Origin of the sequence: Pseudomonas sp. FP2335 (assembly GCF_030687535.1) — a bacterium.
Classification (GTDB): domain Bacteria; phylum Pseudomonadota; class Gammaproteobacteria; order Pseudomonadales; family Pseudomonadaceae; genus Aquipseudomonas.
The window spans coordinates 230,686-287,726 of sequence record NZ_CP117437.1 but is presented as its reverse complement, the minus strand read 5'-3'; the positions used below and the strand labels follow the sequence as shown (position 1 = coordinate 287,726).

Sequence of the window (57,041 nt, the reverse complement as noted above, 5' to 3'; positions counted from 1 at the left end):
CCGCTATACATTGCCGGCGCTGGGGCCGATCACCATGTTGTGGTTGGGTTACCTGGTGGGCCTGTGCGTGCTGGTGGTGATGGTGCTGAAGATCAAGGACGGTCTGAAAATCCCGCCGCTGAAAAACTGTGCGACGCTGACCGGCGCGAGCTTGATGAACCTGGGTGGGTTCTCGGCGTTTTCGTGGGGGGCGATGGCGGGGTCGGTGTCGGTGGTGACGGTGATCAGTACGTTGTCGGGGGGGATTGCGGCGATCTTGGGGTTTGTGTTTTTCAAGGAGCGCTTGTCGGCCGTGCAAATTCTGGGGGTCGTGCTGGTGCTGGTCGGGGCCGTGGTTTTGCACATCGCCGACTGACCTGTCGCGCACAAAAAAGCCGCCTACAAGAGGCGGCTTTTTCACAACTACCGAATCTTACAACTGAGGACCGGCAGCCTTGATCGCATCGCTCACGTCAAACTTCTTGAAGTTCTCGATGAACAGGCCAGCCAGCGCCTTCGCTGCTTCGTCGTAGGCAGCCTTGTCAGCCCAGGTGTTACGTGGGTTCAACAGGCCAGTCTCAACGCCCGGTACGGCCAGTGGCACGTCGAGGTTGATGGTGTCGAGGTGTTCGGTTTGTGCACCGACCAACGCGCCGCTCTGGATCGCTGCGATCACGCCACGAGTGGTCGGGATGTTGAAGCGGTTGCCAACGCCGTAGCCGCCGCCGGTCCAGCCGGTGTTGACCAGGTAGACCTTGGAGCCGAAGCCGCGGATGCGCTTGATCAGCAGCTCGGCGTATTCACCAGCCGGACGCGGGAAGAACGGCGCGCCGAAGCAGGTGGAGAAGGTCGACTTGATGCCGCCGCCGGAACCCATTTCGGTCGAGCCCACCAGTGCGGTGTAGCCGGACAGGAAGTGGTAGGCCGCTTGTTCTTCACTGAGGATCGACACGGGCGGCAGAACGCCGGTCAGGTCGCAGGTCAGGAAGATCACCGCGTTTGGCTCGCCGCCCAGGTTTTTCTCGGAACGCTTGGCAACGTGCTCCAGCGGGTAGGCTGCGCGGCTGTTCTGGGTCAGGCTGACATTGGTGTAGTCCGCGTGCTTGGCGTCGTCGATGACAACGTTTTCCAGCACGGCGCCGTGCTTGATGGCTTTCCAGATGACCGGCTCGTTCTTCTCGGACAGGTCGATGCACTTGGCATAGCAACCGCCTTCGATGTTGAACACCACGCCTTCGCCCCAGCCGTGTTCGTCGTCACCGATCAGGTAACGGCTTTCGTCGGCGGACAGGGTGGTTTTACCCGTGCCCGACAGACCGAAGAACAGGGTTACGTCGCCCGCTTCGCCGATGTTGGCGGCGCAGTGCATAGGCAGCACGTCGGAAGCCGGCAGCAGGAAGTTCTGCACCGAGAACATGGCTTTTTTCATCTCACCGGCGTAACGCATGCCGGCGATCAGCACTTTCTTCTGTGCGAAGTTGAGGATCACGCAACCGTCGGAGTTGGTGCCGTCACGCTCTGGCACGCACTCGAAGTTGGCCACGTTGAGCACTTGCCATTCATCGCGACCGGCAGGGTTGTACTGGGCCGGGTTGATGAACAGGCAACGACCGAACAGGTTCTGCCAGGCAGTCTGGGTGGTCATTTTCACGGCCAGGTAGTGGTCTTCGGCAGCCCCTACGTGAACGTGGGAAACGAAATGCTCTTGCGCATTGTTGAAGGCCTCGACGCGAGCCCACAGCGCATCGAACTTGTCGGCCGGGAACTTGCGGTTGATCGGGCCCCAGGCGATGGCGTCCTGGGTGGTTGGCTCTTCAACGATGAAACGATCGACTGGCGAACGACCGGTGCGGTGACCGGTTTCTACGACCAGCGCGCCAGTATCGGCAAGCACGCCTTCACCGCGCTGCAGGGCTTCTTTGACCAGATCGTCAACACTCAGATCGGTGTATACGGCGTTATTGGCTTGCGTCATGAGGTTCCCCGTCGGCCTATGGCCGAGTGCTCCAAACGTTTTGTAGTAGAAAGTTGCGCACTACTACCGCGAAAAAAGTGGGCCGGATTATGCCAGAAAAGCCCAAAAAAAGTAGGGCCCTCCCGTCAGAACTGCGCTAATCCGGCGTTTGTCAGGTGATTTACCTGTGCTTAAACGTTTTAGTGGCGGGTATCAGAAGGGGTGTCGATACCTGCGCCAGCGAACAATTGGGCTACATCGGCGGCATCAAACAGGTAACGTTCATTACAGAACTGGCAGTCGATCTCGATATTGCCGCCGTGTTCCACCACCAGATTCTGTGCATCTTCCAGGCCCAGGCTGACCAGCGCATTGGCCGAGCGCTCGCGTGAGCAGCTGCAATTGAAGCGCAGGGACTGTGCGTCGAACAGGCGCACAGCTTCTTCGTGGTACAGGCGGTGCAGGATGGTTTCGTTGCTCAGGCCCAGCAGTTCCTCAGCCGTGAGCGTACCGGCCAGGGCGGTGAGGCCGCGCCAGCTTTCGGCGCGATCGTCGTCGTCCTTGATGCGGTCAGCCGGCAGTTGTTGCAGCAGCAGGCCACGGGCGCGATGGCCGTCGGCGTTGAGCCAGAACTTAGTGCCCACTTGCTGGGACATCACGAAATAGTTGGTGAAGCAGTCCGACAGGGTCTCGCCGTCGAGGTCGACGATACCCTGGTAGCGCTGGCCTTCGGTCGGATCGACGGTGAGCGCCAATACGCCGTTGGGCATCAGGTCGGACAGGGTTGCGTCCGGGGCGATCTGGTCGGCCTCGTAACGGGCCAGGCCACGGATGTCGCGCTCACTGGAGCATTCGATCATCAGCAATGGGACAGGGCCTTCGGAACGGGCCTGCAGGATCAGCAAGCCGTCGAACTTCATGGTGCCCACCAGCAGCGCAGCCGCCGCCATCAGCTCACCGAGCAATTGCGCGACCGGCTCCGGATAGGGGTGCTTGGCGAGGACTTCGGCGTAGCTGCGCTCCAGCGAGACCAGTTCGCCACGGGCGTCGGTCTCGTCGAAGATGAAGCGTTGGGTGAAGTCGGTATCCGGTAGATCAGTCATAGGTCTGGGTATCTGAATTGATGACAAATTGATTACAAGGTTTATAGAATTAAACGCTTTAGCACCAATTTGGTGCGGTTTTTTAGAGCGATGGGGGACAGTTTATGAACAATCCGGGTTTGTTCCAAGCCAAGTGGAACCTCGGGCGATGGGCCGTTTGCAATCTACTCGCAATCGGACTGCTGTGTTTTTGGCTGTGGCCCACGGGCCAGATGCTGTGTGTGGTTTTCGACGAATGGCTGTTTCATCTGCTCAATGATCCGCTGGCAACCCACTCAAGCTGGCTGCACGTATGGGCCGTGGCCAGTCTGCGACCGTTTGATGCAGTGGTCGGCGTGATTCTGCTGATGCTGCTGATTCGCGGCGACTGGGTCTTCAACGCCGTGCAGGTACGCCAGGCGCTGTTAGGTTTTGTCGGCATTTTGTTGCTGTTGCTGTTTATCCGCATGCTGTTTTCCAAACTTGCGGCACACATGGGCTGGCAACACAGTAGCCCGTCGATGGTGATCAGCGGGGCCATTCAGATGAGCGACTACTTTCCCGGGCTGGAGAAGACCTGGGAGCTCAAAGACCGTTCGAGCCAGAGTTTTCCGGGGGACCATGCCTCGGTACTGTTGATCTGGGCGATGTTCATGACGGTGTTCACCAAGCGTATCGGCCAGCTGCTGGTGATCTGGGGCCTGGCGCTGCTGTTCATGATGCCGCGCCTGGTGGCGGGCGCGCATTGGGGGCAGGACGATTACATCGGTGGTGTATTGCTGGCGCTGTTGGCTTTGGGGTGGGGGTATTACACACCGTTTGCGGCGAAAGTATCGCAGGGGTTGCTACGGGTGACGGCGCCGGTTTTCGGACTGTTTCAGCGCGTGCCACTGATCAGCCGCCTGAGCGTCATGCACCCGTAATACGTAGGATTGCCCGAGCCGGGGTTAGTCGTCATTGCCGCTGCCGCGAAACTTGAACAGATCGCGGCGCTGCTTCTTGCTCGGCTTGCCATCGGTGCTCAGGCCCATGGCCCCGGCCTTGCGCATCGCCGCCGCATTCTCGCGTTTGGCGATGCTGGCTTCGGTCTCGACGTAGAGCGTCTGCGCTTGCGGCGCGCCACGGCGCACGATGGATAGCGCCTGGACCACCACGGTCTTTTCATCAAATCCCGTACGAATCTGGAATTCGTCGCCGACGCGCGGTTCCTTGCCCGGCTTGCAGCGTTCACCGCGATGGTGCACCTTGCCACTCTCGATGGCGGCCTTGGCCAGGGCGCGGGTTTTATAGAAACGCGCGGCCCACAACCACTTGTCCAGACGGACCTTCTCTTCCTCTTCCTGCTTTTGAGCCACTTGAATTCCCCGCTCTGAAAAATGTCGCAACTTTACCGTTGAACCCCTTCGACGCATAAACCCTTGGGCTCACCTAAGATACGCCAGGTAGCAACCTGTATTGCGAGGATTATGCCGTGACCGATTTCCCCATTTCACTCACCTCGCCCAACCAGCGCTGCACGGGTTGCCAGGAAAGCGAGCCCCTGGGCTTCGATTTTTCCTTCGCCTACCAACCGATTGTCGACCTTCGCGACCGCTCGATTTTCGCCAACGAAGCGCTGGTGCGCGGGGTTAATGGTGAAGGTGCGCTTTCGGTGCTGGAGCAAGTCAACGAGACCAACCGCTACCGCTTCGACCAGCGTTGCCGGACCCAGGCCATTGCCGGCGCCGCGGCCCTGGGGATGCAAACCCACCTTTCGATCAACTTCATGCCTAACGCCGTCTATCGCCCGGAGCTGTGTATTCGCAGCACCCTGGAGGCCGCACGTGCGCATAATTTCCCGCTGGATCGGCTGGTTTTCGAGACGCTGGAAAGCGAGCATGTAGATAACTATCGCCATTTGACGAATATTCTGCGTGAATACCGCGAATTCGGCTTCAAGACCGCCATTGACGATTTCGGTGCGGGCTATTCGGGGCTGAATCTGCTGGCCGATTTCCAACCTGACCTGATCAAACTCGACATGGCGTTGATTCGCGATGTCGATCAGGACCGTGTCCGTCAGGTGATCGTCCGGGGGATTGTCACAATCTGTGAGCAGTTGGGGGTTACTGTCATCGCCGAAGGCATCGAAAGTGCCGGCGAGCGTGACTTCCTTTCCGACTGTGGAATATTTCTGATGCAGGGATACTGGTTCGCCAAGCCCGCATTCAAAGCCTTGGCTGAGGTTTCCCCTCATGCCTGGGCGAATCGATCGGTTACCCATATTGAAGACATTTGACCATTTGACCGTTGTCGGTCTGCGTGAGTGGGTGGCACTTCCCGACCTGGGAGTGGCAGGCCTGCGCGCAAAGATCGACACCGGCGCCAGCACCTCAAGCCTGCACGCCACCGACATCGAGCCGTTTGAGCGCGACGGTGAGCAGTGGGTGCGCTTTACCGCGCACCTGGGCAGTGTGGTGCAACTGCGTCACCGCCGCTGCGAAGCGCCGCTGGTGACGATGAAAACCATCAAGAGCTCCAACGGTCATGCGCAGGTGCGCTATGTGATCAGCACCACCCTGGCGCTGGGTGATCGGGTCTGGCGGGTGGAGTTCACCCTGGCCTGCCGTAAAGCCATGCGTTACCGCCTGTTGCTCGGTTCCAAGGCGCTGATTGACGGCCAGTTGGTGGTCAATCCAAGCGTCAAGTACGTTCAAGACAAGCCGGTGTTCCCGGTCTCTACTATTTCTGCCCCAGGTGCTGCATGAAGATTGCTGTGCTGTCGCGAAACCCGCGTCTGTATTCCACCCGCCGCCTGGTTGAGGCCGGCACCGAACGTGGCCACGAAATGGTGGTGATCGACACGTTGCGTGCCTATATGAACATTGCCAGCCACAAGCCGCAGATCCACTACCGGGGCAAGCCGCTGGAGGGTTTTGATGCGGTGATCCCGCGCATTGGCGCATCGGTGACGTTCTATGGCTGCGCAGTGTTGCGCCAGTTTGAAATGATGGGGGTGTTCCCCCTCAATGAATCGGTCGCCATAGCGCGCTCGCGCGACAAGCTGCGTTCACTGCAATTGCTCTCGCGCCGGGGCATCGGCCTGCCGGTCACCGGCTTTGCCCACTCCCCCGACGACATCCCCGACCTGATCGAAATGGTCAACGGCGCGCCGCTGGTGATCAAGGTATTGGAAGGCACTCAGGGTATCGGCGTGGTGCTGTGTGAAACCGCAACGGCGGCCGAGTCGGTGATCGAAGCCTTTATGGGCCTCAAGCAGAACATCATGGTGCAGGAATACATCAAAGAAGCCGGCGGTGCGGATATTCGCTGCTTCGTGGTCGGCGACAAGGTGATTGCGGCGATGAAACGCCAGGCCAAACCGGGTGAGTTCCGTTCCAACCTGCACCGTGGCGGCAGTGCCAGCCTGATCAAGATCACTCCGGAAGAACGCATGACTGCGCTGCGGGCTGCCAAGGTCATGGGGTTGAGCGTGGCGGGTGTGGATATATTGCGCTCCAACCACGGGCCACTGGTGATGGAGGTAAATTCATCCCCAGGGTTGGAAGGGATCGAGACCACCACGGGCAAGGACGTGGCGGGGATCATCATTCAGCACCTGGAGAAGAATAGTGGCCCGAACATGACGCGGACCAAGGGCAAGGGCTGATCAAATACGGCGGTTGAAACGCCACAACCCAATGTGGACGCGGGCTTGTGTGGGAGCGGGCTTGCTCGCGAATGCGGTGGATCAGCTTGCACATGTATTATGCTGATCTATCGCATTCGCGAGCAAGCCCGCTCCCACATTTGAATGGTGTTGCTGCCTAGACCGCATCCCGGGGCAACATCAGCCCCAACGGCAAGCGCACCCGCGCTTCCAGGCCACCCTCTTCACGGTTGCGCAACTCAACATTGCCGCCATGCATCGAAGCAATCCGCCGCACAATCGCCAGCCCCAGGCCAGTGCCTTTGCCACCGCGGGCACGGTCGCCACGGGTGAACGGGTTGAAAATGCCTTCCAACTCGTCCGGGTCGATGCCCGCTCCCCGGTCCATCACACTCAGCACCACGTAAGGCGCCGCGCTGTCGCCGGAAACGTACGCCGCCACTTCCACATCCGAACCCGCGTGATGCAAGGCGTTGCCGATCAGGTTGTTCAACAGGCGCTTCATCGACACCCGGCGCAACGCAAACGGCTGGATCGGCTCAAGGCGCATGCGGACCTGTTCGCCATTCTGGTTATAGGGCGCCACGACTTCACGTACCAGATCCGTCAGGTCGACCTCCTCCAACACTTCATCACGGCCATCCCGGATAAACGCCAGGAACTGGTCGAGAATCGCGTCCATGTCTTCGATGTCACGGACCATGTCATCGGTCAGGTCGTTATGGTTGCCCATCAGCTCCAGTGACAGCCGCAATCGCGTCAGCGGCGTACGCAGGTCATGGGACACCCCCGCCAGCATCAGTTCGCGTTCGCGCCCGGCCTGTTCGACATCCTCCGCCATCTGGTTGAACGCGCTGTAGACCTCGGTCATCTCACTGGGCGTGTCGCTGACCGGCAGGCGCACACTGCGCCCCTGGCCCAGTTGCCGGGCGGCAAACACCAGGCGTTTGAGCGGCTGGTTGAGCTGGCGCACGAAAATCCACGCAGACGCGGTTGAAAGCAGCCCGATCGCCAGGAACCAGCCCAGCACGTTCCAGATCTTCTGCCCCCGCAGCGGATGCGGATACAGCGGCACTTTCAGCCAATCCTCACCCAGGCTCGGCGCCCTCACCCATAACGCCGGCGATACATGCATGCGCAGCCGCACCTCGGTGTCATCACCCAGTTCGGCCTGCATCTGGCGCTGGTAGATCTCACTGTAGGGCCAGTGCTGCTCGCCCTCGGGCACACCTGCGCCCGCAACACGGACCAGAGTGGCAGCCTTGGCGATCTTCTCGCGGTTCTCGGGGTCGGCGGCCCAGTAGGCGCGCAGCGTCAGGGCCACCCCGTGGCTGTATTGTCGGTCCACTAGCACGTCTTCGTTCATCAACAGATAAACCAGCGTGAGCGCCTTGGAAAACAGAACGACGATCAGCACCAGCCAAAGGGTGCGGGAGAAGAAACTTTGCGGGAACCACAGCGGGGTTTTCATAGGAAACAGCTAGATACCTTGCAGGAACGAGCGGCGCTCGCAGAATTGCAGACGCCGGGCACCCCGTCGACTCTCATGAAGCCGAACGCCAGGATGCCCGCCCCTGCAAATCATCGGTCACTTGGTTGCAGTGCCATCCGGCACAAACACATATCCCACGCCCCACACCGTCTGGATGTATCGCGGCTTGGACGGGTCCGGCTCGATCATCCGACGCAGACGGGAGATCTGCACATCGATGGAGCGCTCCAGGGCGTCCCATTCTCGGCCACGAGCCAGGTTCATCAGCTTGTCGCGGGTCAGCGGTTGGCGCGCGTTCATCACCAGCGCCTTGAGCACGGCGAACTCGCCGGTGGTCAGCATGTGCACTTCATCGCCACGCTTGAGCTCACGGGTGGCCAGCGACAGTTCATAGTCGCCAAAGGTGACGCTTTCGTCTTCACTGCCCGGCGCGCCTGGAACCGGCGGAGCCTGGCGACGCAATACGGCCTTGACCCGCGCCATCAGCTCGTCGGGGTTGAACGGCTTGGCCAAATAGTCATCGGCGCCCAGTTCGAGGCCCTTGATGCGGCTCAGCTCATCGCCCTTGGCGGTCAGCATGATGATAGGAATCTGATTGTTCGCGCTGCGCAGGCGTTTGCAGGCGGTCAGGCCGTCTTCGCCGGGCAACATCAGGTCGAGCACGACCAGGTTGAATACTTCACGCCCCAACAGGCGGTCCATCTGCTCGGTGTTCGGCACCGCGCGGGCACGATAGCCCTTGGAGTTGAAGAAACGCTCCAGCAGGCTGCTCAGCCCCGGATCGTCGTCAACGATGAGAATTTTTTCGCCTTCAGCAGTTTGTGCAGTGCTGCTCATTGGATGCTCCTCTTATCTCGGCGCGCATTATGGCCTAGCTGCCGTTATACGCACCGTGTGCATTGTTAGCAGATTTTTCCTCTACCGACAGCGAACCCGCGCCCTGCAACCTCCAGGCGCAGTACCCCCCAAGGGCAGAACGCTGGTTATAATGCGGCGCCTTTGTGCAGGGCAACGTCAGATCGTTACCGTTTACTGCCAGGCTTTTTTTACCCGCTTGTCGTGATTTTTTCGATTTCGAGGGTCAATAGGCTGCCTCTTGACCCAGGTAGCGGCGCCAGTCGGGCCGCTCAACCAGCCTTGCCGGGCCTTGTTTTCCGGGCCTGCGAGCTGCTTTTCAGAATTTCAGGTGGTTTTATGGACAGCATCAACAGCCGCATCGCCGAGGAACTCGGCGTACGCCCACAACAGGTCGAAGCGGCCGTCGCTCTACTGGATGAGGGCTCCACCGTGCCCTTCATCGCCCGTTACCGTAAAGAAGTGACCGGCAGCCTCGACGACACCCAACTGCGTCACCTGGAAGAGCGCCTGCGCTACCTGCGAGAACTCGACGAACGGCGCATCAGCATCCTCGCCAGCATCGAGGAACAGGGCAAGCTGACCCCGCAGCTGGAGCGCGACATCAAGCTCGCCGACACCAAGACCCGCCTCGAAGACCTCTACCTGCCGTACAAGCAGAAGCGTCGCACCAAGGGCCAGATCGCCTTGGAAGCCGGCCTGGGCGAACTGGCCGACGGCCTGTTCAACGACCCGACACTGACCCCGGACACCGAAGCCGCACGCTTCATCGATGCCGAAAAAGGCGTCGCCGACGTCAAGGCCGCCCTCGAAGGCGCCAAGTACATCCTCATGGAGCGCTTCGCCGAAGACGCCAGCCTGCTGGAAAAACTGCGCACCTACCTCAAGCAGGAAGCGATCCTCAGCGCCCGCGTCATCGCCGGCAAAGAGGAAGAAGGCGCCAAGTTCCGCGACTACTTCGAACACGACGAACCGCTCAAGAGCATGCCGTCCCACCGTGCGCTCGCCATTTTCCGCGGCCGCAACGAAGGCATTCTCAGCTCCGCGCTGAAAGTCGGCGACGAGCTGCCGGGCACCATGCACCCGTGCGAAGGCATGATCGGTCAACAATTCGGCATCCAGAATCAGAATCGTCCTGCGGACAAGTGGCTCGGTGAAGTCGTGCGCTGGACCTGGAAGGTCAAGCTCTACACCCACCTCGAAACCGACCTGCTCGGCGAACTGCGCGACGGCGCGGAAACCGAGGCGATCAACGTGTTCGCCCACAACCTGCACGACCTGCTGCTGGCCGCCCCGGCCGGCCCGCGTGCCACACTGGGCCTCGACCCGGGCCTGCGTACCGGCTGCAAGGTCGCGGTGGTCGACTCCACCGGCAAGCTGCTGGACCACGCCACCGTGTACCCGCACGTGCCGCACAACAAGTGGGACCAGACCCTCGCGATCCTGGCCGCGCTGTGCGCCAAGCACGCGGTAGACCTGATCGCCATCGGCAACGGCACCGCCAGCCGCGAAACCGACAAGCTGGCCGCCGAACTGATTAAAAAATACCCAGCCATGAAGATGACCAAGGTCATGGTCTCCGAAGCCGGCGCATCGGTGTACTCGGCGTCGGAACTGGCCTCCAAGGAATTCCCGGACCTCGACGTGTCGATCCGTGGCGCGGTGTCGATCGCTCGCCGTTTGCAGGACCCGCTGGCCGAACTGGTGAAGATCGACCCTAAATCCATCGGCGTCGGCCAGTACCAGCACGACGTGTCGCAGCTCAAATTGGCACGCGGCCTGGATGCGGTGGTGGAAGACTGCGTAAACGCCGTGGGCGTGGACGTGAACACCGCCTCCGTAGCCCTGCTGGCGCGTATTTCCGGCCTCAACGCGACCCTGGCGCAGAACATCGTCACCCACCGTGACGAAAACGGCGCGTTCAAAACCCGCGCCGCGCTGAAAAAAGTCGCACGCCTGGGCGAGAAAACCTTCGAGCAAGCCGCTGGTTTCCTACGCGTAATGAACGGCGACAACCCGCTGGATTCCTCCGCCGTCCACCCGGAAGCCTACCCGCTGGTGCAACGCATCGCCGCCGAGACCGACCGCGACATCCGCTCGCTGATCGGCGACGCCGCGTTCCTCAAGCGCCTGGACCCGAAGAAGTACACCGATGAAACCTTCGGCGTACCGACCATCACCGACATCCTGCAAGAGCTGGAAAAACCTGGCCGCGACCCACGCCCCGAGTTCAAGACCGCCGAGTTCCAGGACGGCGTCGAAGACCTCAAGGACCTGGAGCTGGGCATGATCCTCGAAGGCGTCGTCACCAACGTGACCAACTTCGGTGCCTTCGTGGACATCGGCGTGCATCAGGACGGTTTGGTGCATATCTCTGCGCTTTCGGAGAAGTTCATCAAGGACCCACGCGAAGCGGTAAAAGCCGGTGACGTGGTCAAGGTCAAGGTCATGGAAGTCGACATCCCGCGCAAACGCGTCGGCCTGTCGATGCGCATGAGCGACACCCCTGGCGAAAAAATCGACGGTGCCCGTGGCGCCCGCCCAGGCTCGGCGCCACGCCAGTCTCAAAACAGCGCACCACGCAAGGAAACCGCCACCGCCGCGCCAAGCAACAACGCCATGGCCTCGCTGTTCGCCAACGCCAAGCAGTTGAAGAAACGTTGATGCAAATCCCGCCCGGGTTGACCCAGAGCGCCTTCAGCGAACTGATCGGCTGCCGCCTGCAACGCCTTGAAGAGGGCGTTGCCGAGGTGGCCCTGACCCTGGAGCCGCACCTGCGCAACCGCGCGGGCAAGCTCCACGGCGGGGCGATTTTCAGCCTGGTGGACATCACCATGGGGCTGGCCTGTTCCAGCAGCCATGGTTTCGACCAGCAGAGCGCGACCATTGAGTGCAAGATCAACTACATCCGCGCCGTCGAAGACGGTGAGGTGCTGTGCACCAGCCGGGTGATTCATGCCGGCCGACGCACGTTGGTGGTCGAAGCGGATGTGTACCAGAGCGACAGACTTGTCGCAAAAGCACAGGGCACCTTCGCTGTCCTATAGCTCCCCACCCTCGATTTGAGTTAATTTCGGCGCTGCACTAAACAGCGTCGGAATTTTCTTGCTGCGCTATAGCCAAATTCATGGAGTGAAGTCGGCTTTTTCAGAGCGGGTCAAATCGACTCTAGACCAGGCGATAACGCCAGTTTTAACTTCACCCTTGTAGACCGTCTTGCCCACCCCCATATTGGGGCGACTGACGCGTGAAGGAATCCAACTTGAGCGAACTTCTCAACCGCCGCCTGGCTCTGCTCGGCAAGCGCGAACACCTCTCCCTGCTGGAGCAGTGCCTGCACGGCATCGAGCGTGAATGCCTACGCGTCACCGGCGAGGGTCGCCTGGCACAAACGCCGCACCCCGAAGCCCTGGGCGCCGCGCTGACCCATGAACAGATCACCACCGACTACTCGGAATCGCTGCTGGAGTTCATCACTCCCGCCCTGCCAGACCCGGCCGATACCCTGAGCAGCCTGGACAAGATCCACCGCTTCGCCTACACCAAGCTCGGCAGCGAATACCTGTGGAGCCCTTCGATGCCGTGCCCGTTGCCGGCCGAAGAAGACATTCCGATTGCCTACTACGGCACCTCCAATATCGGACAGCTCAAGTACGTGTATCGCAAGGGCCTGGCCCTGCGCTACGGCAAGACCATGCAGTGCATCGCCGGTATCCACTACAACTTTTCCCTGCCGGAACAGTTGTGGCCGTTGCTCAAGGAGGCTGAAGGATTTGTCGGCACCGACCGCGATTACCAGTCCACGGCCTACATCGCGCTGATCCGTAATTTCCGGCGCTACAGCTGGCTGCTGATGTACCTGTTCGGCGCGTCGCCGGCCCTGGACGCCGGTTTCCTGCGCGGTCGCTCGCACCAGCTCGAAGTGCTGGACGCCGACACCCTGTACCTGCCCTACGCCACCAGCCTGCGCATGAGCGACCTGGGTTACCAGAGCAACGCCCAGGCCGGCCTCACGCCGTGCTACAACGATTTGAACAGCTACACCGACAGCCTGCGCGAAGCGGTGGCAACGCCCTACCCGCCCTACGTCGAAATCGGCACGCACAAGGACGGTGAGTGGGTCCAGCTCAACACCAACATCCTGCAGATCGAAAACGAGTACTACTCCAACATCCGCCCAAAACGTGTGACCTACACCGGCGAGCGGCCGATCCAGGCACTGATGGCCCGTGGCATCCAGTACATCGAAGTGCGTTGCCTGGACATCAACCCGTTCCTGCCGATGGGCATCGACCTGCCGGAGTCGCGTTTCCTCGACGCATTCCTGCTGTACTGCGCGCTGAACGACAGCCCGCTGTTCGCCAGCAACGAGTGTGGCAACGCCACGTCCAACTTCCTCAGCGTGGTCAAGGAAGGTCGCCGTCCGGGCCTGCAATTGCAGCGTGAAGGTGCGCCGGTGGACATGAAGGAATGGGCCACCGAGCTGCTGGAGAAGATCGCCCCGTTGGCCGCGCTGCTGGATCAGAGCCACGGCATCAACGAGCACAGCCAGGCGTTGGACGCCCAGTTGGCGAAGGTCCAGGACCCGTCCCTGACCCCGTCGGCCCAGGTGTTGGCGGCGATGGCCGAGCGTAAAGAGAGCTTTGCGCAGTTTTCCCTGCACCAGAGCCAGGTGCATGCCGAGCATTTCCGCAGCGAACCGCTGCCGGCCGCAGAGCAAGCACACTTTGAAGAACTGGCGCGCACGTCGCTGGCACAGCAGGCAGAGCTGGAGCAGAACGAAGTGGGTGACTTTGACGTGTTTGTGGGCTCGTACCAGGCGAGCATTTTGGCGATCAGTAACTAAAGGTCGCACCCAAAACCCTGTGGGAGCCCGCTTGTGTGGGAGCGGGCTTGCTCGCGAATGCGTTGTATCAGTCGATGACTCTGTTAACTGACACTCCGTCTTCGCGAGCAAGCCCGCTCCCACATTTGGCTTGTGCCCACTCAAGATTGACGCTGCATTCTCCTCATAAGCTAATTCGAAAATGTTATTTATTTTCGGATTCTTAGATCATTTAGTCTCCTCACACGCCGATCCTCGGCCGCCTGATTGAGGAGCTTCCCCTTGAAACTATTGACCCCTCTGCGCCTGTTGGCCGCACTGTCCCTGGCCGGCGCCAGCCTGTTTGCCCAGGCGGCGGATGTGACCATCGCGTACCAAACCACCGTGGACCCGGCCAAAGTCGCCCAGGCCGACGGTGCGTACGAAAAAGCCACCAACGCCAAGATCGACTGGCGCAAGTTCGACAATGGCGCCGACATCATCGCCGCCATCGCCTCCGGCGACGTGCAGATCGGCTACCTCGGTTCCAGCCCGCTGACCGCTGCCATTACCCGCAAAGTGCCGGTGGAAACCTTCCTTGTCGCCACCCAGATTGGCGGCGCCGAAGCCCTGGTGGCGCGCAACGGTGCAGGGATCAACAGCCCACAGGACCTGATCGGCAAGAAAATCGCCGTACCCTTCGTCTCCACCGGCCACTACAGCCTGCTGGCCGCGCTGAAGCACTGGAACATCGACCCGTCGAAAGTGACCATTCTCAACCTCGCGCCACCGGCGATCATCGCCGCCTGGAAGCGTGGTGACATCGACGCCACCTACGTGTGGGACCCAGCCCTGGGCGTGGCCAAGGAAAACGGCAAGGTGCTGATCACCTCCGGCGAACTGGCCAAGTTTGGCGCACCGACCTTCGATGCCTGGATCGTGCGTAAGGATTTCGCCGCCAAGCACCCGGAAATCGTCACAGCCTTCGCCAAAGTCACTCTGGATGCCTACGCCGCCTACCGCAAAGACCCACAAGCCTGGCTCGCCGACAAAGGCAACGTCGACAAGCTGGTGAAACTCTCCGGCGCCAAGGCCAGCGACATCCCGCTGCTGCTGCAAGGCAACGTCTACCCGCTGGCGGCCGACCAGGTGACGCTGCTGGGCGCGCCGACCACCAAGGCCGTGACCGATACCGCTGCGTTCCTCAAGGAGCAAGGCAAGGTCGACGCCGTACTGCCGGACTACGCCCCGTACGTCAGCGCCAAGTTCATCACCAACTGATTCAGGGAGTTCATTGCGATGGCCTTGCTACAACTGGAGCGCATCAGCGCACAGTACCCAGGCGCCACACACCCGGTACTGTCTGACATTTCAATCGACCTGGGGCCCCAGCAATTGCTGGTGGCCCTCGGCCCGTCCGGCAGTGGCAAGACTTCGCTGTTGAACCTGATTGCCGGCTTTGTCGAACCGTCCGCCGGGCGCATCAGCCTGGATGGCGTGCCGGTCAAAGGCCCCAGCGCCGAACGCGGCGTGGTGTTCCAGGACGACGCCCTGCTGCCCTGGCAGAACGTGCTGGCCAACGTCGGCTTCGGCCTGGAGTTGGCCGGTGTGCCCAAGGCGCAACGTGAAGTGCGCGCCCGGGAAATGCTCGCGCTGGTGGACCTGGCCGGCTTTGACAGCCGCCGCATCTGGCAGCTGTCCGGCGGCCAGAAGCAGCGTGTCGGCCTGGCCCGCGCGCTCGCCGCCGACCCACGCGTGTTGCTGATGGACGAACCTTTCGGCGCCCTTGATGCGTTCACCCGCGAACAGATGCAAGAGCTGCTGCTACAGGTCTGGCGGCGCACGGCCAAGCCGGTGTTCTTGATTACCCACGACATCGAAGAAGCGGTGTTCCTCGCCACCGACCTGATCCTGCTGGCGCCCAACCCCGGCCAGATCGTCGAACGCCTGCGCCTGGACTTCGGCCAACGCTACGCCGCCGGTGAATCGGCGCGGGCGATCAAGTCCGACCCACGCTTTATCGAAACCCGCGAGCACGTGCTGGGCAAAGTGTTCTCGCAACGGCAGGTGTCCGCATGAGCAGCTACGAACTCGCCGCCAAGCCACTGGCGCAAACGGCTATCCCGCTGCGCCGCAGCTTGAGCACCCGCTGGATCAGCGTGCTGACCCTGATCGCCCTGCTCACCCTCTGGTGGGCCGTGACCGCCAGCGGCCTGATCGAACCGCTGTTCCTGCCGCCGCCGTCCGCCGTGCTGCAAAAAGGCTGGCTGCTGGCGACCAGCGGCTATATGGACTCCACCTTGTGGCAGCACCTGGGCGCGAGCCTCAGCCGTATCGGCCTGGGTCTTGGCTTCGCGGTGCTGACCGCCGTGCCGGTGGGCATTGCCATCGGCTCCAACCGTATCGCCCGGGGCATTCTCGACCCGCTGATCGAGTTCTACCGGCCGATCCCGCCACTGGCCTACCTGCCGTTGATCGTGATCTGGTGCGGCATTGGCGAGCTGTCCAAGGTGCTGCTGATTTACCTGGCGATCTTTGCCCCGATTGCCATCGCGACTGCCACCGGCGTACGCACGGTCGACCCGGCCAAGCTGCGGGCAGCGCAGTCGCTGGGCGCAACCCGTGCCCAGCTGATTCGCCACGTGATCCTGCCCAGCGCCCTGCCCGACATCCTCACCGGCGTGCGTATCGGCCTGGGTGTGGGCTGGTCCACGCTGGTCGCCGCCGAGCTGATCGCGGCCACTAGCGGCCTGGGCTTCATGGTGCAGTCGGCGGCGCAGTTTCTGGTCACCGACGTGGTGGTGCTGGGCATCCTGGTCATCGCCCTGATCGCCTTCGCCATGGAAATGGGCCTGCGTGCCCTGCAGCGTAAACTGGTGCCGTGGCATGGCCAGGCACATTGAGTGAGAACAGCATGAGCAGCCTGACCGTTACCCCATTAAGCATCGCCCTCGGCGCCCAGATCAGTGGCGTCGATATCACTCAACCGCTGAACCTCGAACAGCGCGACGCCATCGAACAGGCGTTGCTCACGCACTCGGTGCTGTTCTTCCGCGGCCAAGCCATCACCCCGCAACAGCAAGCGCGGTTCGCGGCGAATTTCGGCGACCTGCACATTCACCCGATCTACCCCAACGTGCCGGAGCAACCTGAAGTACTGATCCTCGACACCGCCGTCACCGACGTGCGCGACAACGCCGTGTGGCACACCGACGTGACCTTCCTGCCCACCCCGGCGCTCGGCGCGGTACTCAGCGCCAAGCTGCTGCCGGCGTTTGGCGGCGACACGTTATGGGCCAGTGGGATTGCGGCGTATGAGGCCCTGTCGCAACCGTTGAAGGTCTTGCTCGACGGGCTGACCGCGACCCACGACTTCACCAAATCCTTCCCGCTGGAGCGCTTTGGCAACAGCACCGAAGACCTGGCGCGCTGGGAAGAAACCCGCAAGAAGAACCCACCGCTGTCCCACCCGGTGGTGCGTACGCATCCGGTGAGCGGGCGTAAATCGTTGTTTGTCAGCGAAGGGTTCACCACTCGCATCAATGAACTGGAACCGGCGGAAAGCGAGGCGATCCTCAAACTGCTGTTCGCCCACGCCACCCGCCCGGAGTTCACCATCCGTTGGCGCTGGCAGGAAAACGACGTGGCGTTCTGGGACAACCGCGTGACCCAGCATTACGCGGTGGACGACTACCGGCCGCAACGGCGGGTAATGCACCGGGCGACGATTTTGGGCGACGTCCCGTTCTAGAAACTGGCGACGTTCAGATGTGGCAGCTGGCTTGCCTGCGATAGCGGTGGGTCAGCCAGCACTTTCATCAACTGATCCACCGCCTTCGCGGGCAAGCCCGCTCCCACACGGATCGGGTTGTACCCACGTTCTTCACAACGCTGTAAACCCAATGTGGGAGCTGGCTTGCCTGCGATAGCGGTGGGTCAGCCAGCGCTTTCATCGACTGACACGCCGCCTTCGCGGGCAAGCCCGCTCCCACGCGGATCGGGTTGTACCCGCCTTCTTCACAACGCTGTAAACCCAATGTGGGAGCTGGCTTGCTTGCCCCCACATTGACCGCGTACTGCCGGCCGCTTATTCAGCGGTGGATGGTTTTTCCCACAGGTTGATCCCGCCTTCCTGGGCAAACCGGTCGATCTCTGCCAACTCCTCAGCACTGAAGCTCAAGTTTTTCAACGCGCCGACGTTCTCGATGATCTGCTCTGGCCGGCTCGCGCCGATCAGCGCGCTGGTCACCCGTGGATCACGCAGGGTCCACGCCAGCGCCAGTTGCGCCAGGCTCTGGCCACGACCCTTGGCGATCTCATTCAACGCACGCACGTGGGCGATGTTGGCTTCGGACAAGTGCTTGGCCTGCAACGAACCACCGCCCGGACGATTCACCCGTGCATCCGCCGGTACGCCGTTGAGGTATTTGTCGGTCAGCAGGCCCTGGGCCAGCGGCGTGAATGCGATCACCCCGGCGCCGAGCTCTTCGGTGGTGTCCAGCAGGTCTTTTTCTACCCAGCGGTTGAGCAGGTTGTAGGCCGGTTGGTGAATCAACAGCGGCACTTTCCATTCTTTGAGCAAGGCAGCGATCTCGCGGGTTTTCACCCCGGAATACGAAGAGATGCCGATGTATAACGCCTTGCCTTGTTGCACGGCAGTGGCAAGGGCGCTGGCGGTTTCTTCCAGCGGGGTGTCGGCGTCAAAACGGTGGGAGTAGAAGATGTCCACGTAGTCGACGCCCAGGCGTTGCAGGCTCTGGTCCAGGCTCGCCAGGATGTATTTGCGCGAACCGCCGCCCTGGCCGTATGGGCCTGGCCACATGTCCCAACCGGCCTTGCTGGAGATGATCAGTTCGTCGCGGTAATGCTTGAAGTCTTCGCGCAGCAAACGGCCGAAGTTGATCTCGGCGCTGCCATACGGCGGGCCGTAGTTGTTGGCCAGGTCGAAGTGGTTGATCCCCAGGTCGAACGCGGTGCGCAACAGGGCGCGCTGAGTGTCGATCGGGGTGCTGTCGCCAAAGTTGTGCCACAGCCCCAGGGACAGTGCAGGCAGCACCAATCCACTGCGGCCTACGCGGCGATACGGGATAGATTCATAGCGGTTTTCGGCAGCAATGTACGTCATCGAATCCTCTCTGGGCTTAGGGCAAATAAGGCCTGGGAATAACCTTATTCCCAGGCCTTTTAACCAGCTGAATCGCTTAAGTCTGCCCTTTCGTTTTACAGCAATTTCCTACCAGAGTGGAACGACATAGCTGACATAAAAGCGGTTTTCATCCTGCACGGTGGCACCGGAAATATCCGGGCTGGCGTGGGCATTTTTCCAGGTCACACCGAGGCCCTTGAGGGTGCCTGTAGGCACTTGATACGCCACGGCAACGTCACGCTCCCATTCGCTGGTGGTGCCCTGTGCCGTGCGGATGTCATCGCCGTGGGCATAGGCGGCAGAAAAGGTCACGCCGGTGAGGCCGAGCTTGCCCAGATCGTATTTGTACTGGGCCAGCCAGGTGCGCTCACCGGCATGCTGGAATTTGTTCAACTGCAGATTGGTCAGCGCCGGCGTGTCCGCACCTGAGCCGGGACCTTGGCGGGCATCACCGCTGTTGAGGCCGGAGTCGAGGTAAGGGAAGTCGCTTTCACCGCTGTTTTTCTGGATGCCCAGGCCGACGGTATGACCGTCCAGGCTGTAGCTTTCAAGCAGGCTGGCGGTGGTCTGGTTGATACGGCCTTTGTTCACGCCATCGCCGTAGACACCACTGGCTGCATAGTCCTTGTCGCCATCGGCATTGCCGCCCACACCGAGGCTGCGGAACACACGCACATCGGTATCGAGCGCACCCACCGACAACGCATCATGGCGCTTGGCGCCCACGAAAAACTGCTGGTAGTAATCCTCGAGGTTCGAATACCACAGGCTGACCGTCGTATTCCGGATGCCGGTGTAATCGGCGCCGCCGAACAGGAAGCGCTCGCTTTCCTTGGTGCCGCCGGCGGTGATCATGCCCTGGTCGCCGGTTTCGTTGCGGATCTTGGTCTTGAAAATATCGCCGCCGGTGAAGGTGAAATCGCTGAGATCCTTGGACACCCACTGCACCCCGGTATTGGTCTGCTGGTACAGGCGGCCATCGGTGTTGGCCAGCACCGGGTTGTTGCCGTACAGCGTGCCGATGCGCAGCTCATCCTTGGCTAGGCGCATCTTGAACGTCGGGCTGAGTACGCCGAACTGGTCGGCGGACTTGCCGTTGTCCAACGGGAACATGCTGCCGGGGTAGCGGCTCTGGTGGTCCTTGTCGTTGAGGTCACCGCCGGAGTCCAGCTTCAACCCGTAGAACGCCTGCAGATCGAGGCCAAAACCCACCGGCCCGTCGGTGTAGCCCGACTTGAAGTTGAACTCGAACCCCTGCCCCCAATCGCGGATGCTGTGGGCCTTGGCGTTGCTGTTCACCACATCGCGCCCCTGCTGGTTGAGATAGCGATTGAGCAGGGTCACGTCGGCGTGGCTGTCATCGATAAAATCGGCATGGGCGGACAGCATAAAGCTCGCCATGGCGGCTCCCACCATGGGGCTCAATAACCTCTTCATTGTTACCGGTCTCCGTCACTGTTCTGAAATGAAAGCGTCAAACGCTTCACACAATTACGCAGTGGACAGATGACAGTTGCGCGTCAAAACCGGCGCGCGGCGGATGAAATTAAATTCATGAAAGCCCTGTAGATCAGGGCTTTGCGAGGTTTTTTTGTGGGAGCGGGCTTGTGTGGGAGCGGGCTTGCTCGCGAAGGCGTCGTGTCAGTCGATACCTGTGTGACTGATACACCGCTTTCGCGAGCAAGCCCGCTCCCACACAAAGCAGACTTCAACAAGCCAGCTATCAACGCACCAAGTGCAGGAACTGCAAATGCCGCTCGTACTGGTCAAGGATGTCGTTGATGATCTGCTCCTTGGTGTAGCCGACCAGATCGTAGTCCTGGCTGCCCTCGGCCAAATGCACTTCCGCCCGGTAGTAGCGGCGGTTGTTGAGCTCTTTGGAACCCATGCCGCCACGGGCAAACGACGGCGTGAAGTAGCCGCGCATCTGCACCTGGTAGATGAACGGATGCTCCTCGCCATGCCCGATTTCCAGGCTGACACTGTCGTTGGACGGGTCGGGCTGAGTCGTCACATTCAGGCCCTTCTCGACAAACACCGCCGTCACTTCTTCAATCGCCGGTCGCACCGTCGATTCAAGGAAGCGGTACACCTCATCCCGCGACGGGAAGTGCACGGCCTGGCTTAAACGCTGACGCCAACCGCCACGGCCTCTGCGCGACGCCGACACCGGCGCCAGGGAATGCAACTGCGCAATCTGCTTTTGCGATTCGAGGTAGAACGCCTTGTGCAGGCCCCACATCATCAGCAGCAGGATCAACGAGAACGGCAGCGAGGTCAGCACCACGGCTGACTTCAGCGAGTCGATGCTGCCGGCAAACAGCAGCGCACTGGTGACCAACCCGGTCATCACACCCCAGAACACCCGCAGCCACTTCGGCCCGTCTTCATCGGCGTTGCCGCCCTTGGACGACAGGGTCGACAGCACCACCGTGCCGGAGTCGGCCGAGGTAACGAAGAACACAAAGCTGATAAACACCGTGACCGCGATCACCACCTTGCTCCACGGGTAAGTTTCCAGCAGCAGATAGAGGCTCATCGACGGGTTGTCGACGGCCGACTGACCGAGCGCCGCCATGCCGTGGTTGAGCACCTGGTCGATGGCGCTGTTGCCGAAGATCGACATCCACGCCAGGGTGAAACCCAGCGGGATCAGCAGCACGCCAAACACGAATTCGCGGATAGTGCGGCCACGGGAAATCCGCGCGATAAACAGCCCTACGAACGGCGACCACGCGATCCACCAGGCCCAGTAGAACACTGTCCAACCGCCCAGCCAGTCGCTCGGCTTGTCATAGGCGTACACGTCGAAACTCTTGGTCGGCAATGCGCCCAGGTAGTCGCCGAGGTTCTGGATCAGGGTGTTGAGCAAATGCTGGGTCGGCCCGGCAAACAACACGAACAGCAGCAGCGCACAGGCCAGCAGCATGTTGATGTCGGACATCACCCGCACACCCTTGTCGACCCCCGCCACCGCGACAATGATCGCGGCGCCCATCATCAAGGTGATCAGGCCGACCTGGATCCACTGGGTGTGGGCGATGCCAAACAAGTAGTCCAGGCCCGAGTTGAGGTGCAGCACCCCAAAGCCCATGTCCGCGCCCAGGCCAAACACCGTGGCGATGATGCCGAAGCCATCCACCGCATAACCGATGGGGCCGTTGATGCGCTTGCCGATCAGCGGGTACAGCGCCGAACGCAACGCCAGCGGCAGGTTATGCCGATAGGCGAAATATGCCAGGGCCATGCCGACAAAGGCGAACACGCCCCAGCCATGCAGGCCCCAGTGCAGAAACAGGATCTGCATGGCCTGGCGCGCGGCATCGGCGTTCATTGGCGCGCCTTGGGGTGGCTGCACCAAGTGGGTCAGCGGCTCGGACACGCAGAAGAAAAACAGCGTGATGCTGATCCCGGCAGCGAACAGCATGCCGGCCCAGGACAGATAACTGAACTCGGGCTCGTCGTGGTCGGCACCGAGTTTTATCTTGCCGTAGCCCGATAACGCGGTGACCACCACGAAGACCAGATACAGGGTCATCGCCAGCATGTAGTACCAGCCAACCGTATTGGCCGCCCAGTTTTGCGCGGCCAGCAACCAGGCACCGGCCTGTTGCGGGATGGCGATGACAATCAGGCCGAACAGCAGAATGAACGTGGCGGCAAAGTAGAAGACCGGCGCATTCATACGCACCAGGCCGCTGGATGGGGTGGACGATGCACTCATGAGCGATGCACCCCGAGGGTGGGGGATGTGGCTGTATAAAACGGACTCAGCAAAGGTAAGCCTCCTGTTGTGAGCGGGCAGCGAACCACCGGATTTAACTTGAACGAGTGTTCAAGTTAAACATGGATAGGCGCTCCGGGACTAATCGCAGGGCTGAGTGGTAGGTGATTCCTACACTAGCTCAGGGAAGGCTATGACGAGCGGGGATGGCAAATCGTTCAGCAATTTGGGTGTGAAATGTGCACAAAACTGTGGGAGCTGGCTTGCCTGCGATAGCGGTGTACCAGCCAATACATTTGGCACAGACAGATCGCTATCGCAGGCAAGCCAGCTCCCACATGGGGTCCGTGTCCGACTTATTTCTGCGCACCGTCATCATGCTGCAGGTTCGCCTGGGTAATGTTCGCCCCCGCCGGCACGCTGCGCGTCAGCCACACATTACCGCCGATGGTCGAGCCCTGGCCGATGGTGATGCGCCCCAGGATCGTCGCGCCGGCGTAGATCACCACGTCATCCTCGACAATCGGGTGGCGTGGGTGGCCTTTCTGCAACTGCCCGTCTTCATCCGCCGGGAAGCGTTTGGCCCCCAGGGTCACAGCCTGGTAGATGCGCACGCGCTCGCCGATGATCGCGGTCTCGCCGATCACCACGCCGGTCCCGTGGTCGATGAAGAAACTCGGGCCGATCTGCGCGCCGGGATGGATGTCGATGCCGGTGGCCGAGTGCGCGATTTCTGCGCTGATCCGCGCCAGCAACGGCAGCCCGGCGCGGTACAGATGGTGGGCCAGGCGATGGTGAATCACCGCCAGGATGCCGGGGTAGCACAGCAGCACTTCATCTACGCTGCGCGCCGCCGGGTCGCCGTGGTAGGCGGCGAGGACATCGGTGTCCAATAGGCTGCGCAGGGAGGGCAGGGCCAGGGCGAAATCCTGGATCAGGCGGATCGCCCGCGCATCGACCTCGCGGTCATCCTGGCCGCCTTGGCGGGCGGCGTAGCGCAGTTCCAGGCGCGCCTGGCCGAGCAAGGCGTTGAGTGCGACGTCGAGGGTATGGCCGACGTAGAAATCTTCACTTTCCTCGCGCAAATCCACCGGGCCCAGGCGCATCGGGAACAGCGCCCCGCACAACGCGTCAAGAATTTGCGCCACCGCCTCGCGCGACGGCAACTCGCGCCCGCCATGCTCGCCACTCAAACGGCCATTGCGCGTTCGCCACTGGTCCCGGGCGCCGCGCAGTTGGCTGACGATGGTCTGTAATTGCCAATGACTGGAACGCTCACTCACGGTCTTCACTCCTGACGAAATGCCCATCACTTTACGGTATGCACCCTGGCCGTCATTAAGAACCAATGGTGTGATGCTAAGAACTGTCCGATATAAGCGATTGGCGGTTGCCCGATGAAAAGTGCCTGCCTATAGTCGCTTCATCCTTTATCAACCGTGCGCAGCCATGATCAAACAACAGCTCGACCGCTTTAGCCGCCTGGAACTGCTGGGCGGCGCCACCGCCCTGGAAAAACTCGAACGGCTGTCGGCCTGGTTGGGCCGCGACATCTACGTCAAGCGCGACGACACCACACCCCTGGCCATGGGCGGCAACAAGCTGCGCAAGCTCGAATACCTCGCCGCCGACGCCATCGCCCAGGGCGCCGACACCCTGGTCACCGCCGGTGCGATCCAGTCCAACCACGTGCGCCAGACCGCCGCGCTGGCCGCCAAGCTCGGCCTGGGCTGCGTCGCGCTGCTGGAAAACCCCACCGACACCAAAGACCCGAACTACCTGGGCAACGGCAACCGTCTGTTGCTGGACCTGTTCGACGCCAAAGTCGAACTGGTCGAGAACCTCGACAACGCCGACGACCAACTCAACGCCCTCGCCGACCGTCTGCGCAGCAACGGCAAGAAGCCCTACCTGGTGCCCATCGGCGGCTCCAACGCCCTCGGCGCCCTGGGTTACGTGCGCGCCGGCCTGGAACTGGCCGCGCAGATCGAAGACAGCGGGATCAGATTTGCCGCCGTGGTGCTGGCCTCCGGCAGCGCTGGCACCCACAGCGGCCTGGCGTTGGCGCTGAGCGAAGCGTTGCCGGACTTGCCAGTGGTGGGCGTCACCGTTTCGCGCACCGACGAAGCCCAGCGCCCGAAAGTCGAAGGCCTGGCCGCACGCACCGCCGAGTTGCTCGGCGTGGCGATTCCCGAGGCGTTCAAAGTGATCCTGTGGGACGAATACTTCGGCCCGCGCTACGGCGAACCGAACGCCGGCACCCTTTCGGCGGTCAAGCTATTGGCAAGCCAGGAAGGCCTGCTGCTGGACCCGGTCTACACTGGCAAGGCCATGGCCGGATTGTTGGACGGGATCGGGCGCCAGCGGTTTGAGGATGGCCCGATCATTTTCCTGCACACCGGCGGGGCGCCGGCGTTGTTTGCTTATGGCGCCGCCTTTAGCTGAAGGAACAAGGATCAAAATGTGGGAGCGGGCTTGCTCGCGAAAGCGGTGTGTCATTCAGCCTATGCGTTGACTGATGCACCGCATTGGCGAGCAAGCCCGCTCCCACATTAGAATAGCCACTTATTCCACAATAGAATATCAAACAAGATTTATATTATTTTCAAGTCTTAAAAACCCGCTCTATCATCGCGCCGCAGGCGAAGACGCGCTACGCGCTTTAAGGCAGGATACGACCACTGCGTCACCTGCTTCGCTCAACACAAAAAACACAGGGGCATTTCATGACTATTTCTGTATTCCGTCGCACGTTGTTGGTTGGCACTTTGGGCCTGGCACTCGGCGCTGGCCTGATCGGCCAAGCCGTCGCGGGTGAACAGCTGGACAACATCAAGAAGGCTGGCGAGATCAAGATCGGCCTGGAAGGCACCTACCCACCGTTCAGCTTCGTCGATGAAAGCGGCAAGCTCAGCGGCTTCGAAGTGGAGCTGTCCGAAGCCCTGGCCAAAGAGCTGGGCGTCAAGGTCAAACTGCAAGCCACGCCATGGGACGGCATCCTCGCCGCCCTGGAATCCAAGCGCCTCGACGCGGTGGTCAACCAAGTGACCATCTCCGAAGAACGCAAGAAGAAGTATGACTTCTCCAAGCCGTACACCGTCTCCGGCATTCAAGCGCTGACCCTGGCGAAAAACGTCGACACCATCAAGACCGCCGATGACCTGGCCGGCAAGAAAGTCGGTGTGGGCCTGGGCACCAATTACGAGCAATGGCTCAAGGACAATCAGCCTAAAGCCATTATCAAGACCTATAACGATGACCCGACCAAGTTCCAGGACCTGCGCATCGGCCGTACCGACGCCATCCTGATCGACCGCCTGGCCGCCCTCGAATATGCGAAGAAAGCCACCGACACCGCCGCTGCCGGCGCTGCTTTCTCGCGCCAGGAAGCCGGGGTTGCCCTGCGTAAAGGCGAGCCCGAACTGCTCGACGCGGTAAACAAGGCCCTCGACAAGCTGCGCGCCGATGGCACCTTGAAGAAGCTGTCCGAGAAGTACTTCGCCGCTGACGTCACTCAATAATGGAAGCAGGTTTCCAACTCGCGCTGGACTCCGCGCCCTTTCTGCTCAAGGGCGCGTATTACACGGTGATTCTCAGCCTCGGCGGGATGTTCTTCGGTTTGCTGCTGGGCTTCGGCCTGGCCTTGATGCGCCTGTCGCGCTTCAAGCTATTGAGCTGGACCGCCCGAGTCTACGTGTCGTTCTTTCGCGGCACGCCCTTGCTGGTGCAGCTGTTTTTGATCTACTACGGCTTGCCGCAAGTGGGCATCGAGCTGGATCCGATCCCGGCGGCCATGATCGGCTTTTCGCTGAACATGGCCGCCTACGCCTGTGAAATCCTGCGCGCCGCCATCAGCTCCATCGAGCGCGGCCAGTGGGAAGCCGCGGCCAGTATCGGCATGACCCGCGCGCAGACCCTGCGCCGGGCCATCCTGCCGCAGGCCATGCGCACGGCCTTGCCGCCGCTGGGCAACAGCTTTATTTCACTGGTCAAGGACACCGCGCTGGCCGCCACCATCCAGGTGCCCGAACTGTTCCGCCAGGCACAACTGGTGTCGGCACGCACCTTTGAAATCTTCACCATGTACCTGTCCGCCGCCCTGATCTACTGGATCCTGGCGAGCATCCTGGCGCATTTGCAAAATCGTCTGGAAGACCGGGTCAACCGGCATGACCTGGAGTCTTGACCCATGATCGTGGTTGAAAAACTGACCAAACAATTCAAGGGCCAGGTGGTACTCAACGGCATCGACCTCGAGGTCAAGGAAGGCGAAGTCATCGCCATCATCGGCCCCAGCGGTTCCGGCAAGACCACCTTCCTGCGCTGCCTGAATTTCCTCGAACAACCCACCAGCGGTCGCATCAAGGTGGGTGACATCGAGATCGACAGCAGCAAATCCATCAACCAGCAACAAGGCCTGGTGCGGCGCTTGCGCCAGCACGTGGGTTTCGTGTTCCAGAACTTCAACCTGTTCCCCCACCGCACCGCGTTGGAAAACGTCATCGAAGGCCCTACCGTGGTCAAGAAGATGCCTCGCGACGCGGCGGTTGCCCTGGGGCGCAAGCTGCTGGAACGGGTCGGCCTGGCGGGCAAGGAAGACGCCTACCCGCGGCGCCTGTCCGGCGGCCAGCAGCAGCGCGTGGCAATTGCCCGGGCGCTGGCCATGGAACCGGAGGTGATTCTGTTCGACGAACCCACTTCCGCCCTCGACCCGGAACTGGTGGGCGAAGTGCTGGCGACCATCCGCAGCCTGGCCGAAGAGAACCGCACCATGGTCATCGTCACCCACGAGATGAGCTTTGCGCGGGACGTGGCCAACCGGGTGATCTTCTTCGACAAGGGCGTGATCGTCGAGCAAGGCGAAGCCAAGGCCCTGTTCGCCAACCCCAAGGAAGAACGCACCAAACAGTTCCTGAGCAAATTCCTCGCCCACTGACACCCCGACACTCCTCTTCTGTGGCGAGGGAGCTTGCTCCCGCTGGGCTGCGAAGCGGCCCCAGGATTTTTGGGAGCGCTGCGCACTCCAGCGCGGGGCAAGCCCGCTCACTACCCACTGCGAGGCCTACAAAAAGTCCTCGCACGTGTGCCTCTTAAAATCCCCCCGCCAGTCAGACCCTTCTGAATATCTCCCTGCCCGCCGTTTAGCCTTTTGCCGCCATTGACGCTCCTTGGCCAACCCTCTTATCTAGCTCCCTGAGGATTGGATCCTATCCCGGCTATTCACTGCACCGTGCTTTTCAGCCCCCTGCACACCTGTGTGCAAAGGGCCGGAACGATTGCTGCTGGCTGCATCAAGGAGATGACTTATGACGCACACCCTGCTCACCGCGCCAACACTGCCCCAGGCCCTGGGAAACGGCATCAATGCCCTGGCCGCCGCACATTTGCAGGTCGACATTGCGCCCTACCCCGGCATGGAAGAAGGCGACCTGATCGAGCTGTTCTGGAACAACTGCTTTGCCGCCTCACGGCGCGTGACCACGTGCAAGATCGGCACGCCAACCCACTTGCGGGTGCCGGAAAGTTTCGTGCTCGATGGCCCGGCCCAGGTGCATTACCAAGTCATGCAAGTCGGCCACGCACCGGCGCGCTCGGCGGTGACGCGGGTGCGGGTCAAGACCAACTACCCCGGCGGCCTGCCCTCGCCGCTGTACAGCGACGAAAACCTCAACCTCGCCCCCGTGGGCCTGCCCGACACCATTCGCCGCTACGGCATCAACCCCAGCCAGGTGCGGCGCGGTGTTCCCCTGACCATCGAGCCGTACCTGAACATGACCCGCGGCGACGCCATCACCCTGCGCTGGGGCGATGTACGCCTGGACCTGCCCAAGCTCCAGACCAGGGACGTCGGCCAGCCCCTGCACGTGTGGGTGCCTTCGGCCGTGATTGTCGAAGCCGGCGACGACAGCCGCCTGGACATCACCTACTGCATTCTCGATCGCGTGGGCAACAATTCGCGCTGGGCGCCAACACGCACTTTGCGCATCGCCGCCGGGGCGCCAGCCCGCCCGGCCGGCACGGCGTCGATCTATCAACCACGGCCCCTTGGCTCGCCCTGCGAACCGGGGTGACAGACCTTCTATGCTTATTCCAAAAAGCGCGTTTATTTAAATATTTAACACGCTTAGGGTATATGCACCGGACCACCGGACATCTTTGATTTTTCTGTTTCCATTTCATTGAATGCGAGGTCGGTATGGTCAGAATTACCCCGGTGCATAACGCCAGGGCATTGCGTGCAGCCAAGGAGCGGCGCTGATGTCTAACTTGGCTCTAACACCCCCCCAGAGTGATCTGGACGTCGCCCCCCTGCTGTTGCCGGCCGCCGTGCTGCGCAACGATGCAGAGGCACTCAACGCCGCCCACGAGTTGGCCCAGGCGGCACGCCTGCAAGCCGCCACGCGCGATCAGCAACGCAAGCTGCCGTGGGCACAGCTCGAACAGTTCACCCGCAGTGGCCTGGGCAGTATTTCCATTCCCCGCGAATACGGCGGCCCGCAGGTGTCATTCGTGACCCTGGCCGAGGTGTTCGCGATCATCAGCGCGGCCGATCCCGCCCTCGGCCAGATCCCGCAGAACCATTTCGGCATCCTGCACCTGTTGCAGGGCGCGGCCACCGAGCGCCAGAAAAAGCAGCTATTCCAGAGCGTCCTCGACGGTTGGCGCATCGGCAATGGCGGCCCGGAACGCGGCACCAAGAACACCCTGGAACTCAAGGCGCGCATCACCGCCAAGGGCGACGGCTACGTGATCAGCGGTCAGAAGTTCTATTCCACTGGCGCACTGTTCGCTCACTGGGTGGCGATTAAGGCACTCAACGATGACGGCAAACAGGTCATGGCCTTTGTACGCCGCGGCACCGAGGGGCTGCGCATCGTGGACGATTGGTCGGGCTTCGGCCAACGCACCACCGCCAGCGGCACGGTGCTGCTCGATCACGTGCCGGTGGACGCCGAGCTGGTGGTCGACAACTGGCGCATCGGCGACACCCCGAATATCCAGGGCGCCGTGTCGCAACTGATCCAGGCCGCCATCGACGCCGGCATCGCCCGCGGCGCCCTCGACGACACCATCGCCTTCGTGCGCGAACGTTCGCGCCCGTGGATCGATGCCAAGGTCGAACGCGCCAGCGACGACCTGTATGTGATCGCCGACATCGGCAGGCTGAAGATCGAACTGCATGCCGCCGAGGCCCTGCTGCGCAAGGCCGGCCAGGTACTCGACCAGGTCAGTGCCGCGCCGATCACCGCGCAATCCGCCGCCCGTGCCTCGATTGCCGTGGCCGAAGCGAAAGTGCTGACCACCGAAGTGTCGCTGCTGGTCAGCGAGAAACTCTTCGAACTGGCCGGCAGCCGCGCGACCCTTGCCGAATTCAACCTCGACCGTCACTGGCGCAACGCCCGCGTGCATACCCTGCACGACCCGGTGCGCTGGAAGTATCACGCGGTGGGCGCCTACCGATTGAACGGCACCTTGCCGGCTCGGCATTCCTGGATCTGACCGACCAGACCTCTGGAGCAACTATGACTTTCTCTGCAAACGTCGCGGTCATTACCAGCGACGAACAAGCACTCGTGGTCGCCAGCGACCTGGCTGAAGACTTCCGTCGCGACAGCGCCCAGCGCGACCGCGAACGCCGCCTGCCCCTGCCCGAACTGGACGTGTTCTCACGCTCCGGCCTGTGGGGCATCAGCGTGCCGAAAGAATACGGCGGCGCCGGCGTGTCCAACGTCACCCTGGCCAAGGTCATCGCGCTGATCGCCCAGGCGGACGCCTCCCTCGGCCAGATCCCGCAAAACCATTTCTACGCCCTGGAAGTGCTGCGCGTGAACGGCAGCCCGGCGCAGCAACAACGCCTGTATGCCGAAGTCTTGGCCGGCCAGCGCTTCGGTAATGCCCTGGCCGAACTGGGCACCAAGACCGCCCACGACCGCGTCACCGCGCTCACCCGCGACGGCGACGGTTTTCGCATCAGCGGCCGCAAGTTCTATTCCACCGGCGCGATCTACGCCCAGCGCATCCCCACTTCGGTGGTGGATGAACACGGCGTGCAGCAACTGGCCTTTGTCCCGCGTGACAGCGAGGGCCTGACGGTGATCGACGACTGGAGCGGCTTCGGCCAACGCACCACCGGCAGCGGTTCGGTGGTGTTCGACAACGTGTGGGTCGCCGCCGCCGACGTGATTCCGTTCCAGAGCGCGTTCGAACGCCCGACCACGGTCGGCCCGCTGGCGCAGATCCTGCACGCCGCCATCGACACCGGCATCGCCCGCGCCGCATTCGAGGATGCGCTGCATTTCGTGCGCACCAAGACCCGCCCGTGGATCGATGCCGGCAACGAAAAAGCCAGCGAAGACCCCTTGACCCTGAAAAGCTTCGGCCACCTGAGCATCCGCCTGCACGCCAGCGAAGCCCTGCTGGAACGCGCAGGCGAATACCTCGACCGCGCCCAGGCCGAGAGCAACGCCCAGACCGTGGCGGCCGCCTCGATTGCCGTCGCCGAAGTGCGCGCCTTGAGCACCGAGATTTCCCTGGCCGCCGGCAGCACCCTGTTCGAACTGGCCGGCAGCCAGGCGACCCTGGCCGAGCACGGCCTCGACCGCCACTGGCGCAACGCCCGGGTGCACACGCTGCACGACCCGGTGCGCTGGAAGTACCACGCGGTGGGCAACTACTACCTCAACGATGCAAACCCGCCACTGCGGGGGACCATCTAAATGACCAAGAAAAAAATCCTCCTCAATGCCTTCAACATGAACTGCATCGGGCATATCAACCACGGCATGTGGACCCACCCACGGGACACCTCGACCCAGTACAAGACCCTCGAGTACTGGACCGAGTTGGCGCAAATCCTCGAACGCGGGTTGTTCGACGGTTTGTTCATCGCCGATATCGTCGGCGTGTACGACGTGTATCAACACTCCATCGACGTGCCGCTCAAAGAGTCGATCCAACTGCCGGTGAATGACCCCTTGCTGTTGGTCTCGGCAATGGCGGCCGTGACGAAACACCTGGGCTTCGGCCTCACCGCCAACCTCACCTACGAGCCGCCCTACCTGTTCGCCCGGCGCATGTCCACGCTGGACCACCTGAGCCGTGGCCGCGTGGGTTGGAACATCGTCACCGGCTACCTCGACAGCGCCGCCAAGGCCATGGGCCTCACCGAGCAGGTCGAGCATGACCGCCGCTACGACCAGGCCGACGAATACCTGGAAGTGCTCTACAAACTCTGGGAGGGCAGCTGGGAAGACGACGCCGTGCTCAACGATCCGCAGGCACGGGTGTATGCCCAGCCGGGCAAGGTGCACAAGGTCGAGCACCACGGCGAGTTCTATCAGGTGGACGGTTATCACCTGTGCGAGCCGTCGCCGCAACGCACGCCAGTGCTGTTCCAGGCCGGCAGTTCGGAACGTGGCTTGCTGTTCGCCGGGCGCCACGCCGAGTGTGTGTTCATCAGCGGCCAGAACAAGGCGTCGACCAAGGTCCAGGTGGACAAGGTCCGCGCCAGCGCCGTGGAAGCCGGGCGCAACCCGGACGACATCAAGGTGTTCATGGGCCTCAACGTGATCGTCGGCGCCACCGAGGAACTTGCCTGGCAGAAGCACGCCGAGTACCTCGGCTACGCCAGCGCAGAAGCCGGTGTGGCGCATTTTTCGGCGTCCACCGCGATTGATTTCTCCCAATACGCACTGGACGAACCGATCCAGTACGTGAAGAGCAACGCGATCCAGTCGGCCACCAAGAACCTGCAGAACAACGACTGGACCCGGCGCAAATTGCTCGAGCAGCACGCGTTGGGCGGACGCTATATCACCCTGGTCGGCTCGCCCGAACAGGTGGCGGATGAGCTGGAAGCGTGGATCAGCGAGACCGGGCTGGATGGCTTCAACCTGACGCGGATTGTCACGCCGGAAAGCTATGTGGACTTCATTGATCTGGTGGTGCCGGAGTTGCAGAAGCGGGGGTCGTACAAGACTGCTTATGAGACCGGCACGCTGCGCGAAAAAGTCTTCAACGCCAGCGCCAGACTTCCCCAACAGCACACCGGATCGACCTACCGACACTAACCCCTGTGGGAGCGGGCTTGCTCGCGAATGCGGTGTGTCAGTCGGCACATTCGCCAGCTGACACAGCGCATTCGCGAGCAAGCCCGCTCCCACATTTGGATCTCCATTGTTTGTACCAATACCTTATGACTGGACAATCACTATGAAAAAAACACTGCTCTCCCACCCAGTCAAAGCACTGGCCCTGGCCCTCGGTCTGTTCAGCTCGGCGGTCTTCGCCAGCGACGCACCGCTGAAAGTCGGCACCACCGCCGCCTTCGCCATCCCGCTGGAAGCCGCCGTCGCCGAAGCCGGCAAGCAAGGCCTGAAAGTCGAGCTGGTGGAGTTCACCGACTGGATCGCGCCCAACGTCAGCCTCGCCGCCGGTGACATCGACGTGAACTACTTCCAGCACATCCCGTTCCTGGAAAACGCCAAGGCCGCCGCCGGTTTTGACCTGGTGCCGTACGCGCCGGGGATCATCAACAACGTCGGCCTGTACTCGAAGCAATTCAAAAGCATCAACGACCTGCCCCAGGGCGCCAGCGTGGCCATCGCCAACGACCCGATCAACAGCGGCCGCGGCCTGCAATTGCTGGCCAAGGCGGGCTTGATCACCCTCAAGCCGGGCGTGGGCTACAAGGCCACCGAAGAAGACATCGTCAGCAACCCGAAAAAGCTCAAGATCCTGCAAGTCGAGGCGGTGCAACTGGTGCGCGCGTATGACGATGCCGACCTGGTGCAGGGCTACCCGGCGTACATCCGCCTGTCCAAGACCTTCGATGCCGAGTCGGCGCTGCTGTTCGACGGCCTCGACCACCCGGAATACGTGATCCAGTTCGTCACCCAGCCCAAGGGCACGAGCGACCCACGGGTGATCAAGTTCGTCGACATCTACCAGCACTCGCCGGTGGTGCGCGCCGCGTTGGATAAATCCCTGGGCAAGCTCTACCAGGTCGGTTGGGAAGCCAAGAAATGACCGCCGCCCACTCTCGACTGCGCGACCTGGGCACACCGCCCAGGGACGCCGAGCAGACCGAACTGCACCCGGCGCTGAACCGTGCCCATGTGCGCTTCATCAACCTGGGCAAGAGCTATGACGGCAAGGTGCATGCCTTGCAGGGTATCGACCTGGCGATCCAGCGCGGGGAAGTGTTCGGCATCATCGGCCGCAGCGGCGCGGGCAAGTCCTCGCTGATCCGCACCATCAACCGCCTGGAGCAACCCAGCAGCGGGCGGGTGCTGATCGATCAGGTGGACATCGGCGACTTCGACGAAGACCGCCTGGTGGCGCTGCGTCGGCGCATCGGCATGATCTTCCAGCACTTCAATTTGATGTCGGCCAAGACCGTGTGGCAGAACGTCGAGTTGCCGCTCAAAGTCGCCGGTGTGCCCAAGCCCCAACGCGAACAGAAGGTGCGCGAGCTGCTGGAGTTGGTGGGTTTGCAGGACAAACACAAGGCTTACCCGGCGCAGCTCTCCGGCGGGCAGAAACAGCGGGTGGGCATCGCCCGTTCGCTGGTGCACGACCCCGAGATCCTGCTGTGCGACGAAGCCACTTCGGCCCTCGACCCGGAGACCACCCAGTCGATCCTCGGCCTGCTGCGCGAGATCAATCAGCGCCTGGGCCTGACCATCGTATTGATCACCCACGAGATGGCGGTGATCCGCGAGATCTGCGACCGCGTGGTGGTGCTGGAACACGGGCATATCGTCGAGCAAGGCCCGGTGTGGCAGGTGTTCGGCGACCCGCAGCATGAGGTCAGCAAGACGCTGCTGGCGCCGCTGCAACACGGGCTGCCGCCAGAGCTGCAAGAGCGGCTGCAGGCCACGCCGGCGTCGGCCGCGGCGGCCGTGGTGCTGCGTTTGCAATTCACCGGCAGCGACACCGACGAGCCGGACCTGGCGGCACTGTTCGCTGCCCTCGGCGGGCGCGTGCGCTTGCTGCAAGGCGGCGTGGAGCGCATCCAGGGCCACGCGCTCGGGCAATTGTTGCTGGCGGTGAATGGCGCGCCCCACAGCGCCGACGAATTGCGCAACCGCGCCGCGAACTGGGCGCAACAGGTGGAGGTGCTGGGCTATGTGGTTTGATCGTTTGTTGCAGGGTGCCATCGACACCTTGCTGATGGTCGGTGTGTCGTCGTTGATCGCGCTGCTGGTGGGGATTCCGCTGGCGGTGTTCCTGGTCACCAGCGACAAGGGCGGCATCTACCAGGCGCCGGCGCTGAACCGTGTGTTGGGGGCGTTCGTCAATCTGTTCCGCTCGATTCCGTTCCTGATCCTGATGGTGGCGCTGATCCCATTCACCCGGCTGATCGTCGGCACCACTTACGGCGTGTGGGCGGCGGTCGTACCGCTGACCATCGCCGCCACGCCGTTTTTTGCGCGGATTGCCGAGGTGAGCCTGCGTGAGGTCGATCACGGCTTGATCGAAGCCGCACAGGCCATGGGCTGCCGCCGCTGGCACATCATCTGGCACGTGCTGTTGCCGGAAGCGCTGCCGGGGATTGTCGGCGGCTTCACCATTACCTTGGTGACGATGATCAATTCGTCGGCCATGGCCGGTGCAATTGGCGCGGGAGGTTTGGGTGACATTGCCTACCGCTACGGCTACCAGCGCTTTGACACGCAGATCATGCTCACGGTGATTGTGTTGCTGGTGGTGCTGGTGGCGTTCATTCAGCTGGGTGGCGATCGGTTGGCGCGGGTGCTCAACAAGCGGTGAGGTATAGTCGGGGCATTCCAGTGCCCGGTATTACCCGCCATGACGCTCAAGCCCGACGACCTCGACCAGATCACCTCCACCACCCTCGGCCACTACAACAAGGTGGCCGAGGACTTCCGCGAAGGCACCCGCGACCACGATGTGAGCCAGAACATCGATGCGCTGCTGCGGCATATCCAGGGTACGCCGCCGTTTACCGTGCTGGATTTCGGCTGCGGGCCGGGGCGCGACTTGCAGACTTTTACGCGCATGGGGCATATCGCCGTGGGCCTGGATGGCTCCGAGCGGTTCGCGCAGATGGCGCGCCAGGACAGTGGCTGTGAGGTGTTGCAGCAGGACTTTCTCAAGCTGGCGCTGCCGGCCGGACGCTTTGACGGGATTTTCGCCAATGCGGTGCTGTTCCATATTCCCAAGCAGGAACTGCCGCGTGTGCTCAAGCAGCTGCATGGGGCGTTGAAGCCTGGGGGCGTGTTGTTCAGCTCCAACCCGCGCGGGGATAACCAGGAAGGTTGGAATGGGCCACGGTATGGGTCTTATCACGATCTTGAGGCGTGGCAGGCATTGCTGGCTGAGGCCGGGTTTGTGGAATTGGAACATTACTACCGGCCGGCGGGGCTGCCCCGAGAGCAGCAACCCTGGTTGGCCAGTGTGTGGCGCAGGCTTTAGGGGTGTCTGGTCTGGCGCCTTCGCGGGCAAGCCCGCTCCCACATTGGAACTCGGTCAAATGTGGGAGCGGGCTTGCCCGCGAAGCTCTCAAAGACACCGCTAATCGACCTGATACACCACCGGTTTATCACCCACCACTAACGCCGTAACACTGCTCGCGGCATAACCCTCTCTCGGGACCGCCGCAAAATTCGCCACCAACCGCGTGCCATCCGCAAAGGTGGTTTCCTGCACCTGCCGATCGTCCGTCAGCCAGCGGAACCCGGTCATCGCCTGGGTCGCCAAGCGCTGGTGCAGCGGCCGGAAAAACCGGTCCTGGCGCTGGATCAGCGGCAGCCGCTGCTCAACCGTCGACGCACTCAGGTGATACAGCGGCGGCACGTTGTAGAGCAGTTGCGTCAGCTCGTTCGCCGCCTGCACATTGCTCAGTTTCAGGCTGTCGAACAGCCAGTGGTGCGTGGTGATCACCGAGCCATGGAACACCGCCTGATACAGCGGCAAGCGCATGCCCGGCTCGAAATGCACAGTGCGAAACGGTTCCTTGAGCGGCACCGGCTTGAAGAACACCGTCGGTTGCTCCGGCGGGAACCAGTTGCCGACGTAATAGGGCGACTGCTTGTCCTGGGTCATCGCTTGATCACCCCAGCCAATCACCGGCGTTTGCATGCCATGGGCAAACAGGATGCCCTGGGCCGTGATCGCATTGCCGTCTTCGGAACCTGTGGGCAACTTGAGCGTGGTGTTCAGCCAGTGTGAAGCGTCGATGTTGCCAGCGGCATTTTGCGCCTGGGTCATGGGCGCGCCGTTACGATAGCTGTCGAAAACCATGCCGGTGGCGTAGGCATCAAGGAACCAGGCGTTGAAACCGGCCTTGGCCTGCACGGCTTGCGCCCGTGCTTCGAGCAGGGGGCGCACGCAGCGCGGGTCGGTGTAGTGGCCGGATTGCTGGAAGCCGGCCTTGAGCTTGCCGTTCTTCAACACGATCGCGCAGTCGCGGTAGGCCTGGCGGCCCAGGTGGGCGGTGGTCCAGTCCGGGTTTTCGCTGGCGGACAACGCGGTTTCATAGGAGTCGTACGGCGCCATCAGAAACCCGGCGTCGACCCCGGCGCGGATCGCTTCCGGGTGCCAGAGGCCGCCTTCCCAACCGTCGCCCAGGGTCAGCAACAAGCGCGTAAGACCCGCATCGCGCAGTGCTTGAACCGTCTGGCTGCCCCAGCGTTCAGGACGCTCGCTCAACGCCCCGGCAAACGCCACCGCCAGCTCATTGCGCAGCTGGCCATAACGCGAGGCGAGGCGGGTCATATCCGGTTCATCCACCTGCCAACTCTGGCGGGCTTTGGTGTTGATGGCAGCGTTGAGGCCGCGCAACAGCACGGTCTGTTCATAGCGGTTCAACACACGGGTTTGCGCGAGAATCTGCGCGGCTTCCTGGTCCAGCAACCCCTTGAGTTCGTGCCCGCGCAGCCGCTGGATCAGCAGCGGCCAGTCGCGCACATCCTCCGGCGCCAGCAGGTCATTGCCCCACAGGTAGACGTGACTGGCGCCCAGCAGCTTCTCGGCCTCGGGGGTTTGCCGCAGCTTGTCCGCCAGCGGCTCGTAACGGCCCTGCTCCACCCGCCATTGGCGATAACGCTTGGCGCCGGCCAGCGGATCGGCATCGCCCAGGTGCAACACCAAGGTCATCGGCGCGGTGGGGTCCAGCGCGGTGAATTCGTGGGCCACCGACAACGCCAGCGCGTCTTTCCAGCTCAGGCGGTTGTTGTAAGGATTGGTCAATAGCCAGTTCAAGGTGAAGGCACCGTGGTCCATGCCCCACAAGGGCAGGCTGAGGTCCTGGGTGGTGTTGAGGTCGCCCTGTTCCACCAGAAAGGCTCTCCAGACGGCATTGTCGGCGGGCACGTAATGCCCTTCGGCCAACGGCCAGATCAGGCCCTTGCCGAGGGCGCTGGCGGGTTGTTGAAGGATCGTTAATTCACCCGGTTCGCGTGCGGTGATGGCAAGCATCAGGTCGCGTTGCGCAAGGCTGGCCGTGACGCGAAAGGCTCCCCACTGCCAACTGGCTTGCAGGGCGCTCTGCGCGAGATCGCTGACCGCGCGTGTGGCAACGCCGCTAGAGGCCTGTACCGGCGCCTGGCCGTTGGGCGTGGCACGGATGGCGAGGGTCGCGGGGTCGAGTTCGATACGCCATAGCGGGTTTTCGAGGACGGTGCTGGCAAGGGCCAGCGGGGAGATGAGGAATGTACAGAGCAGCAAAAGGTGACGATGCCAGTTCATTTTCTTCGACCGTTTGAGGTGAAGGTCGAGAGGGTAGAACACTGCACAGCCTCAAACGACCGCAGTCAATATTTCAGGAGGTTTCCCACAAGCCAAAAGGCATGCGGAGACCCAAATGTGGGAGCGGGCTTGCCCGCGAAGGCGGTGGATCAGTCAGCACACTTCTAACTGACAGACCGCTTTCGCGGGCAAGCCCGCTCCCACATTTTTTGACCTTATTCGGCCTGTTGCTCCTGTTTCGGCTCGCGGATCTTGTACCAGGCCACATACAGCGCCGGCAGGAACAACAGGGTCAACAACGTGGCAATGATGATCCCGCCAATCATCGCGTACGCCATCGGCCCCCAGAACACTTCGCGGGCGATGGGGATCATGCCCAGGCTCGCCGCCGCCGCCGTCAGCAGGATCGGCCGACGCCGATGTTCGGTGGCCTCCACCACCGCATCCCACGGGGTAAAACCCGCCTGCTCATATTCATCGATCTGCGTCACCAGGATCACCGAGTTGCGGATGATGATGCCGATCAGCGCGAGGATGCCGAGGATCGCCACAAACCCCATCGGCGTGCCCGTGGGGATCAGCGCCAACACCACGCCGATCAGCCCCAGCGGCGCGACGCTCGCCACCAGGAACATCTTCTGCACGCTGTGCAACTGGATCATCAGGAACGTCGCCATCAGGAACAACATCAACGGCACCACGCTGGCAATCGGGCCTTGGGCCTTGCCGCTTTCTTCCACGGTGCCGCCGGTGGCCACCTTGTAACCCACCGGCAAACCGGCGCTGAATTTTTCGATGGTCGGCGCCAGCTGTTTGACCAAGTCGGTGGGCTGCATCTCATCGCGCACCGAGGCCTTGATGGTGATGGTCGGCTTGCGGTCGCGGCGCCACACCAGCGGTTGCTCCAGCTCATAGCGCACGGTGGCGAACGCCAAAAGCGGGATAGAGGTGCCGTTGGGCGTGACGATCTGCAGGTTCTGCAAGGTTTCCGGCGTACCGCGCTCGGCGTCTTCGGCACGGCCGACCACATTGATCAGGTAGATGTCGTCGTGCACCTGGGTCACGGACGCGCCACTGACCACGCTGTTCATCAGTTGCGCGACGTCTTCCGAAGAAAACCCCAACTGCCGCGCCTTGTCCTGGGCGATGTCCACCCGCAGCACTTTGCCTGGCTCGTTCCAGTCGTAAATGATCTCGCCCAGGTGCGTATTTTTGTCCAGTAAGGTCGCCAGCTCGATCGCGTGTTTGCGCACCTGGTCGGTGTCTTTGCCCGACACCCGATACTGAATCGGCCGCCCCACCGGCGGGCCCATTTCCAGCGGCTGCACAAAGCTGCCGATACCGACGAAGTCGTCGCGCAGGCGCTTTTGCAGACGCGCGATCAGGGCGCCGCGCTCTTCCAGGCCTTTGCTCACGATCACCAACTGCGCGTAGTAGGGGTTCTCCAGTTGCTGGTCCAGCGGCAGGTAGAAACGGATCGCGCCCTGGCCGATATAGGTGCTCCAGCGGGCAATGTCCGGGTCGTCCTTGATGATCGCCTCAAGACGGTCCACGGCGCGGCGGGTCTCATTGATCGAGGCGTTTTGCGGCAGGTTGAGGTCAACCAGGATCTCCGGGCGGTCCGACGATGGAAAGAACTGGTTCTGCACAAACTGCATGGAAAACACCGACGCCACGAACAACGCCACGGTGATGCCGATGGCCCACCAACGGTTGCGCATGGCCCACAGCATGCCGCCGTTGAACGCGCGGCCAATCCGCCCCGGCTCGGCATCGTGGGGTTTCACTTTGGCGCTGAGGATATGCACGCCAATCACCGGCGCAAACAGCACCGCCACCACCCAGGACACCAGCATCGCCACGGCAATCACCGCGAACAGGGTGAAGGTGTACTCGCCCGCCGAACTGGCATTGAGGCCAATCGGCACAAAACCGGCGACCGTCACCAAGGTGCCGGTGAGCATCGGAAACGCCGTCGACGTGTAGGCGTAAGTCGCCGCCTGTTCCTTGGTTTCGCCTTTTTCCAGGCGCGTGATCATCATCTCCACGGTGATCATCGCGTCGTCCACCAACAGGCCGAGGGCGATGATCAACGCGCCCAACGACACACGCTGCATGGTGATGCCGCTGTATTCCATGAACACGAACACCAGCGCCAGCACCAATGGAATCGAGCACGCCACCACCAGCCCGGCGCGCAGGCCGAGGCTGATAAAACTCACCACCAGCACGATGATCACGGCTTCGAACAACGCGCTGGTGAAGCCGCCGACAGCCTCCTCCACCACTTCGGCCTGGTCAGACACCTTGTGCACGCCGACGCCCACCGGCAGGTCGGCGGTCAGCTCATCCATGCGCCCGTGCAGGGCCGCGCCGAACGCCTGGATATTGCCGCCCTTCTGCATGGCGATGGCCAGGCCGATTGCCGGTTGGCCGTTGAACCGGAACAGCGGCCGCGCCGGGTCGACGTAGCCACGGCTGATCTCGGCGATGTCCGCCAGCCGGTAAAAACGATCGTTGAGCCGCAGATTGACGTCGGCCAGGTCCTTCTCGGAGGCGAACTGCCCCGAAGTGCGCACAGAAATCCGCTCCGGCCCGGCCTCGATCACTCCGGCCGGAGTCACGGCGTTCTGCGATTGCAGGCTCTGCACCACCTGGCGCTGATCGATGCCCAGCGCGGCGAGTTTGCGCGTGGAGAAGTTCAGGTAAATCACTTCGTCCTGCTGGCCGATCATCTCGACCTTGCCCAGCCCCGGCACCGAACGGATCTCGGCGCGCACCTGCTCGACGTAGTCGCGCAACTGGCGCATCGACAGGCCGTCGCCGGTAAACGCGTAGACCGAGCCGAACACATCACCGAACTCGTCGTTGAACGACGGCCCCTGCAAACCCTGGGGAAAGGTGCCGCGAATGTCGTCGATCTTCTTGCGCACCTGGTACCAGATTTCCGGGATGGCCTTGGCGCTGGTGGTGTCCTTCAAGAAGACGAACACCGTGGACTCGCCCGGCCGCGTGTAGCTTTTCACGTAGTCGAGGGAGTCGAGTTCCTCGAGTTTTTTCTCGATGCGGTCGGTGACCTGCTTGAGGGTTTCTTCCTGGGTCGCGCCCGGCCAGCGGGTCTGGATCACCATGGTTTTGATGGTGAAGGAAGGGTCTTCCTCGCGGCCCAGGTTCATGTAGGAGAACACGCCCATCAGCAGCGCGACGAACATCAGGTACCAGACGAAGGACTGATGCTTGAGCGCCCAGTCGGATAAGTTGAAGCTGCCTTTCATCGCGGGCTGTCCTCGTCGATTTTGACTTTCTGCCCGGGTTTCAGGCTGTTCACGCCGGCGGTGACGATACGTTCACCGGGCTGTACGCCACCGCTGAGCACGGCGCTGCTGGCGTCACGGCTGATGACGCTGACCTCACGCGGCTGTACGGTCTGGTTCTGGGTGTCGAGCAGCCAGATGCGGCTCTTGCCGTCGACCTGCTGCAAGGCGCTCAGGGGCAGTTCGATACGCGGCGCGATGGCGCTGCTCAAGGTCACGCTGATTGCTGTGCCGAGGCGGAACGCGGGCGGCGTCTCGGCCAGGCTCAGGCGCGCGCGACGGGTGCGGGTGGCGCTTTGGGCCTGGGGTTCGATCTCGCGCACGATGGCGGTGGTGTTGACGCTCGGGTCCAGTTGCCCGGCAACCAGGAACACCACGTCATGGGGCAGCCGTTCGGCGAGGCCTGCGGGCAGGTCGATCACCGCTTCCTTGATGTCCGGGCGCGCCAGGGTCACCACTTGCTGGCCGGCGCTGACCACCTGGCCGGCCTCGGCGCTCCACGCGGTGACGATGCCACCGTGGTCGGTGCGCAACTCGGCGTAGTTGAGCTGGTCCTTGGCCTGGTTGACGGCGGCCTGGGCTTGATCGAGGGAGGCCTGGGTGGTTTTCAGGTCGGTCTGGGCGATGTCCAGCTGGGCCTGGGCGCCGACGCCACGGTTGAACAGTTCCTGCTGGCGCCGCGCGTTGGCCTGGGCATTGATGTATTGCGCCTGCACGCGCGCCAGGTCGCCTTGGGCGGCGCGCAGTTGGTTTTGCTGGTCGGTGGGGTCGAGGACGGCGAGCAAGGCGCCCTTCTCCACCTCTGCGCCGACATCCACGGCACGCCGGGCGATAAGGCCGGGCACACGGAACCCCAGGTTGCTTTCATAGCGGGCCTGGATAGTGCCGGCGAAGCGGCCGAGGGTTTCCTGGTCTTCGGCTTTCACTTCCATGGACAGCACCGGGCGCACGGGCTCGGGCGCGGGTTCCTGCTTGGAGCACGCCGCCAGCAACAGGCTGGCGGCGAGTATGGCCGTCAGGTGCTTCATGGCTGGGCTCCTTGCTGGGCGATCTCGACGAGCATGCCGGGGTGCAGCAGTTGCCCACCGGCCACCACGACTTTTTCGCCGCCCTTGAGGCCGTCGCCGATGATGACTTTGCCGGTGAGATACCGCGCCACGCTGACCTTGTGCAACTGCGCCTTGCCGTCGCCGTCGACCAACCAAACAGCCGGTTCGTTGAGGTCTTTGGTCAGGGCTGACCAGGGCAACTCGATGCTGGGCCTGGCCGGGCCACTGGCGGTGGCGCTGACCACCGAGCCGAGTTGCATGCCCTTGGGCAGCGCCTCCAGGGCAATCTTCACCTGAACGGTGCCGGTGTTGGCGGCCACGGCCGGGGTGACTTCGCGGACTTTGCCTTGGGCCTTGATGCTGGGGTTTTCCAACAGGCTGACAGTGATCGGCGCATCCGGCGGCGGCTCCATCAGCAGCGATTCATACACGTTGAACACCGCATCGCGTTCGCCGTCGCGGGCCAGGCTGAAGATCGGCACGGTGGCCTGCACCACTTGGCCGACTTCGGCCTGACGCGCAGTGATCACGCCCGGTGCCTCAGCGATCAACGCGGTGTAGCCCAGTTGTTCGCGGGCGTTGGCCAATTGGGCTTGCGCGGCGGCCAGGGCGCTTTGGCTGCTGCGCAGCGCGGCCTGGGCGGCGTCGTATTCGCTGCGGCTGGTGTAGCCCTTGGGCAGCAGCTTTTCCTGGCGCACAAAGGCGGCGGCCGTCTGCTTGACCCGCGCCTGCTCGGCCACGACCTGGGCCTGGGCGGAATCAACGTTGGTCTGCAAATCCTTGGGATCGAGCTTGGCCAGCACCTGCTTGGCGCTGACGCGGTCACCCACGTCGACCATGCGCTGGATGATCTTGCCGCCGACGCGAAAGGACAAGTCGGTTTGCACACGGGCCTGGATGTCGCCGGTGAGGGTGACCGCTGCGGCGAAATCCGCCGGTTGCACGGTTTGGACAAAGACCCGTGAATGCTGTTTGGGCTCGGCCTTTTCCTCACCGCAACCGCTTAACAGCGTCAGTAGGCCAAGTCCGAAAATACAGGTGCAAATACGACCGCCCATGCAGGCTCCTTTGCGTGATGCGATAAACCAGATGTGTATGCGACTGTGAGCTTAGTTGAGGGTTCCTAAACTGCATGCAGGCTCCCATACTCCAGCGGTTCCCCCCATTGATTGAAGACCCATGCTCAAGACCCTCGCGGTGGCCAATTACCGCTCGATCAATAAATTGGTGGTGCCCCTGGACCGCTTGAATCTGATCACCGGCCCCAATGGCTCCGGCAAGTCCAACTTGTACCGCGCCCTGCGCCTGCTGGCCGAAACCGCCCAGGGCGGGGTAATCAATGCACTGGCCCGTGAGGGCGGGCTGGATTCGACCTTCTGGGCCGGGCCGGAGACTATCACCCGACGCATGCGCAACGGCGAGGCGCCAATAGAGCCCACCGTGCGCCATAAGGTCAAACGCCTGCGCCTGGGATTTGCCGCCGAAGATTTCAGCTACGCGATCTCCCTGGGCCTGCCGGAACTGACCCAGTCCTATTTTTCCATGGACCCTGAAGTAAAAAAGGAATGCATCTGGGCCGGCCACGTCTACCGCCCGGCCAGCCTGCTGGTGCAACGTTCCGGGCCAATGGTGCGTGCCCGCGACGGCCGCGCCTGGGATGTAGTGGCCCAACACACGCCGAATTACCACAGCCTGTTCGATCAGGTCGGCAGCCTGCGCGGCTCGCCGGAAGTGCTGTTGCTGCGCGAAAGCATTCGCGGTTGGCGCTTTTATGATCACTTTCGCAGCGACGTGGACGCGCCGGTGCGCCAACCGCAACTAGGGACGCGCACGCCGGTGCTGCACCATGACGGGCGCGACTTGGCGGCGGCGTTGCAGACCATCCGCGAAATCGGCGACCCCGAGGCGTTGCAGAACGCGGTCAGCGATGCGTTTCCCGGCGCACGCCTGAACATCCAGCCGTTACAGGGCGGGCGTTTTGCAATTGAGTTTTATCAAGAGGGCTTATTGCGGCCGTTGTCGGCGGCGGAGTTGTCCGACGGCACCTTGCGTTATCTGCTGCTGATTGCTGCACTGCTGACGCCACGGCCACCGACCATGATGGTGCTGAACGAGCCGGAAACCAGCTTGCACCCGGATCTGTTGCCGGCGTTGGCGCGCTTGATTATCCAGGCGTCGCGCCAGTGCCAGGTGTGGGTGGTGTCCCATGCCAGCCGGTTGATTGCGGCGTTGCAGCAGGATGAGGGGTGCAACTCGATTGTGCTGGAGAAGGTGTTGGGGGAGACCCAGATTGTGGGGCAGGGGATTCTGGATGCGCCGGCTTGGCATTGGCCGGAGTAAGTTGTGACTGGGAGGGCCTCTTCGCGAGCAAGCCCGCTCCCACATTTGACCGAGTTCTTCCTTTGGAATGCGGGAAAATGTGGGAGCGGGCTTGCTCGCGAAAGCGGTAGTTCAGTCACCACAAAAGCAAAGGATCAACCCTGCCACTTGCCCCCTTCAACAATCACGCTCTCAGGCTTGGTGTCATCGCTCAGCTCTTTACGCACATATTGGTCATACAGCTTGAGCAGGAACTTCTCCTCACCCAACTTCGCCAACTCGGCATTCACCCAGTCACGCAGCTCAACGTTGCCCTTCTTCACCGCCGGCGCAATCGGCGCTTCATCGCCGAGCTTCTCTTCCAGCACGCGGTAACCCGGGTTCTGCTTGGCCCAGCTGAACAGCACCAGGTTGTCTTGCGCATAAGCGTCACCACGACCCGCCGACAACGCTTGCAGCGACTCGGAGTTTTTCTCGAACTTGAGCAGCTTCCAGTCCGGGTGGTTCTTGGTCAGCCAGATGTCGGCGGTGGTGCCGGTGGTCACGATGGTGGTGCGGGTCGCCAGGTCATCCAGGCTTTTCACCGCGCTGTCGTTGGGCACCAGGGCCTGTACCGCGACTTTCAGGTTGGGGTTGGTGAAGTCCACCGCTTCCTTGCGCTCCGGCGTCACGGTCATGTTGGCGAGGATCAGGTCGACCTTGTCGCTTTGCAGGAACGGAATGCGGCTGGCCGGCTCGACCGCGACGAATTCCACCTTGTTTTCATCGCCCAGCAGATCCTTGGCGAATTGGCGGCCGATGTCGGTATCGAAGCCAACGTAGCGCCCGGCTTCGTTGACGAAGCCGAACGGCGGCTTGTCGGTGAACACGCCGACGATCAGCTTGTCGCGCGCCTTGATCTTGTCGATGTAGCTCGCGGCAGCGGCGACGGGTTTGGCCGGCTCTTCGGCCTTTTTATCGCAGCCGGCCAGTACGGCGACGGCCAACAGTGGCAGCAGTAGTTTTTTCATAGCAGCTCCAGTTCCTTGGTTTTCTTGGGCAGTGTTGAGACAAAGGAGAACTTCTCCAGGAACTGCTGCGCGCGTGCGGTTTGCGGGTTCGTAAAGAATTCTTCGGGGGTGTTGTGTTCGAGGATGCGCCCGGCCTCCATAAACACCACGCGGTCGGCGACGGCGCGGGCGAAGGCCATTTCGTGGGTGACGATCAGCAGGGTCATGCCATCGCGGGCCAGGCCCTGGATCACTTCCAGCACTTCCTTGACCATTTCCGGGTCGAGGGCAGCGGTGACTTCGTCAAACAGCATGACTTGCGGGTTCATGCACAACGAACGGACGATGGCGATGCGTTGCTGCTGGCCTCCGGAGAGCTGGCGCGGGAAGGCGTCGCGCTTGTCGGCCAGGCCGACGCGTTCGAGGAGTTTTTCGGCTTGCTCGCGGGCTTCGCGGGGGTCACGTTTTTGCACTTTCAGCGGGCCGAGCAGGATGTTGTCGAGCACGCTCATGTGCGGGAACAGGTGGTAACTCTGGAACACCATGCCGATGTCCTGGCGCACCTGGCGCCAGTCGGTGCTTGTGTCCAACAGCTCGTTGCCGGCAAAACGCAGGCTACCGCTGTGGGCCACTTCCAGCCCGTTCAGGCAGCGCAGCAAGGTGCTTTTGCCGCAGCCGCTGGGGCCGAGGATCACCACGACTTCGCCGCTGCGCACACGCAAGTCGATGCCCTTGAGCACCTGCGTTTCGCCGAAGAATTTGTTGAAACCCTGAAACTCGATCAATGCGCTCATGCTTGGGCCCAGCGCCGTTCCAGCACCTTGGAGGCGGCCGACAACGGGTAGCAGATAAAGAAGAAAAACAGAAACAGCACGCCGTAAATCAACACGGATTCGTAGGTGCGTTCGATGATTTGCTGACCGACCTTGATCACGTCCACCACGCCGATCAGCACCGCCAGGGAACTGGTCTTGATGATGCGCGTGTAGACGTTGATGGTCGGCGGCGTCATGCGCTTGAGCGCCTGGGGCAGCAGCACATAGCCGTACAGCTGCGGGCCGGACAGGCCAATCGACAAGCCCGCCTCTCGCTGGCCACGGGGCAGCGAATGCAACGCGCCGCGCACCACCTCGCCGACTTCACTGGCCCCCCACAGCGACAGCACCAGCACCGCACACCAGAAGCTCGGAATGCTCAGGCCGAAGAAAATCGGCAGGCCGAAAAACAGCAGGTACAGCCACACCAGCACCGGGATCGCGCGAAACAGCTCCAGGTACACCCGCAACACCGCGTTGAGCAGGCGCTTGTTCAAGCTGCGCAACACGCCATACACCACGCCGCCGACGGTGCTGAAGGCGATGCTCAAGAAGGAAATCGACAGGGTTTGCGCAGCGCCCTTGCCCAGTTGCGGCAACGACACCCACAGCAACTCAAGACCCGAACTGGCCATGCTGGAGCCTCCTTTCCAGGCGGCTGAGCAGCAGCGACAGCGGCAAGAACAGCAACACGCAGATCAGCGTCAGCACGGCGAGCATCTCGTAGGTCTTGTAGTAGAGCGCGATGTAGCTCTTGGTGGTGTAGAGAATCTCTGGCACCGCCACGGCGGACACCACAGTGGTCTCCTTGAGCAGGAAGATGAAATTGGCGAACAGCGCCGGCAGGCTGAGAATGCCGGCCTGGGGCAGGATCACGTGGCGCAGCAGTTGCCAGTCGGACAGGCCGATGGACTTGCCCGACTCGATCTGCGCCAGCGGCACCGCTTCCACCCCGGCGCGCAGTACTTCGGTGAGGTAGGCGCCGCCGAGGAACGTCATGGTGATGATCGCCGCCCAGAACCCGGAGATATTCAAGCCCAGGGCCGGCAGCGCGAAGTAGACGAAAAACAGTTGGATCAGCAGCGGCGTGTTGCGCGCCAGCTCCACGTACAGCGCCACCAGGCGCGACAGGTAGGGCGTGCGGAACACCAGCAGCGCAGCGTTGATCAGTGCCACCAGCAGCGAGGTGGCAATGGCGATCAGGCCGACTTGCAGCGTCACCCCGACGGCGTTGAGAAACGCCGGCAGGGTGCTGAGGATAAACGCGAAATCGAAGGTCATCGGAAGTCCAAAACGCCACAGGGGTAATGCGGCGTGCGCGGTTCGAGCCGGCGTGGGTAACGCCGGGTAGCGCAGACTTTAAAGGCATAAAAAAGAAATTTTAAATACCCAAATAGCATATTCATATCACGCAAAAAGCTAACCCTTGCAAACCTACACAAATCCCCTGTGGGAGCTGGCTTGCCTGCTCCCACAGGTTTGATTGCATTCCAGATTTCAGGCAATAAAAAACGCCGACGCTGTAGGAGCCGTCGGCGTTGAAACCTTGAAGGGGTTTTGGGCTACATCAGAACGCAGGCACTACCGCGCCGTTGTACTTTTTCTCGATGAAAGCTTTGACTTCCGGGCTGGTCAGGGCCTTGGAGAGCTTCTGGATCGCGTCGCTGTCCTTGTTGTCCGGGCGAGCCACCAGGAAGTTCACGTACGGCGACTTGGCGTCTTCGATGATCAGCGCATCCTTGGCCGGGTTCAGACCCGCTTCCAGGGCGTAGTTGGTGTTGATCAGGTCCAGGTCAACCTGGTCCAGCACGCGTGGCAGCAACGCCGATTCCAGCTCCTTGAATTTCAGGTGCTTGGGGTTGTCCTTGATGTCTTTTGGCGTGGACAAGGCATTGGTCGGGTCTTTCAGGGTGATCACGCCGGCTTTCTGCAGCAGCAACAGGGCGCGGCCGCTGTTGGAGCCTTCGTTCGGGATGGCCACGGTGGCGCCATCTTTGAGCTCGGAAATGTTTTTGATCTTTTTCGAATAACCGCCGAAGGGTTCAACGTGCACACCAACCACGGTGACCAGGTTGGTGCCCTTGCCCTTGTTGAAGTTTTCCAGGTACGGCAGGGTCTGGAAGTAGTTGGCGTCCAGGCGCTTCTCGGCGACCTGTACGTTGGGTTGTACGTAGTCAGTGAAGACTTTGATTTCCAGGTCCACGCCTTCTTTGGCCAGGGTTGGCTTGACCAGTTCGAGGATCTCGGCGTGCGGGATCGGGGTGGCAGCAACCACCAGCTTCTCGTTGGCCTGGGCGAAGCTTGCAGTCAGGGCAGCCGTCAGTGCGGTAAACAACAGAACCTTTTTCATGCAGTGTCCTTAATTCCGGGGCGTCGGTGACGGCCGCTTGTTATGTGGTGTGCCAGCGATGTGCTATCGCGGCGTGAAGCGGACAATACCTAGATTTTTTATTCCCGAACAATATCTTTTATTCACGTTGATATTCCATTTTGTTCATGTAGCGGCTTTTTGAGATAGAAAGTTGCGCAAGCTTTCCCGTTCAGCGGCGCTGGCGTTATTGAAAATCCGCTGCACCTGCTCAAGGGGCGAACCGGCCACGGGCAGATTCAAATGCTCGGGCAAGATCTCGTCGCCACTGCTTACCAGCAAGGCAAAGTGAATGACGTTTTCCAGCTCGCGGGTATTGCCCGGCCAACTGTGTTGTTCCAGCACCTGCTGGGCCGCATCGCTGATCAGCGGCACCGGCAGGTCCAGGCGCTGACTGTAGATGCCGAGAAAATATTCGGCCAGGGACAGGATGTCGCCAACCCGCTCGCGCAGTGCTGGCAACTCCAGCTGGCCTTCGCTCAGGTAATGGAACAGGCGCTCATTGAACTTGCCCGCTGCCACGGCCTGGGCCAGGTCGATGCTGGTGGCGGCAACCAGGCGCACATCCACCGGGCTTGGCTGATGGGCGCCGACGCGGGTGACTTCGTGGTTTTCCAGGGCGGCGAGCAATTTGACCTGGATCGGCAGCGGCAAGTCGCCGATCTCGTCCAGGTACAAGGTGCCGCCGTTGGCCGATCCGAACCAGCCGGCCCGGCTGCTGGCCGCGCCGCTGTGGGCACCGGCGGCGTAGCCGAACAGCTCGGCGTCGGCGTAGGTCGGGCTGATCGCACCGCAGTTGACCGACACAAACAAGCCGCCGCGATCGCTGCCACGGTGGATATGCCGCGCCAGCAACTCTTTACCGCTGCCGGTCTCGCCGCGAATCAACACCGGCAAGGCGCGGGGCGCGAGGCTTTCGAGGTCTTCGCGCAACTGGCGCGAGCGTGGGTCGACAAACACCAGCGCCTTGGCGCGGATGCTCAACGGGCTTTTATCGGCGTCGGGAAAGGTCAGCAATGGCTGGCCGTAGGTTTCATGCAGACTCATGGCAGGCTCCCGCCCCAGATCCACTCAGGGACGGGGCGTTGAAAAGTGTTCAGGCACTGCGCCGGGCGTGGTGCTCGAGGCGGCTTTGCAGGCGATAGAGGTAGGCGAAGCCCTGTTCCCAGCGCTGGTGGCCGGACTTCACGTTGATATGCCCGGCGCCCGCGAGGATGCCGGCTTCGGCGCCCCAGTGACGCGCCAGCTCCAGGGCCCGCGGGGCGCTGACAGCGGCGTCGTTGTCGGAGCTGACCACTTGGCTCGGAAACGGCAGCAGGTCAGTGGGAATCGGCGCGAAATTACGCAAGGCAGGCGAGCAGGCAGGCCGTTCGACATCGGCCGGGGCCACCAGCAAGGCACCCCGCACCTGGCGCAAGAACTGCACCGGGGCAGTCGCAGCCCAATGCGCCACGGTGATGCACCCCAGGCTATGGGCGATCAGGATCACCGGCGTGCTGTCGGCGGCGATGGCCTCGGCCAGCGCGGCCACCCAGTCTTCACGGCGCGGGGTCAGCCAGTCGGCCTGTTCCACGCGTGCACTGTTGGGCAGGCTGTTCTGCCAATGACTTTGCCAATGATCTTCTGGCGATCCTTGCCAGCCCGGCACGATCAGATAACGAATCGACTCGCTGTGCATGGGTGTGCCCTCCTGCAGCGTTTAACGTTGTAGGACAGTATAGGGACGAGGTTTATATTCGTTAAGGAATAAGAAGCTATTTATTAATAACCAAAAACTTAAACCCAATAAAGATCCAAATGTGGGAGCGGGCTTGCTCGCGAATGCGGTGGGTCAGCGATGAAGATGCCGACTGGCACACCGCATTCGCGAGCAAGCCCGCTCCCACAGGGGCCCTCATTCCAGGCTGGCGTTTGTGTTGCTGGTTAAATTCCAGGCAAAAAAAAGGCCGCACCCTGCCAAGGAGACGGCCAAAAACTTGTCGAGGCTTTTGCAATCAACGGGCGGTAATCACCGACAACTTGGTAATGCCCGCGCGTTCGATCGACGCCATGGCTCGCGCCACTTCGCCGTAGTTCACACCATCGTCAGCCTGCAGTTGCACCCGCACATCGGGGTCCTTGGCTTTCGCCGCCTGCAGGTTGAATTCCAGCAGGTCCGGCTGGATTTCGTCCTTGTTGATAAACACTTTACCGGCGCCGTCGATGCTCACCACCAGCGGGTCCTTCTGCTCCACCGGGGCCACAGCCTCGGTCTTGGGCAGGTTGATCGGGATCGCGTTGGTCAACAGCGGCGCGGTGACGATAAACACCACCAGCAGCACCAGCATCACGTCCACCAGCGGCGTGACGTTGATCTCGCTCAGCACCTCATCACTGTCTTGCGTGGAGAAGGCCATCTCAGGACGCCTCCTTCACTTTCTGCGGGTTGCCGGCCGCGGTTTTGTTCAGGGTCGGGTGCAGCAGCACGCGGAACGAATTTTTCTGCGCCAGGCTGTAGAAGTCGTGGGCAAAGTCGTCGAGGTCCGCAGCCGTCAGCTTTAGACGGCGCAGGAAGTAGTTGTAGACCAGCACCGCCGGTACGGCGACGGCGATACCTACACCCGTGGCCACCAGCGCGGCACCAATCGGGCCGGCCACGGTTTCGAGGCTGGCGGAACCGGCGGCACTGATGCCCTTGAGCGCTTCCATGATGCCCCACACGGTGCCGAACAGGCCGATGAACGGCGAGGTGCTGCCGATACTGGCGACCACGGCCAGGCCGGTCTCCAGGGAACGGCGTTCACGCACGATCTGTTGGCGCAGGGCGCGTTCGAGGCGGTCCTGGTGGTTGATGGCCTGGCTCAGGTCGGCAGCGTGTGGCGTCTCGCCCACCTGGATCGCGGCGTAACCGGCCTGGGCCACACGGGCTGCGGCGCCGGGTTGTGTTTCTGCCAGCTCGGCAGCTGAGTCGAGGCTCGACGCCGCCCAGAACTGTTTATGGAACTTGCGATCCTGCGCCTTGAGGCGACCGAACTGCACGCCCTTGAGCAGGGCCAGGCCCCAGGTGGCGACCGAAAAAACCACCAGCAGCCAGATCACCGCGCTTTCGATGGATTCAAGTGGAGATGCTAATGCCATGATGTCTTCCCTCTGTGCAGGTCGCGGCGTGTGCAACACACCGCAGCCGAATAGTTAGTGAATCTTGAAATCGATCGGGACGCTGACCCAGCCGTTCTGGGCGACGTCGCCCTGCTTGGCCGGTACGAAGCTCCAACGTTTCACCGCAGCCAGCGCGGCGTCGTCGAGTTGCTGGCGACCGCTGCTCTTCTGGATCTGGATCTCACCCGGCTTGCCACTGGCCAGCACCTGCACCCGCAGCAACACCGTGCCTTCCCAGCCACGGCGCTGGGCCAGTGACGGGTATTCGGGCGCCGGGTTCTTCAAATACGCGGCGTTGGCCGAAGCGGGCGTTACCGGCGCCGGTGCCGGTGGCGCAGGCGGCGCGGGCGGTGCCGGGGTCGGGGGTGCGGGCGGCGGCTCGACCGGTTTGGGGGCGGGCTCAGGCTTGGGCACCGGCTTCGGCACGGGCTTGGGTTTTGGAATCGGCTTTTTCGGCGCCGGCTTGGCGGCCAACTCATCCACCACGGGCGGCGGTGGCTCAACCACAGGCGGCGGTGGTGGTGGCGGCACAGGCGGTGGCGGTTCGACCACCGGCGGCGCCGGCTGGGAAAATTCGATGGTCATCGGCGGAATTTCCGGCGGCACGATCGGCAGCACCGGTGTCGGCTTCTGCGCCACCCAGTAGATCACCGCAGCGTGCAGGGCCAGCACCAGCAAACCCAGCAGAATGCCTTCGCGACGGCTGGAGAAACGCTTGGGGGTTTGCTGCGTGCGCAGTTGCCCCAGCGGCGCGCGATGCGGCCGGCCAAGGTCGACCAACTCACCACCCGGTGCCTGGCGCCATTGCGCCTCGTGTGCACTGGCGGCGGTCTGGACATTGCCCATGGATTCACTCCCTACGGTTTTCAAACAAAAAACCGACGGGCCTGCGTTGGAAGGCCGTCGAGGACTGAATCATCGGGGCCAGACGCTTATCTCTTAAAGTAATCTTTAAAGTTATACATAGACCTAAACTGCATAACCGAACCGGACTGAAACGCCAAACCCTCGCCGTTCGTGGCCTGGCGCCGAGGTGTGTTTTTTCAATGCTTTACAGGCATACAAAATATTCAGCAAAGGCATGACTCAACACGGGCTGTTTGCACATAAATCGAACAACTCGCTCTGTAGACACTGCCCCGCCGCCCCCAGGCCGCTGCGCGCATACAACGCCAGGCGCACGCCCTGCACCGCCGGCAGGCCGCTGTCCTCACCCAGGATCTGGTGCCCGGCCTGCACCACCCGCAGCGGCAGCAAGCTGATGCCCAAGCCCGCCGCCACCGCCGCACACACACCTGCCAGGCTGGCGCTGGAATAGCCGATGCGCCAGCGCCAGCCGCCGACTTCCAGGTGTTGCAGCATCTCGTTGCGGTACAGCCCGCCCACCGGGAACGCCACCAGCGGCAGCGGCTCGCGGTCCAGGCACGGCATGCTGCGGCTGTCGACCCAGCACAATGGCTCCGGCCACGAGGCCAGGCAGTCATCGCTGTCGCCCATTTGCTTGACCAGCAGCACGTCAAACTCACCACTGCGGTATTGGCGCTGCAACTCGGGGCCAAGGCCACTGGTGACTTCCAGGCGCACCCGTGGATACGCCCCGACAAACGCCGAGAGCAGCGGCAGCAAGCGCTCGGAGGCGAAATCCTCCGGCACGCCCAGGCGCAGCACGCCGTCGCTTTGCTGGTTGATCAGCACGTCGGCGGCCTCTTCATGCAGCGCCAGGATGCGCCGCGCGTAGGCCAGCAAGCGCTCACCCTCGGTGGTGGCGACCACGCGGCGCTGATCGCGGTCGAGCAACTGGCAACCGGCGACGTCCTCCAGGCGGCGGATCTGCTGGCTTACGGTGGATTGGGTCAGGTGCAGGCGCTCGGCGGCGCGGGTGAAGTTGCCGCAGTCCACTACGGCAACAAAGCTGCGTAACAACACGGGATCGAACATGGCACTCACCATTCAACTTGCCACTGATTGGCATGGTTATATTTAATTTCAGAATACCTGCGGCGCTGCCCATACTCACGCCTCATTTACCTGCCGCAAGGGCGCCGCATGACCCTCAATAAATCCTTCGCCGGCTGGGGCCTGCTGATCGTGTTGGGCCTCAACCTGCGGCCGATCCTCAGTTCCATCAGCCCGCTGCTCGGCGAAATCCGCCTGGCCACCGGCCTGAGTTTCCAGAGCAGCGCCCTGCTCACCAGCCTGCCGGTGATTTGCATGGGCCTGGTCGCACTGGTCGGCGTGCGCGTCGAGGCGCAACTGGGCGAGCGGCGCGGCATCGCGTTGGGCCTGATGATGATTCTGCTGGCGTGCCTGGCGCGCTGGCTGATGGGCCAGGGCGCGGCGCTGCTGGTGACGGCGTTGTTGGGGGGGGCGGGCGTGGCGCTGATCCAGGCGTTGGTGCCGGCGATGATCAAGCGCGAATTCCAGCACCGCGTGCCAGTGGCGATGGGCGTGTATTCGGCCTCGTTGATGGCCGGCGGCGGTTTGGCGGCGCTGCTCAGCCCGCTGGTGGCCACGCAGTTCGGCGCTTGGCAGGCGGGGCTCGGCGTGTGGCTGCTGCCCGCGCTGGCGGCGTTGTTGCTGTGGGCCTGTTTGCCCCTGGGCGCGGCGAAAAGCGCCAGGCAGATACCGGCGTTCAAGGGCCTGCGCAACCGCCGCGCCTGGCTGCTGGCGTTGTATTTCGGCCTGGTCAATTGCGGCTACATGAGCCTGGTGGCGTGGCTGCCGGCGTTCTATCAGCAACTGGGTTGGGGCGTGCTGCCCAGTGGTTCGTTGCTGGCGTTCATGACCATCTTCCAGGTGCTCGCCGCGCTGTTGATGCCGGTGCTGGCGCAACGCGGCATCGACCGGCGGCCGTTGCTCGGCGTCAGCCTGCTGGCGCAGACCATCGGGTACCTGGGGCTGATCATGGCCCCGCTGCAATTTCCCCATGTGTGGGTGGCGCTGTGCGGCTTCGGCCTGGGCGCGTGTTTTGCCCTGAGCCTGCTGCTGACCCTCGACCATCACCGCGACCCGCGCCAAGCCGGGCAACTGGCGGCCTTCGTGCAGGGCGTGGGCTTCCTGATCAACGCGGTGTCGCCGTGGATGACCGGCTGGCTGCGCGAACTCAGCGGCAATTTTGTCAGCGCCTGGGTGGTGCTGACCGTCACCGCCGTGGCAATGCTGGTGGTGACGCGAGTGTTCAGCCCGGCCACCTACCGCACGGCAGCCGCTCTATAGATATGCATTTAAGATCTAGATAAAACAAACATGCTTCATTGACGGAATAAGCGAGCCCCTTAAAATCCCGGTTTCCCCTCTTGGACGCCGGGCGCCCCATGGATCTTCGCCAACTGCGCTACTTCATCGCGCTCAACGAGCACCGCAGTTTCGTGCGAGCCGCCGACGCCATGGGCATCACGCAACCGGCGTTCAGCCGCAGCATCCAGGGCCTGGAGCAGGAGTTCGGCTGCGTGCTGGTGGACCGCGCCCACAAGGAGCTGCGCCCCACCCCCGAAGGCCAGGTGGTGCTGCAACATGCCCTGAGCCTGGTGCAAGGCGCGGCGTTGCTCAGCCACGAAGTCACGCGCATGACCAAGCTCGACGCCGGTGAAGTACGTTTTGGCAGTGATGGGGCGGCGGCGGTCAATCTGGTGCCCCAGGCCCTCGCGCGGTTTATTACCACCTACCCCAAGGTGCGCAGCGCGTTGCAGGTAGATAACTGGGAAAAACTCGGGCGTAGCCTGAGCCGCGAAGAGATCGAGTTTTTTATCGCCGATGTGCGCCACTTCGAGGCCGACCCGAACTTCCAGACCCGGGCCCTGACACCCCGGCGCAGTGTGTTTTTCTGCCGCGCCGGGCACCCGTTGCTGGCCAAGGACAGCCTGTCCACCAACGACCTGTTCGGCTACCCGCTGGCCACGCCGCTGATCGCGCCGGGCATTCGCAAACTGCTGGCCAACCTCAGCGGGCGTATCGACTTTGTGCCCGCCATCGAGCTTGAGCAGTTCTCGACACTGGCGAGCATCGTGCGCCAGTCCGATGCGATTGGCCTGGGCGCCGAAGAAGCCTTCGTCGAAGCGTTCGCCAGCGGCGCGTTGCAGGTGCTGCACTGGCGCAACCTGCCCCACGCCCTCGACAGCCTGAGCAACCGCTGCGGCGTGATCAGCCGCGCTGGGGTGCGCTTGTCGCCTGCGGCGAAGGCGTTGATCGAGACGCTGCAGGCGGTGGAAAGCCAAGCCGATTGGCCCGCGCAAACGTCCCGAAATCATTGAAGCGTACGCCCATCTGCGCCATGACCTGATGCGCGACCCTGGCGGTCAGTTGGCGGATGTAAAACGGCTCCTTGACCACAAAATGGTGGATGCCGTGGGTGCTGCCGAAGTTGAAGCAGAACGCCTGCAGCGGCCACAGCCACCACGGGTTCAGCACCTGGGTCTGCTGGATCACGTTGCCCGGTTCCACATCGCCGTAGTAGTGCATGTTGGAGCTGACAAAGTGCAGGCAAAAGGTGCGCAGCACGTTGGGGCCGATGATCACCACGGCGGCGATGTCGATCACGTGCATCATCTGCAAGGTGCCGGCCGACCACTCGATGGGCGCCCCCAGCAGGCTGGCGATGCCATTGGCCGCGTGAAAGCCGAGGAACACATACCACGCGCCCCAATGCAGCAG

52 protein-coding genes (2 of these 52 only partly in view) are annotated in these 57,041 nt (G+C 62.3%); 27 read left to right on the top strand and 25 right to left on the bottom strand.

The genetic code is table 11. From position 1 onward, the window contains the following. On the top strand, nt 1–355 hold the 3' end of the coding sequence (locus PSH81_RS01285) for an EamA family transporter (protein ID WP_305392745.1). Its footprint begins 497 nt before the window's first position; only the last 355 of its 852 coding nucleotides appear in the window; the start codon falls outside the window, past its left edge; it ends in the stop codon at nt 353–355. A 57-nt stretch (nt 356–412) separates the two neighbouring features. Here PSH81_RS01285 and PSH81_RS01280 read toward each other — a convergent pair whose 3' ends face one another. Beyond that, nucleotides 413–1,954 (bottom strand): phosphoenolpyruvate carboxykinase, encoded by a 1,542-nt coding sequence (locus PSH81_RS01280; protein WP_226456727.1) that lies wholly within the window; start codon nt 1,952–1,954, stop codon nt 413–415. 179 nt (nt 1,955–2,133) lie between these two features. Continuing rightward, on the bottom strand, nt 2,134–3,036 hold the full coding sequence (gene hslO, locus PSH81_RS01275; RefSeq protein WP_192298467.1) for an Hsp33 family molecular chaperone HslO: 903 nt from the start codon (nt 3,034–3,036) through the stop codon (nt 2,134–2,136). Between the two features lie 104 nt (nt 3,037–3,140). On the opposite strand from hslO, the gene PSH81_RS01270 reads away from it, so the two are divergent. After that, nucleotides 3,141–3,938, top strand: coding sequence for a phosphatase PAP2 family protein (locus PSH81_RS01270; RefSeq protein ID WP_305391871.1), 798 nt, complete (start codon nt 3,141–3,143; stop codon nt 3,936–3,938). Nucleotides 3,939–3,962: 24 nt separating this feature from the next. On the opposite strand, the gene PSH81_RS01265 is transcribed toward PSH81_RS01270, so the two are convergent. After that, nucleotides 3,963–4,370: an RNA-binding S4 domain-containing protein gene (locus tag PSH81_RS01265; protein WP_192298469.1), complete on the bottom strand. Its 408-nt coding sequence runs from the start codon at nt 4,368–4,370 to the stop codon at nt 3,963–3,965. A 116-nt stretch (nt 4,371–4,486) separates the two neighbouring features. On the opposite strand from PSH81_RS01265, the gene PSH81_RS01260 reads away from it, so the two are divergent. Genes PSH81_RS01260 through rimK form a run of 3 tightly spaced genes read left to right on the top strand, consistent with a single transcriptional unit; the run spans nt 4,487 to nt 6,664 of the window. Beyond that, nucleotides 4,487–5,293 carry an EAL domain-containing protein gene (locus PSH81_RS01260; protein WP_226456723.1) on the top strand — a complete coding sequence of 269 codons (807 nt, stop codon included), beginning with the start codon at nt 4,487–4,489 and terminating at the stop codon, nt 5,291–5,293. Nucleotides 5,294–5,345: 52 nt separating this feature from the next. Continuing rightward, nucleotides 5,346–5,762, top strand: coding sequence for an ATP-dependent zinc protease (locus PSH81_RS01255; RefSeq protein ID WP_305392744.1), 417 nt, complete (start codon nt 5,346–5,348; stop codon nt 5,760–5,762). Beyond that, nucleotides 5,759–6,664, top strand: a complete 906-nt coding sequence (gene rimK / locus PSH81_RS01250) for a 30S ribosomal protein S6--L-glutamate ligase (protein ID WP_122718247.1) — start codon at nt 5,759–5,761, stop codon at nt 6,662–6,664. The genes PSH81_RS01255 and rimK overlap by 4 nt, the downstream gene beginning before the upstream one ends. Before the next feature lie 157 nt (nt 6,665–6,821). Here rimK and PSH81_RS01245 read toward each other — a convergent pair whose 3' ends face one another. After that, nucleotides 6,822–8,135, bottom strand: a complete 1,314-nt coding sequence (locus PSH81_RS01245) for an ATP-binding protein (protein ID WP_192298471.1) — start codon at nt 8,133–8,135, stop codon at nt 6,822–6,824. Between the two features lie 117 nt (nt 8,136–8,252). After that, on the bottom strand, nt 8,253–8,993 hold the full coding sequence (ompR, locus tag PSH81_RS01240) for a two-component system response regulator OmpR (protein WP_017737550.1): 741 nt from the start codon (nt 8,991–8,993) through the stop codon (nt 8,253–8,255). Between the two features lie 357 nt (nt 8,994–9,350). Here ompR and PSH81_RS01235 point away from each other — a divergent pair, with 357 nt between their 5' ends. From PSH81_RS01235 to tauD, 7 genes are all read left to right on the top strand, one after another. Next, nucleotides 9,351–11,675, top strand: a complete 2,325-nt coding sequence (locus tag PSH81_RS01235) for a Tex family protein (protein ID WP_305391870.1) — start codon at nt 9,351–9,353, stop codon at nt 11,673–11,675. Then, a complete protein-coding gene (locus PSH81_RS01230; protein WP_305391869.1) occupies nt 11,675–12,058 on the top strand; it encodes a PaaI family thioesterase in 384 nt (127 codons plus the stop codon). Before PSH81_RS01235 ends, PSH81_RS01230 begins: the two co-directional genes overlap by 1 nt. Nucleotides 12,059–12,273: 215 nt before the next feature. Further along, entirely contained in the window at nt 12,274–13,857 is a 1,584-nt protein-coding gene (gshA, locus tag PSH81_RS01225; protein ID WP_305391868.1) for a glutamate--cysteine ligase, read from the top strand. A 261-nt stretch (nt 13,858–14,118) separates the two neighbouring features. Then, nucleotides 14,119–15,096 carry a taurine ABC transporter substrate-binding protein gene (tauA, locus tag PSH81_RS01220; protein ID WP_192298475.1) on the top strand — a complete coding sequence of 326 codons (978 nt, stop codon included), beginning with the start codon at nt 14,119–14,121 and terminating at the stop codon, nt 15,094–15,096. An 18-nt stretch (nt 15,097–15,114) separates the two neighbouring features. Then, nucleotides 15,115–15,894: a taurine ABC transporter ATP-binding subunit gene (tauB, locus tag PSH81_RS01215; RefSeq protein WP_226456717.1), complete on the top strand. Its 780-nt coding sequence runs from the start codon at nt 15,115–15,117 to the stop codon at nt 15,892–15,894. Further along, nucleotides 15,891–16,718, top strand: coding sequence for a taurine ABC transporter permease TauC (gene tauC, locus PSH81_RS01210; protein WP_226456716.1), 828 nt, complete (start codon nt 15,891–15,893; stop codon nt 16,716–16,718). Before tauB ends, tauC begins: the two co-directional genes overlap by 4 nt. Before the next feature lie 11 nt (nt 16,719–16,729). Further along, a complete protein-coding gene (tauD, locus tag PSH81_RS01205) occupies nt 16,730–17,566 on the top strand; it encodes a taurine dioxygenase (protein ID WP_305391867.1) in 837 nt (278 codons plus the stop codon). A 336-nt stretch (nt 17,567–17,902) separates the two neighbouring features. Here tauD and mgrA read toward each other — a convergent pair whose 3' ends face one another. From mgrA to epsC, 4 genes are all read right to left on the bottom strand, one after another. Further along, nucleotides 17,903–18,940, bottom strand: coding sequence for an L-glyceraldehyde 3-phosphate reductase (mgrA, locus tag PSH81_RS01200; protein WP_192298479.1), 1,038 nt, complete (start codon nt 18,938–18,940; stop codon nt 17,903–17,905). 108 nt (nt 18,941–19,048) lie between these two features. Then, a complete protein-coding gene (locus PSH81_RS01195) occupies nt 19,049–20,377 on the bottom strand; it encodes an OprD family outer membrane porin (RefSeq protein ID WP_305392743.1) in 1,329 nt (442 codons plus the stop codon). A gap of 307 nt (nt 20,378–20,684) precedes the next feature. Then, the gene (betT, locus tag PSH81_RS01190) at nt 20,685–22,646 is read right to left on the bottom strand and encodes a choline transporter BetT (RefSeq protein WP_192298604.1); all 1,962 of its coding nucleotides are present in this window, start codon (nt 22,644–22,646) and stop codon (nt 20,685–20,687) included. Nucleotides 22,647–23,041: 395 nt separating this feature from the next. Then, nucleotides 23,042–23,968, bottom strand: a complete 927-nt coding sequence (gene epsC / locus PSH81_RS01185; protein ID WP_305391866.1) for a serine O-acetyltransferase EpsC — start codon at nt 23,966–23,968, stop codon at nt 23,042–23,044. 166 nt (nt 23,969–24,134) lie between these two features. On the opposite strand from epsC, the gene PSH81_RS01180 reads away from it, so the two are divergent. From PSH81_RS01180 to PSH81_RS01125, 12 genes are all read left to right on the top strand, one after another. Beyond that, nucleotides 24,135–25,130 carry a D-cysteine desulfhydrase gene (locus PSH81_RS01180; protein WP_192298481.1) on the top strand — a complete coding sequence of 332 codons (996 nt, stop codon included), beginning with the start codon at nt 24,135–24,137 and terminating at the stop codon, nt 25,128–25,130. A 281-nt stretch (nt 25,131–25,411) separates the two neighbouring features. Continuing rightward, a complete protein-coding gene (gene tcyJ / locus PSH81_RS01175) occupies nt 25,412–26,206 on the top strand; it encodes a cystine ABC transporter substrate-binding protein (protein ID WP_207040967.1) in 795 nt (264 codons plus the stop codon). Next, a complete protein-coding gene (gene tcyL, locus PSH81_RS01170; RefSeq protein WP_017734622.1) occupies nt 26,206–26,871 on the top strand; it encodes a cystine ABC transporter permease in 666 nt (221 codons plus the stop codon). Before tcyJ ends, tcyL begins: the two co-directional genes overlap by 1 nt. A 3-nt stretch (nt 26,872–26,874) precedes the next feature. After that, the gene (gene tcyN, locus PSH81_RS01165) at nt 26,875–27,621 is read left to right on the top strand and encodes an L-cystine ABC transporter ATP-binding protein TcyN (RefSeq protein WP_305391865.1); all 747 of its coding nucleotides are present in this window, start codon (nt 26,875–26,877) and stop codon (nt 27,619–27,621) included. A 370-nt stretch (nt 27,622–27,991) separates the two neighbouring features. Further along, nucleotides 27,992–28,756 carry a hypothetical protein gene (locus tag PSH81_RS01160; RefSeq protein WP_192298484.1) on the top strand — a complete coding sequence of 255 codons (765 nt, stop codon included), beginning with the start codon at nt 27,992–27,994 and terminating at the stop codon, nt 28,754–28,756. Between the two features lie 187 nt (nt 28,757–28,943). Next, nucleotides 28,944–30,185, top strand: a complete 1,242-nt coding sequence (locus PSH81_RS01155; RefSeq protein WP_192298485.1) for an SfnB family sulfur acquisition oxidoreductase — start codon at nt 28,944–28,946, stop codon at nt 30,183–30,185. A 23-nt stretch (nt 30,186–30,208) separates the two neighbouring features. Next, nucleotides 30,209–31,402, top strand: coding sequence for an SfnB family sulfur acquisition oxidoreductase (locus tag PSH81_RS01150; RefSeq protein WP_305391864.1), 1,194 nt, complete (start codon nt 30,209–30,211; stop codon nt 31,400–31,402). Further along, on the top strand, nt 31,403–32,755 hold the full coding sequence (locus PSH81_RS01145) for an LLM class flavin-dependent oxidoreductase (protein WP_305391863.1): 1,353 nt from the start codon (nt 31,403–31,405) through the stop codon (nt 32,753–32,755). A 142-nt stretch (nt 32,756–32,897) separates the two neighbouring features. Further along, complete coding sequence (locus PSH81_RS01140; RefSeq protein ID WP_226456702.1) at nt 32,898–33,713, top strand: MetQ/NlpA family ABC transporter substrate-binding protein; 816 nt, start codon at nt 32,898–32,900, stop codon at nt 33,711–33,713. Then, entirely contained in the window at nt 33,710–34,825 is a 1,116-nt protein-coding gene (locus tag PSH81_RS01135; protein WP_226456701.1) for a methionine ABC transporter ATP-binding protein, read from the top strand. The genes PSH81_RS01140 and PSH81_RS01135 overlap by 4 nt, the downstream gene beginning before the upstream one ends. Beyond that, nucleotides 34,815–35,459: a methionine ABC transporter permease gene (locus PSH81_RS01130; RefSeq protein WP_017736886.1), complete on the top strand. Its 645-nt coding sequence runs from the start codon at nt 34,815–34,817 to the stop codon at nt 35,457–35,459. Before PSH81_RS01135 ends, PSH81_RS01130 begins: the two co-directional genes overlap by 11 nt. Nucleotides 35,460–35,498: 39 nt before the next feature. Next, nucleotides 35,499–36,125, top strand: coding sequence for a bifunctional 2-polyprenyl-6-hydroxyphenol methylase/3-demethylubiquinol 3-O-methyltransferase UbiG (locus PSH81_RS01125; protein ID WP_226456700.1), 627 nt, complete (start codon nt 35,499–35,501; stop codon nt 36,123–36,125). 99 nt (nt 36,126–36,224) lie between these two features. Here PSH81_RS01125 and PSH81_RS01120 read toward each other — a convergent pair whose 3' ends face one another. The 4 genes from PSH81_RS01120 to PSH81_RS01105 all read right to left on the bottom strand — a co-directional run bounded on the left by PSH81_RS01120 (nt 36,225) and on the right by PSH81_RS01105 (nt 43,820). Further along, entirely contained in the window at nt 36,225–38,399 is a 2,175-nt protein-coding gene (locus tag PSH81_RS01120; protein WP_305391862.1) for a glycoside hydrolase, read from the bottom strand. 215 nt (nt 38,400–38,614) lie between these two features. Beyond that, nucleotides 38,615–41,674 (bottom strand): efflux RND transporter permease subunit, encoded by a 3,060-nt coding sequence (locus tag PSH81_RS01115; RefSeq protein ID WP_192298492.1) that lies wholly within the window; start codon nt 41,672–41,674, stop codon nt 38,615–38,617. Beyond that, nucleotides 41,671–42,741 (bottom strand): efflux RND transporter periplasmic adaptor subunit, encoded by a 1,071-nt coding sequence (locus PSH81_RS01110; RefSeq protein WP_305391861.1) that lies wholly within the window; start codon nt 42,739–42,741, stop codon nt 41,671–41,673. The genes PSH81_RS01115 and PSH81_RS01110 overlap by 4 nt, the downstream gene beginning before the upstream one ends. Next, nucleotides 42,738–43,820, bottom strand: coding sequence for an efflux RND transporter periplasmic adaptor subunit (locus PSH81_RS01105; RefSeq protein ID WP_192298494.1), 1,083 nt, complete (start codon nt 43,818–43,820; stop codon nt 42,738–42,740). The genes PSH81_RS01110 and PSH81_RS01105 overlap by 4 nt, the downstream gene beginning before the upstream one ends. Nucleotides 43,821–43,941: 121 nt before the next feature. Here PSH81_RS01105 and PSH81_RS01100 point away from each other — a divergent pair, with 121 nt between their 5' ends. Beyond that, nucleotides 43,942–45,102 carry an AAA family ATPase gene (locus tag PSH81_RS01100; RefSeq protein ID WP_305391860.1) on the top strand — a complete coding sequence of 387 codons (1,161 nt, stop codon included), beginning with the start codon at nt 43,942–43,944 and terminating at the stop codon, nt 45,100–45,102. Nucleotides 45,103–45,236: 134 nt separating this feature from the next. Here the strand turns inward: PSH81_RS01100 and PSH81_RS01095 are convergent, their stop codons facing one another. From PSH81_RS01095 to PSH81_RS01045, 11 genes are all read right to left on the bottom strand, one after another. Further along, nucleotides 45,237–46,091, bottom strand: a complete 855-nt coding sequence (locus tag PSH81_RS01095; protein ID WP_305391859.1) for a transporter substrate-binding domain-containing protein — start codon at nt 46,089–46,091, stop codon at nt 45,237–45,239. Further along, on the bottom strand, nt 46,088–46,864 hold the full coding sequence (locus PSH81_RS01090) for an amino acid ABC transporter ATP-binding protein (protein WP_192298497.1): 777 nt from the start codon (nt 46,862–46,864) through the stop codon (nt 46,088–46,090). Before PSH81_RS01090 ends, PSH81_RS01095 begins: the two co-directional genes overlap by 4 nt. Continuing rightward, nucleotides 46,861–47,520 (bottom strand): amino acid ABC transporter permease, encoded by a 660-nt coding sequence (locus PSH81_RS01085; RefSeq protein WP_305391858.1) that lies wholly within the window; start codon nt 47,518–47,520, stop codon nt 46,861–46,863. Before PSH81_RS01085 ends, PSH81_RS01090 begins: the two co-directional genes overlap by 4 nt. After that, nucleotides 47,501–48,166, bottom strand: a complete 666-nt coding sequence (locus tag PSH81_RS01080) for an amino acid ABC transporter permease (protein ID WP_065941074.1) — start codon at nt 48,164–48,166, stop codon at nt 47,501–47,503. Before PSH81_RS01080 ends, PSH81_RS01085 begins: the two co-directional genes overlap by 20 nt. 286 nt (nt 48,167–48,452) lie before the next feature. After that, complete coding sequence (locus tag PSH81_RS01075) at nt 48,453–49,235, bottom strand: MetQ/NlpA family ABC transporter substrate-binding protein (protein WP_192298499.1); 783 nt, start codon at nt 49,233–49,235, stop codon at nt 48,453–48,455. A gap of 144 nt (nt 49,236–49,379) precedes the next feature. Then, nucleotides 49,380–50,300 (bottom strand): sigma 54-interacting transcriptional regulator, encoded by a 921-nt coding sequence (locus PSH81_RS01070; protein WP_192298500.1) that lies wholly within the window; start codon nt 50,298–50,300, stop codon nt 49,380–49,382. A gap of 49 nt (nt 50,301–50,349) precedes the next feature. Continuing rightward, nucleotides 50,350–50,931 (bottom strand): alpha/beta hydrolase, encoded by a 582-nt coding sequence (locus PSH81_RS01065; protein ID WP_192298501.1) that lies wholly within the window; start codon nt 50,929–50,931, stop codon nt 50,350–50,352. Between the two features lie 316 nt (nt 50,932–51,247). After that, nucleotides 51,248–51,649, bottom strand: coding sequence for a biopolymer transporter ExbD (locus tag PSH81_RS01060; RefSeq protein WP_124526239.1), 402 nt, complete (start codon nt 51,647–51,649; stop codon nt 51,248–51,250). 1 nt (nt 51,650) lies between these two features. Beyond that, nucleotides 51,651–52,373, bottom strand: coding sequence for a MotA/TolQ/ExbB proton channel family protein (locus PSH81_RS01055; RefSeq protein ID WP_192298605.1), 723 nt, complete (start codon nt 52,371–52,373; stop codon nt 51,651–51,653). Nucleotides 52,374–52,424: 51 nt separating this feature from the next. Beyond that, nucleotides 52,425–53,237: an energy transducer TonB gene (locus PSH81_RS01050; protein ID WP_192298502.1), complete on the bottom strand. Its 813-nt coding sequence runs from the start codon at nt 53,235–53,237 to the stop codon at nt 52,425–52,427. Between the two features lie 240 nt (nt 53,238–53,477). Beyond that, nucleotides 53,478–54,329: a LysR family transcriptional regulator gene (locus tag PSH81_RS01045; protein ID WP_305391857.1), complete on the bottom strand. Its 852-nt coding sequence runs from the start codon at nt 54,327–54,329 to the stop codon at nt 53,478–53,480. Nucleotides 54,330–54,437: 108 nt separating this feature from the next. Between PSH81_RS01045 and PSH81_RS01040 the strand changes: the two genes are divergently transcribed. Together PSH81_RS01040 and PSH81_RS01035 are read left to right on the top strand one after the other, a co-directional pair. Beyond that, entirely contained in the window at nt 54,438–55,607 is a 1,170-nt protein-coding gene (locus PSH81_RS01040; RefSeq protein WP_305391856.1) for a CynX/NimT family MFS transporter, read from the top strand. A 98-nt stretch (nt 55,608–55,705) separates the two neighbouring features. Then, nucleotides 55,706–56,641 (top strand): LysR family transcriptional regulator, encoded by a 936-nt coding sequence (locus PSH81_RS01035; protein WP_226456689.1) that lies wholly within the window; start codon nt 55,706–55,708, stop codon nt 56,639–56,641. Here the strand turns inward: PSH81_RS01035 and PSH81_RS01030 are convergent. Then, a protein-coding gene (locus PSH81_RS01030) for a fatty acid desaturase (protein ID WP_305391855.1) crosses the window boundary here: on the bottom strand, nt 56,532–57,041 show its end. 585 nt of this gene lie beyond the right edge of the window; the window shows 510 of its 1,095 coding nt (coding positions 586–1,095); its start codon lies off the right edge, out of view; its stop codon occupies nt 56,532–56,534. The two genes, PSH81_RS01035 and PSH81_RS01030, sit on opposite strands and share 110 nt — an antisense overlap.

What these genes read in the sequence shown, in the direction of transcription:
- PSH81_RS01280 (WP_226456727.1), bottom strand. Translation starts at nt 1,954, where the DNA reads ATGACGCAAGCCAATAACGCCGTATACACCGATCTGAGTGTTGACGAT.
- hslO (WP_192298467.1), bottom strand. Translation starts at nt 3,036, where the DNA reads ATGACTGATCTACCGGATACCGACTTCACCCAACGCTTCATCTTCGAC.
- PSH81_RS01270 (WP_305391871.1), top strand. Translation starts at nt 3,141, where the DNA reads ATGAACAATCCGGGTTTGTTCCAAGCCAAGTGGAACCTCGGGCGATGG.
- rimK (WP_122718247.1), top strand. Translation starts at nt 5,759, where the DNA reads ATGAAGATTGCTGTGCTGTCGCGAAACCCGCGTCTGTATTCCACCCGC.
- PSH81_RS01245 (WP_192298471.1), bottom strand. Translation starts at nt 8,135, where the DNA reads ATGAAAACCCCGCTGTGGTTCCCGCAAAGTTTCTTCTCCCGCACCCTT.
- ompR (WP_017737550.1), bottom strand. Translation starts at nt 8,993, where the DNA reads ATGAGCAGCACTGCACAAACTGCTGAAGGCGAAAAAATTCTCATCGTT.
- PSH81_RS01235 (WP_305391870.1), top strand. Translation starts at nt 9,351, where the DNA reads ATGGACAGCATCAACAGCCGCATCGCCGAGGAACTCGGCGTACGCCCA.
- PSH81_RS01230 (WP_305391869.1), top strand. Translation starts at nt 11,675, where the DNA reads ATGCAAATCCCGCCCGGGTTGACCCAGAGCGCCTTCAGCGAACTGATC.
- tauB (WP_226456717.1), top strand. Translation starts at nt 15,115, where the DNA reads ATGGCCTTGCTACAACTGGAGCGCATCAGCGCACAGTACCCAGGCGCC.
- tauC (WP_226456716.1), top strand. Translation starts at nt 15,891, where the DNA reads ATGAGCAGCTACGAACTCGCCGCCAAGCCACTGGCGCAAACGGCTATC.
- tauD (WP_305391867.1), top strand. Translation starts at nt 16,730, where the DNA reads ATGAGCAGCCTGACCGTTACCCCATTAAGCATCGCCCTCGGCGCCCAG.
- mgrA (WP_192298479.1), bottom strand. Translation starts at nt 18,940, where the DNA reads ATGACGTACATTGCTGCCGAAAACCGCTATGAATCTATCCCGTATCGC.
- PSH81_RS01195 (WP_305392743.1), bottom strand. Translation starts at nt 20,377, where the DNA reads ATGGTGGGAGCCGCCATGGCGAGCTTTATGCTGTCCGCCCATGCCGAT.
- betT (WP_192298604.1), bottom strand. Translation starts at nt 22,646, where the DNA reads ATGAATGCGCCGGTCTTCTACTTTGCCGCCACGTTCATTCTGCTGTTC.
- PSH81_RS01180 (WP_192298481.1), top strand. Translation starts at nt 24,135, where the DNA reads ATGATCAAACAACAGCTCGACCGCTTTAGCCGCCTGGAACTGCTGGGC.
- tcyJ (WP_207040967.1), top strand. Translation starts at nt 25,412, where the DNA reads ATGACTATTTCTGTATTCCGTCGCACGTTGTTGGTTGGCACTTTGGGC.
- tcyL (WP_017734622.1), top strand. Translation starts at nt 26,206, where the DNA reads ATGGAAGCAGGTTTCCAACTCGCGCTGGACTCCGCGCCCTTTCTGCTC.
- tcyN (WP_305391865.1), top strand. Translation starts at nt 26,875, where the DNA reads ATGATCGTGGTTGAAAAACTGACCAAACAATTCAAGGGCCAGGTGGTA.
- PSH81_RS01160 (WP_192298484.1), top strand. Translation starts at nt 27,992, where the DNA reads ATGACGCACACCCTGCTCACCGCGCCAACACTGCCCCAGGCCCTGGGA.
- PSH81_RS01155 (WP_192298485.1), top strand. Translation starts at nt 28,944, where the DNA reads ATGTCTAACTTGGCTCTAACACCCCCCCAGAGTGATCTGGACGTCGCC.
- PSH81_RS01150 (WP_305391864.1), top strand. Translation starts at nt 30,209, where the DNA reads ATGACTTTCTCTGCAAACGTCGCGGTCATTACCAGCGACGAACAAGCA.
- PSH81_RS01145 (WP_305391863.1), top strand. Translation starts at nt 31,403, where the DNA reads ATGACCAAGAAAAAAATCCTCCTCAATGCCTTCAACATGAACTGCATC.
- PSH81_RS01140 (WP_226456702.1), top strand. Translation starts at nt 32,898, where the DNA reads ATGAAAAAAACACTGCTCTCCCACCCAGTCAAAGCACTGGCCCTGGCC.
- PSH81_RS01135 (WP_226456701.1), top strand. Translation starts at nt 33,710, where the DNA reads ATGACCGCCGCCCACTCTCGACTGCGCGACCTGGGCACACCGCCCAGG.
- PSH81_RS01130 (WP_017736886.1), top strand. Translation starts at nt 34,815, where the DNA reads ATGTGGTTTGATCGTTTGTTGCAGGGTGCCATCGACACCTTGCTGATG.
- PSH81_RS01125 (WP_226456700.1), top strand. Translation starts at nt 35,499, where the DNA reads ATGACGCTCAAGCCCGACGACCTCGACCAGATCACCTCCACCACCCTC.
- PSH81_RS01120 (WP_305391862.1), bottom strand. Translation starts at nt 38,399, where the DNA reads ATGAACTGGCATCGTCACCTTTTGCTGCTCTGTACATTCCTCATCTCC.
- PSH81_RS01115 (WP_192298492.1), bottom strand. Translation starts at nt 41,674, where the DNA reads ATGAAAGGCAGCTTCAACTTATCCGACTGGGCGCTCAAGCATCAGTCC.
- PSH81_RS01110 (WP_305391861.1), bottom strand. Translation starts at nt 42,741, where the DNA reads ATGAAGCACCTGACGGCCATACTCGCCGCCAGCCTGTTGCTGGCGGCG.
- PSH81_RS01105 (WP_192298494.1), bottom strand. Translation starts at nt 43,820, where the DNA reads ATGGGCGGTCGTATTTGCACCTGTATTTTCGGACTTGGCCTACTGACG.
- PSH81_RS01100 (WP_305391860.1), top strand. Translation starts at nt 43,942, where the DNA reads ATGCTCAAGACCCTCGCGGTGGCCAATTACCGCTCGATCAATAAATTG.
- PSH81_RS01095 (WP_305391859.1), bottom strand. Translation starts at nt 46,091, where the DNA reads ATGAAAAAACTACTGCTGCCACTGTTGGCCGTCGCCGTACTGGCCGGC.
- PSH81_RS01090 (WP_192298497.1), bottom strand. Translation starts at nt 46,864, where the DNA reads ATGAGCGCATTGATCGAGTTTCAGGGTTTCAACAAATTCTTCGGCGAA.
- PSH81_RS01085 (WP_305391858.1), bottom strand. Translation starts at nt 47,520, where the DNA reads ATGGCCAGTTCGGGTCTTGAGTTGCTGTGGGTGTCGTTGCCGCAACTG.
- PSH81_RS01080 (WP_065941074.1), bottom strand. Translation starts at nt 48,166, where the DNA reads ATGACCTTCGATTTCGCGTTTATCCTCAGCACCCTGCCGGCGTTTCTC.
- PSH81_RS01075 (WP_192298499.1), bottom strand. Translation starts at nt 49,235, where the DNA reads ATGAAAAAGGTTCTGTTGTTTACCGCACTGACGGCTGCCCTGACTGCA.
- PSH81_RS01070 (WP_192298500.1), bottom strand. Translation starts at nt 50,300, where the DNA reads ATGAGTCTGCATGAAACCTACGGCCAGCCATTGCTGACCTTTCCCGAC.
- PSH81_RS01065 (WP_192298501.1), bottom strand. Translation starts at nt 50,931, where the DNA reads ATGCACAGCGAGTCGATTCGTTATCTGATCGTGCCGGGCTGGCAAGGA.
- PSH81_RS01060 (WP_124526239.1), bottom strand. Translation starts at nt 51,649, where the DNA reads ATGGCCTTCTCCACGCAAGACAGTGATGAGGTGCTGAGCGAGATCAAC.
- PSH81_RS01050 (WP_192298502.1), bottom strand. Translation starts at nt 53,237, where the DNA reads ATGGGCAATGTCCAGACCGCCGCCAGTGCACACGAGGCGCAATGGCGC.
- PSH81_RS01045 (WP_305391857.1), bottom strand. Translation starts at nt 54,329, where the DNA reads ATGTTCGATCCCGTGTTGTTACGCAGCTTTGTTGCCGTAGTGGACTGC.
- PSH81_RS01040 (WP_305391856.1), top strand. Translation starts at nt 54,438, where the DNA reads ATGACCCTCAATAAATCCTTCGCCGGCTGGGGCCTGCTGATCGTGTTG.
- PSH81_RS01035 (WP_226456689.1), top strand. Translation starts at nt 55,706, where the DNA reads ATGGATCTTCGCCAACTGCGCTACTTCATCGCGCTCAACGAGCACCGC.